Origin of the sequence: Vibrio mytili (assembly GCF_000830505.1) — a bacterium.
GTDB lineage: Bacteria > Pseudomonadota > Gammaproteobacteria > Enterobacterales > Vibrionaceae > Vibrio > Vibrio mytili.
The window spans coordinates 57,672-115,342 of record NZ_JXOK01000026.1; the positions used below are offsets into that span (position 1 = coordinate 57,672).

The 57,671-nt window shown below is 43.2% G+C and carries 45 protein-coding genes and 9 pseudogenes (2 of these 54 cut by a window edge); 27 read left to right on the plus strand and 27 right to left on the minus strand.

Translation table 11 applies throughout. From position 1 onward, the window contains the following. Positions 1-1,174, plus strand: the 3' portion of a protein-coding gene (locus SU60_RS08485) for a bifunctional diguanylate cyclase/phosphodiesterase (RefSeq protein WP_041155138.1). 740 nt of this gene lie to the left of the window's left edge; 1,174 of the gene's 1,914 nt are visible here — the last part of the coding sequence; the start codon falls outside the window, past its left edge; it ends in the stop codon at positions 1,172-1,174. 12 nt (positions 1,175-1,186) lie between these two features. Beyond that, entirely contained in the window at positions 1,187-3,298 is a 2,112-nt protein-coding gene (locus tag SU60_RS08490; RefSeq protein ID WP_041155139.1) for a type I secretion system permease/ATPase, read from the plus strand. A 298-nt stretch (positions 3,299-3,596) separates the two neighbouring features. On the opposite strand, the gene SU60_RS08495 is transcribed toward SU60_RS08490, so the two are convergent. Next, positions 3,597-4,391 carry an AraC family transcriptional regulator gene (locus tag SU60_RS08495; RefSeq protein ID WP_041155140.1) on the minus strand — a complete coding sequence of 265 codons (795 nt, stop codon included), beginning with the start codon at positions 4,389-4,391 and terminating at the stop codon, positions 3,597-3,599. Between the two features lie 123 nt (positions 4,392-4,514). Here SU60_RS08495 and SU60_RS08500 point away from each other — a divergent pair, with 123 nt between their 5' ends. Then, complete coding sequence (locus SU60_RS08500) at positions 4,515-5,321, plus strand: sulfite exporter TauE/SafE family protein (protein WP_041155141.1); 807 nt, start codon at positions 4,515-4,517, stop codon at positions 5,319-5,321. Between the two features lie 213 nt (positions 5,322-5,534). Here the strand turns inward: SU60_RS08500 and SU60_RS08505 are convergent, their stop codons facing one another. Both SU60_RS08505 and SU60_RS08510 read right to left on the minus strand, forming a co-directional pair. Further along, the gene (locus SU60_RS08505; protein ID WP_245228386.1) at positions 5,535-6,296 is read right to left on the minus strand and encodes an alpha/beta hydrolase family protein; all 762 of its coding nucleotides are present in this window, start codon (positions 6,294-6,296) and stop codon (positions 5,535-5,537) included. Between the two features lie 554 nt (positions 6,297-6,850). Then, positions 6,851-7,060 (minus strand): hypothetical protein, encoded by a 210-nt coding sequence (locus tag SU60_RS08510; RefSeq protein ID WP_041155142.1) that lies wholly within the window; start codon positions 7,058-7,060, stop codon positions 6,851-6,853. Positions 7,061-7,229: 169 nt separating this feature from the next. Here SU60_RS08510 and SU60_RS08515 point away from each other — a divergent pair, with 169 nt between their 5' ends. From SU60_RS08515 to SU60_RS08535, 5 genes are all read left to right on the plus strand, one after another. Beyond that, the gene (locus tag SU60_RS08515) at positions 7,230-8,060 is read left to right on the plus strand and encodes a LysR family transcriptional regulator (protein WP_041155143.1); all 831 of its coding nucleotides are present in this window, start codon (positions 7,230-7,232) and stop codon (positions 8,058-8,060) included. A gap of 622 nt (positions 8,061-8,682) precedes the next feature. After that, positions 8,683-9,267 (plus strand): NAD(P)H-dependent oxidoreductase, encoded by a 585-nt coding sequence (locus SU60_RS08520; RefSeq protein WP_041155144.1) that lies wholly within the window; start codon positions 8,683-8,685, stop codon positions 9,265-9,267. A gap of 10 nt (positions 9,268-9,277) precedes the next feature. Beyond that, the gene (locus SU60_RS08525; RefSeq protein ID WP_041155145.1) at positions 9,278-9,844 is read left to right on the plus strand and encodes a carboxymuconolactone decarboxylase family protein; all 567 of its coding nucleotides are present in this window, start codon (positions 9,278-9,280) and stop codon (positions 9,842-9,844) included. A gap of 76 nt (positions 9,845-9,920) precedes the next feature. Then, positions 9,921-10,577, plus strand: coding sequence for a DsbA family oxidoreductase (locus tag SU60_RS08530; RefSeq protein WP_041155146.1), 657 nt, complete (start codon positions 9,921-9,923; stop codon positions 10,575-10,577). 85 nt (positions 10,578-10,662) lie between these two features. Next, a complete protein-coding gene (locus tag SU60_RS08535) occupies positions 10,663-11,202 on the plus strand; it encodes a redoxin domain-containing protein (protein WP_041155147.1) in 540 nt (179 codons plus the stop codon). A gap of 102 nt (positions 11,203-11,304) precedes the next feature. Here SU60_RS08535 and SU60_RS08540 read toward each other — a convergent pair whose 3' ends face one another. Then, the gene (locus SU60_RS08540) at positions 11,305-11,670 is read right to left on the minus strand and encodes a winged helix-turn-helix transcriptional regulator (RefSeq protein WP_041155148.1); all 366 of its coding nucleotides are present in this window, start codon (positions 11,668-11,670) and stop codon (positions 11,305-11,307) included. A gap of 249 nt (positions 11,671-11,919) precedes the next feature. Beyond that, positions 11,920-12,042: pseudogene (locus SU60_RS22610) on the minus strand (integrase); the annotation flags it as partial. A 111-nt stretch (positions 12,043-12,153) separates the two neighbouring features. Between SU60_RS22610 and SU60_RS08545 the strand changes: the two are divergent. After that, positions 12,154-12,600: pseudogene (locus tag SU60_RS08545) on the plus strand (IS66 family transposase); the annotation flags it as partial. 153 nt (positions 12,601-12,753) lie between these two features. On the opposite strand, the gene SU60_RS08550 reads toward SU60_RS08545, so the two are convergent. Both SU60_RS08550 and accD read right to left on the minus strand, forming a co-directional pair. Further along, positions 12,754-12,993, minus strand: coding sequence for a hypothetical protein (locus tag SU60_RS08550; protein WP_245228387.1), 240 nt, complete (start codon positions 12,991-12,993; stop codon positions 12,754-12,756). A gap of 612 nt (positions 12,994-13,605) precedes the next feature. Next, positions 13,606-14,471, minus strand: a pseudogene (gene accD / locus SU60_RS08555) (acetyl-CoA carboxylase, carboxyltransferase subunit beta). 108 nt (positions 14,472-14,579) lie between these two features. On the opposite strand from accD, the gene SU60_RS08560 reads away from it, so the two are divergent. The 3 genes from SU60_RS08560 to SU60_RS08565 all read left to right on the plus strand — a co-directional run bounded on the left by SU60_RS08560 (position 14,580) and on the right by SU60_RS08565 (position 15,959). Then, positions 14,580-15,485, plus strand: a complete 906-nt coding sequence (locus SU60_RS08560; protein ID WP_209419693.1) for a LysR family transcriptional regulator — start codon at positions 14,580-14,582, stop codon at positions 15,483-15,485. 95 nt (positions 15,486-15,580) lie between these two features. After that, the gene (locus SU60_RS22615) at positions 15,581-15,715 is read left to right on the plus strand and encodes a hypothetical protein (protein ID WP_280806709.1); all 135 of its coding nucleotides are present in this window, start codon (positions 15,581-15,583) and stop codon (positions 15,713-15,715) included. Between the two features lie 43 nt (positions 15,716-15,758). Beyond that, positions 15,759-15,959 carry a hypothetical protein gene (locus SU60_RS08565; protein WP_128814643.1) on the plus strand — a complete coding sequence of 67 codons (201 nt, stop codon included), beginning with the start codon at positions 15,759-15,761 and terminating at the stop codon, positions 15,957-15,959. A gap of 375 nt (positions 15,960-16,334) precedes the next feature. On the opposite strand, the gene cyaB is transcribed toward SU60_RS08565, so the two are convergent. The 3 genes from cyaB to SU60_RS08580 all read right to left on the minus strand — a co-directional run bounded on the left by cyaB (position 16,335) and on the right by SU60_RS08580 (position 21,159). Beyond that, entirely contained in the window at positions 16,335-16,928 is a 594-nt protein-coding gene (gene cyaB / locus SU60_RS08570) for a class IV adenylate cyclase (protein ID WP_052481515.1), read from the minus strand. 376 nt (positions 16,929-17,304) lie between these two features. Beyond that, positions 17,305-18,678, minus strand: a complete 1,374-nt coding sequence (gene melB, locus SU60_RS08575; RefSeq protein ID WP_041155152.1) for a melibiose:sodium transporter MelB — start codon at positions 18,676-18,678, stop codon at positions 17,305-17,307. A 360-nt stretch (positions 18,679-19,038) separates the two neighbouring features. Further along, positions 19,039-21,159 (minus strand): alpha-galactosidase, encoded by a 2,121-nt coding sequence (locus SU60_RS08580; RefSeq protein ID WP_041155153.1) that lies wholly within the window; start codon positions 21,157-21,159, stop codon positions 19,039-19,041. A 718-nt stretch (positions 21,160-21,877) separates the two neighbouring features. On the opposite strand from SU60_RS08580, the gene SU60_RS08585 reads away from it, so the two are divergent. The 4 genes from SU60_RS08585 to SU60_RS08600 all read left to right on the plus strand — a co-directional run bounded on the left by SU60_RS08585 (position 21,878) and on the right by SU60_RS08600 (position 28,437). After that, entirely contained in the window at positions 21,878-23,119 is a 1,242-nt protein-coding gene (locus tag SU60_RS08585; RefSeq protein ID WP_041155154.1) for a carbohydrate porin, read from the plus strand. Between the two features lie 70 nt (positions 23,120-23,189). Beyond that, on the plus strand, positions 23,190-24,065 hold the full coding sequence (locus SU60_RS08590) for a MalM family protein (protein ID WP_041155155.1): 876 nt from the start codon (positions 23,190-23,192) through the stop codon (positions 24,063-24,065). Positions 24,066-24,148: 83 nt separating this feature from the next. Continuing rightward, positions 24,149-27,241: a beta-galactosidase gene (locus SU60_RS08595; protein WP_041155156.1), complete on the plus strand. Its 3,093-nt coding sequence runs from the start codon at positions 24,149-24,151 to the stop codon at positions 27,239-27,241. 188 nt (positions 27,242-27,429) lie between these two features. Further along, complete coding sequence (locus tag SU60_RS08600; protein ID WP_041155157.1) at positions 27,430-28,437, plus strand: substrate-binding domain-containing protein; 1,008 nt, start codon at positions 27,430-27,432, stop codon at positions 28,435-28,437. 172 nt (positions 28,438-28,609) lie between these two features. On the opposite strand, the gene galM is transcribed toward SU60_RS08600, so the two are convergent. The 3 genes and pseudogenes from galM to SU60_RS21635 form a co-directional block, all read right to left on the minus strand. Then, the gene (gene galM / locus SU60_RS08605) at positions 28,610-29,674 is read right to left on the minus strand and encodes a galactose-1-epimerase (RefSeq protein ID WP_041155158.1); all 1,065 of its coding nucleotides are present in this window, start codon (positions 29,672-29,674) and stop codon (positions 28,610-28,612) included. 9 nt (positions 29,675-29,683) lie between these two features. Then, positions 29,684-29,851 (minus strand): annotated as a pseudogene (locus SU60_RS21630) (galactokinase); the annotation flags it as partial. A gap of 39 nt (positions 29,852-29,890) precedes the next feature. Next, a pseudogene (locus tag SU60_RS21635) lies at positions 29,891-30,042 on the minus strand (galactose-1-phosphate uridylyltransferase); the annotation flags it as partial. Positions 30,043-30,587: 545 nt separating this feature from the next. Between SU60_RS21635 and SU60_RS08615 the strand changes: the two are divergent. Both SU60_RS08615 and SU60_RS08625 read left to right on the plus strand, forming a co-directional pair. Further along, positions 30,588-30,836 carry a hypothetical protein gene (locus tag SU60_RS08615; RefSeq protein WP_041155160.1) on the plus strand — a complete coding sequence of 83 codons (249 nt, stop codon included), beginning with the start codon at positions 30,588-30,590 and terminating at the stop codon, positions 30,834-30,836. Between the two features lie 471 nt (positions 30,837-31,307). Next, a pseudogene (locus SU60_RS08625) lies at positions 31,308-31,900 on the plus strand (mechanosensitive ion channel domain-containing protein). A 44-nt stretch (positions 31,901-31,944) separates the two neighbouring features. On the opposite strand, the gene SU60_RS08630 reads toward SU60_RS08625, so the two are convergent. After that, positions 31,945-33,570, minus strand: coding sequence for an ABC transporter substrate-binding protein (locus SU60_RS08630; RefSeq protein WP_041155163.1), 1,626 nt, complete (start codon positions 33,568-33,570; stop codon positions 31,945-31,947). 232 nt (positions 33,571-33,802) lie between these two features. Between SU60_RS08630 and mpaA the strand changes: the two genes are divergently transcribed. Then, positions 33,803-34,516 (plus strand): murein tripeptide amidase MpaA, encoded by a 714-nt coding sequence (gene mpaA, locus SU60_RS08635; RefSeq protein WP_041155164.1) that lies wholly within the window; start codon positions 33,803-33,805, stop codon positions 34,514-34,516. Between the two features lie 228 nt (positions 34,517-34,744). Here the strand turns inward: mpaA and SU60_RS08640 are convergent, their stop codons facing one another. The 3 genes from SU60_RS08640 to SU60_RS08650 all read right to left on the minus strand — a co-directional run bounded on the left by SU60_RS08640 (position 34,745) and on the right by SU60_RS08650 (position 37,738). Further along, positions 34,745-35,770 (minus strand): zinc-binding alcohol dehydrogenase family protein, encoded by a 1,026-nt coding sequence (locus SU60_RS08640; RefSeq protein WP_041155165.1) that lies wholly within the window; start codon positions 35,768-35,770, stop codon positions 34,745-34,747. A 520-nt stretch (positions 35,771-36,290) separates the two neighbouring features. Next, on the minus strand, positions 36,291-36,716 hold the full coding sequence (locus SU60_RS08645) for an NUDIX hydrolase (protein WP_041155166.1): 426 nt from the start codon (positions 36,714-36,716) through the stop codon (positions 36,291-36,293). 122 nt (positions 36,717-36,838) lie between these two features. Further along, on the minus strand, positions 36,839-37,738 hold the full coding sequence (locus SU60_RS08650; protein WP_245228388.1) for a LysR family transcriptional regulator: 900 nt from the start codon (positions 37,736-37,738) through the stop codon (positions 36,839-36,841). Between the two features lie 101 nt (positions 37,739-37,839). On the opposite strand from SU60_RS08650, the gene SU60_RS08655 reads away from it, so the two are divergent. Beyond that, positions 37,840-38,493: a glutathione S-transferase family protein gene (locus SU60_RS08655; protein ID WP_041155167.1), complete on the plus strand. Its 654-nt coding sequence runs from the start codon at positions 37,840-37,842 to the stop codon at positions 38,491-38,493. 70 nt (positions 38,494-38,563) lie between these two features. Here SU60_RS08655 and SU60_RS08660 read toward each other — a convergent pair. The 4 genes and pseudogenes from SU60_RS08660 to SU60_RS08675 all read right to left on the minus strand — a co-directional run bounded on the left by SU60_RS08660 (position 38,564) and on the right by SU60_RS08675 (position 45,031). Beyond that, positions 38,564-40,239, minus strand: a pseudogene (locus SU60_RS08660) (DUF342 domain-containing protein). A gap of 434 nt (positions 40,240-40,673) precedes the next feature. Beyond that, positions 40,674-42,710 carry a tRNA(Met) cytidine acetyltransferase TmcA gene (locus SU60_RS08665; protein ID WP_041155168.1) on the minus strand — a complete coding sequence of 679 codons (2,037 nt, stop codon included), beginning with the start codon at positions 42,708-42,710 and terminating at the stop codon, positions 40,674-40,676. 121 nt (positions 42,711-42,831) lie between these two features. After that, positions 42,832-43,806, minus strand: coding sequence for a ParB/RepB/Spo0J family partition protein (locus SU60_RS08670; RefSeq protein ID WP_041155169.1), 975 nt, complete (start codon positions 43,804-43,806; stop codon positions 42,832-42,834). A 7-nt stretch (positions 43,807-43,813) separates the two neighbouring features. After that, positions 43,814-45,031: an AAA family ATPase gene (locus SU60_RS08675; protein ID WP_041155229.1), complete on the minus strand. Its 1,218-nt coding sequence runs from the start codon at positions 45,029-45,031 to the stop codon at positions 43,814-43,816. A 1,238-nt stretch (positions 45,032-46,269) separates the two neighbouring features. On the opposite strand from SU60_RS08675, the gene SU60_RS08680 reads away from it, so the two are divergent. Next, positions 46,270-48,240, plus strand: coding sequence for a replication initiator protein RctB domain-containing protein (locus tag SU60_RS08680; RefSeq protein WP_041155170.1), 1,971 nt, complete (start codon positions 46,270-46,272; stop codon positions 48,238-48,240). Between the two features lie 352 nt (positions 48,241-48,592). Here the strand turns inward: SU60_RS08680 and SU60_RS08685 are convergent, their stop codons facing one another. After that, positions 48,593-49,060 carry a hypothetical protein gene (locus SU60_RS08685; RefSeq protein ID WP_041155171.1) on the minus strand — a complete coding sequence of 156 codons (468 nt, stop codon included), beginning with the start codon at positions 49,058-49,060 and terminating at the stop codon, positions 48,593-48,595. Positions 49,061-49,679: 619 nt separating this feature from the next. Between SU60_RS08685 and SU60_RS08690 the strand changes: the two genes are divergently transcribed. The 4 genes from SU60_RS08690 (at position 49,680) to gltS (ending at position 52,726) form a co-directional block, all read left to right on the plus strand. Then, positions 49,680-49,877, plus strand: coding sequence for a PA3496 family putative envelope integrity protein (locus tag SU60_RS08690; protein ID WP_041155172.1), 198 nt, complete (start codon positions 49,680-49,682; stop codon positions 49,875-49,877). A gap of 355 nt (positions 49,878-50,232) precedes the next feature. Continuing rightward, a complete protein-coding gene (locus SU60_RS08695; protein ID WP_041155173.1) occupies positions 50,233-50,442 on the plus strand; it encodes a DUF3283 family protein in 210 nt (69 codons plus the stop codon). 154 nt (positions 50,443-50,596) lie between these two features. Beyond that, positions 50,597-51,313, plus strand: coding sequence for a YebC/PmpR family DNA-binding transcriptional regulator (locus SU60_RS08700; RefSeq protein WP_041155174.1), 717 nt, complete (start codon positions 50,597-50,599; stop codon positions 51,311-51,313). 186 nt (positions 51,314-51,499) lie between these two features. Continuing rightward, positions 51,500-52,726 carry a sodium/glutamate symporter gene (gene gltS, locus SU60_RS08705; protein WP_041155175.1) on the plus strand — a complete coding sequence of 409 codons (1,227 nt, stop codon included), beginning with the start codon at positions 51,500-51,502 and terminating at the stop codon, positions 52,724-52,726. 74 nt (positions 52,727-52,800) lie between these two features. Here gltS and SU60_RS08710 read toward each other — a convergent pair. From SU60_RS08710 to nagB, 4 genes and pseudogenes are all read right to left on the minus strand, one after another. After that, a pseudogene (locus tag SU60_RS08710) lies at positions 52,801-53,630 on the minus strand (hypothetical protein). Beyond that, on the minus strand, positions 53,630-54,487 hold the full coding sequence (locus SU60_RS08715) for an ABC transporter ATP-binding protein (protein WP_041155176.1): 858 nt from the start codon (positions 54,485-54,487) through the stop codon (positions 53,630-53,632). Before SU60_RS08715 ends, SU60_RS08710 begins: the two are co-directional and overlap by 1 nt. Further along, complete coding sequence (locus tag SU60_RS08720; protein ID WP_041155177.1) at positions 54,484-54,855, minus strand: GntR family transcriptional regulator; 372 nt, start codon at positions 54,853-54,855, stop codon at positions 54,484-54,486. Before SU60_RS08720 ends, SU60_RS08715 begins: the two co-directional genes overlap by 4 nt. Positions 54,856-55,096: 241 nt before the next feature. Beyond that, the gene (nagB, locus tag SU60_RS08725; RefSeq protein WP_041155178.1) at positions 55,097-55,897 is read right to left on the minus strand and encodes a glucosamine-6-phosphate deaminase; all 801 of its coding nucleotides are present in this window, start codon (positions 55,895-55,897) and stop codon (positions 55,097-55,099) included. Between the two features lie 350 nt (positions 55,898-56,247). Here nagB and SU60_RS08730 point away from each other — a divergent pair, with 350 nt between their 5' ends. Next, positions 56,248-56,499, plus strand: a complete 252-nt coding sequence (locus SU60_RS08730) for a DUF3081 domain-containing protein (RefSeq protein WP_041155179.1) — start codon at positions 56,248-56,250, stop codon at positions 56,497-56,499. Between the two features lie 149 nt (positions 56,500-56,648). On the opposite strand, the gene SU60_RS08735 is transcribed toward SU60_RS08730, so the two are convergent. Further along, complete coding sequence (locus tag SU60_RS08735) at positions 56,649-57,002, minus strand: MaoP family protein (protein ID WP_041155180.1); 354 nt, start codon at positions 57,000-57,002, stop codon at positions 56,649-56,651. Between the two features lie 137 nt (positions 57,003-57,139). Here SU60_RS08735 and SU60_RS08740 point away from each other — a divergent pair. Beyond that, a pseudogene (locus tag SU60_RS08740) lies at positions 57,140-57,671 on the plus strand (LysR family transcriptional regulator); it runs 361 nt beyond the window's last position.

Genomic DNA, 57,671 nt, shown 5'->3' on the forward strand with positions numbered 1-57,671 from the left:
CCGTTCGTTTTATCTAAACCAAGTGGATCAATGGCTGGCTGAGGAAACCCAAGGCGGTATCGCGTTGCTTCATGCTGAATACATCGGCGATATATACGAAACCAAAGACTATCAACGCGCCGATGCGCACGTAAAAGAGCTTTCCCAACGTCTTAAAAATACCATTGATGTTCCAGGAGCAACCATCGCTCGCCTTTCCAGTGACGAATTCGGTCTGCTCTTCCCGCACATGGATGAAAGCGAACTGCGTATCGTTGCCGACAGTATTATGAACTGCGTCAATGGCTTAAATACTGATCCTACCGGACTTGCTAAACCTAAAGCCGCTCTGGGTGTCGCTCACAGTAAAGAGCACAGAAGTCGCTCTGATGTGCTATCGATGGTGGATAACGCGCTGTCGAAAGCAAAAGCGGAACCGGATAAATTGTACGGATTTATCGGTAGTGAATCGCCATCGAACCTCATGGGTAAACAGCAGTGGAAAGCATTGGTCGAAGAAGCGATCCACAGTGGCTGGGTGAACTTCCGTTTCCAATCTGCCAAAAATGTTTGGGGCAAAGTTTTTCATAACGAGGTCTTTTCAAGCATCCAAAAGGATGGTGAAACCTTCCGTGCCAACCAGTATTTGTTTGCTTTAGAGCAATTAAATGCGACCAACATTTTTGACCAGTATGTGATTGAATCCATGATCAAAATGATTGAAAGTGGTGAACAGACTGATCCCGTCGCAATCAATATTGCTCATAGTAGTATTGCTCAACCTTCTTTCATTCGTTGGGCAACCAATACCTTGGCAAAACATGCCGACGTTGTCTCGCAGCTGCACTTTGAGATCCCCGAAGAATGCTTTATTGAACACCCACACCACACTGCCCTATTGTGTAACGCCATTCGTCAAGCAGGCGCAGTATTCGGAGTGGATAATTATGGCCGCAATTTCCACTCGCTTGAGTACATTCACGAGTTTCGTCCCAACTACGTCAAACTCGACTATCTATTTACCCATAACTTAAACGACGAAAAACAGAAATTCACCTTAACGTCGATTTCGCGTACTGCTCATAATTTAGGTATTACGACCATTGCATCGCGTATCGAAACTCAAATCCAATTGGACTTCCTCAACGAACACTTTGTAGAAGTATTCCAAGGATTTATTGTCGACAAAGAATAAAAGGCTTCAACGATGCAAGACCCTTTACTGAATTCGCTTATCTACGTTAGTCGTTACTATGGACTGGCGAATTCACCAGAAGCTCTGGTTAATGGGCTCCCTCTATCAGAGGGCAAACTTACCCCGTTTTTGCTTCCTAGAGCGGCAGAAAGAGCGGGCTTGGTCGCCAAAGAAAACCGCTCAGAGCTGGAGAATATCTCCAGCTTAATTCTGCCCGCGATATTGGTTCTGAATGACGGAGACTCTTGCGTACTAAACAGCATCAATCATGAGACGCAAGAGGCTGAAATCACCACCATGGAAAGCGGCATTGTGCCAATCTCCATTCCGTTGAAAGAATTACAAGCGCAGTACTCAGGTCGCTACTTTTTAGTTAAGAAACAATTCCGTTTCGATGAGCGCTCACCTGAAGTTCTCGACACGAAACAGGGGCACTGGTTTTGGTCCACGCTGTGGCAATCAAAACGAATCTATCGCGATGTATTTATCGCCTCAATACTCATCAATATTTTTGCTATCGCAGCGCCAATGTTTACACGCTTGGTGTATGACAAAGTCGTTCCAAACCTTGCGTTTGAAACCTTGTGGGTCTTAGCCAGTGGTATTTTTGTTGTCTTCGCCTTTGACTTTATACTCAAATCATTACGAAATTACTTTATCGATGTCGCGGGGAAAAAATCCGACATACTGATCTCGTCCAAACTGTTTAGTAAAGTGATGGGGATTCGTATGGAGTCTAAACCGCCTTCTGTTGGTGCTTTTGCACGGCATTTACAAGAGTTTGAGTCGATTCGAGAATTCTTCACTTCAGCAACGATCAGTGCGCTGATTGACTTGCCATTCGCCCTACTATTTTTGTTTATTATCTGGCTAATGACTGGCAACCTTGTTCTCGTCCCTCTAGTTGGTGTCGTGCTGCTGGTGATTCATTCTTTAATCATTCAGGGACCGTTAAGACGCTCGATAGAAGAAGGTTCTCGTCTCGCTTCACAGAAGTACGCCAACCTGATCGAAAGCTTAGCAGGACTTGAAACCGTAAAAATGCTCAGTGCGCAGAGCCAATTCCAATATCGTTGGGAAGAGGCGGTCGCGCACATGGCAAACTGGAACATTAAGAGCCGCCGCATTACTGATAGCATCCAAAACTCTGCCGGATTTGTACAACAGAGCTGTAGCGTAGGGATGATCATTTTAGGTGTTTACCTCATCGCTGAGGGTGAGCTCACGATGGGGGGGTTGATTGCAGCGACCATGTTAAGCAGTCGCGCTATTGGTCCGCTGGTACAACTTTCATTACTTTCTACGCGCTATAATCAAGCAAAATCATCCATGACCATCATCCACCAAGTGATGCAAATGCCTGATGAACAGGAAGAAGGCAAGCGTTACATCCACCGTCCTATCATTCAAGGTAAGATTGAGCTAGAACACGTGACTTTCCACTATCCCAATGCGCCAGTCCCATCGATTCGTGATTTGAGCCTGACGATAGAGCCTGGCGAAAAAGTGGCCATTATTGGACGTATAGGTTCAGGTAAAACCACATTAGAGCGCCTCATAATGGGATTGTACCAACCAACGGAAGGTCATGTCCGCATAGATGAAACCGATATTGCTCAGCTACATCACGTTGATATTCGCCGCAATATTGGCTGTGTCCCTCAAGATCCGAACCTGTTCTTTGGTTCCATTCGCGATAACATTACTTTAGGTCGTCCACTGACAGATGATCGTGATGTGATGGATGCAGCAAACCGTGCCGGTGTCACCGCCTTTACACAATCTGATCCCGCAGGATTAGAACGTCAGGTGGGAGAAGGTGGTGCCCTGCTCTCGGGTGGCCAGCGCCAAGCCGTAACGATTGCACGTGCGTTCGTGGGCAGACCGCCAGTACTGTTGCTGGACGAGCCAACCAGTGCGATGGATAACCGCTCTGAAATGCATATAAAGCACCAGTTGGCTCAGCTCAAACCGAGTGAAACGCTGATACTCATCACGCATAAAACGGCCATGCTCGATATTGTCGATCGTGTCATTGTTATGGAAAAAGGCAGCATCATCGCCGATGGTCCAAAAAGCAAGATCTTGAACGATTTGAAACAAGGGAAAGTACGAGCAGATTAACATCGTCTCTCTATTTTGCATGATATCAATCAAGCCCTCACTTCAGTGCAAGTTTGAGGGCTTTTTTATAGCAAATGTTGGTGAACAACTAAGATCGAATTCTGACAATAAATTCGTAACTAGTACATGAGAGCTTGAAACTTTTCTCAGACTGAATGTCACTGCATGTTTTGGTTCTGGCACACTTTTGTACGGAAATAAGCTAGAAACAAAAAGCTAACTTGCCTGTGTTAGATTAGTTAATGTATGTAAACCTCAGTACATAAAAACAAAACTGATTAAGGTAAGCTCTTGGTAACTATATGCCACGATTCGAAAAGTAACGCGTAGGTGAATCGCCATAGACCCGACGAAACATAGCGATAAAGTTACTGGGCGTCGAATAACCCAAAGCATGTGCAACCTCTCCTACCGATTCTCCGCTTGCCATCATTTCTAACGAGTGTATTAGCAGTACTTGTTGCCGCCATTCACTAAAACTCATGTTTAACTCACTTCGAATCAATCGTCTTAACGTCCGAGATGAGAATGCCCCGATATTTGCCCAATGCTCGACAGAGTGTTTGCTGTTTGGGTCTATTAAAATTGCTTGAGTGACTTTTTGCAATCTAGGGTCTTTGGGTAATGGGATGTAGAGTGACTCATGAGGGCTACTGACAATTTCATCGGATATTACGGAAAGAATATGTAAACACTGTGTAGATAGATCGTCTGTTTTGCTCCATATCGATGCCCTAATCGATAAAACTTTCAAAACATCGCTCATTTGGATCACACAAGGTCTCATTGGAAACGGCTCACAACTCTCAGGAGTAAACAGTAATGAACGGCCTTTCAGAGAACCACAAAAATAGACACTGTGCATCGCACCTGGGGGGATCCAACCAGCTCGGTGAGGTGGTAGTATCCAAGTCCCTTCATCGGTTTTTACCTGTATTAGCCCTTCATCTATACACAGTAGCTGGCCTCGATGATGACTGTGCCAATTATGCGGCCGTTGATCCAAATGATTGAAGTCAGTCCGTTCATGCTGCCACTCCTTAGCGATCAGCGAGGCTCCATTTTTCCATTCACTATAATCACAATTTGTCATTTTATTTACTGAATTCCATTTTGGCCAATATTCATTATTTTCTGTCCCCTTAACGTTACCATAGCAAGTTAGCGTTCGAGTAACATCTGAACAACGACCACTTTTATCGAAGGCAGAGCCACCATGAACGAACCTATTTTTATTATCTATTACATTACAGCAGGTTTGGGCATTGGCTTTCTTGCTGGACTCGTTGGTGTAGGTGGTGGAGGAATGGCCGTCCCTATTTTTGCGCTTCTGTTTTCAATACAGGGAATAGCTGATACAGAAGTGGTCCATCTTGCGTTAGGGACATCGATGGCTTCGATGATTATTACAACATTGGGTAGCATGCGCGCTCACTACAAAAAAAAGAATGTTGACTCGATAATGGTGATAAAAATGTTGAGCGGAGTTCTAGTCGGAACATTTTGTGCGACATTCGTGGCATCGTATCTACAGGGAGTCTATCTGGCAGGATTTTTCAGCGTATTCATGTTGTATATAGCTTATAAAATGTTTCTTAACACTGAGCATGAGTACAATCCAAATCCACATGGGGCCATAGGTAATGTCACGGTAGGCTCTGTCATTGGCTCTGTATCAGCACTTGTCTCTATAAGCGGTGCGGGCTTGATCATCCCTTACCTTGTCCAGCAAAATTTTGAGGTAAAACGTGCTATTGGCACATCTGCTGCGATAGGCTTCCCTATCGCGCTATCTGGAAGCCTCGGATACATGTTAAACGGATGGGAAAATACAGATTGGAACAACTTAGTATTAGGATATATATACCTTCCTGCAATGATCAGCTTCTCCATTAGCAGCTACTTAACTACTAGCCTCGGAGTACGTTGCGCAGAGTATTTCCCAAATAATGTTCTTAAGAAGATCGTTGGTATTTTGTGTGTTCTTCTAAGTTTCAAAATGTTGGTACAGGTACTTAATTAGGGCAAATAATACTGTCATCAGCAGGTCTTACAATATGATGTAGGGACAACCTGCTGTTGCACATCCATTATTTATTTGATGATTATCGTGTTGTGCTTAAAGGCGTAACTAATTTTAGAGTCGAGGCAAGCCATTAAAAACGCAAAAACTTACACCACGCTTTGCTGGTTCAAGCAGACAATGCGTAAGAAAGCTCCGCATTGTCTGCTATTCTTATGACTTTGTTAACCTAGCCAGAATTACATCCAAAATGTTCTGGTGATTGTCCTGTCTGGAAACCTCGTCACGCTCCTGGCAAAGTGCTTCTTCCCCTTCTGATGTGAGAATTTTAATGCCACGTTCAGTACATTCTGCGAACGCACTAAACTGAGTCGCACTGGGAATCTCTTGAAGTGTTACATTGGGAAGAGTAACGAGTGATTCAGCAGGTATCAGTGCGGGATGTTGCTGAGCAGAAAGCGTCACCACGGTGATGGCATTGTTCATCAACGCCAGCGTTTCAGGGGCAAAGGTTTTCGTTAGCTCTGGGTCGATAACGACGACGGATTTCAGTCTGTTTTCAGACTGAAATCGGGGGAATTTTTGATCCGGGATGTTGGTAATATCAACGTTATTTTCACGTAACCAATGACAGTCGATATTGGTGTCATCGTGACACGATGTTCGGTATTTTTCCGGGCTTATTTGTGCTCCGGAGAGCATCAGCATAGATGTGCCGCCCAGAAAAAAGCCGACCCCCTGCACTTTATCAGTATCTACGCCTCCGGACAGTATCCCGACCGAACTTAATTCGTTCAGCCCAAGCACCAAATCACTGGTTCTGAATCTGATTTCATCAACAGCCATTTCCGCACTGATTTCGTTCGGTTCAGGAGGCTTGGGGATAATAATGACATAACCTTGTTGCGCCAGGCTTGAGGCTATCCAACCATTGTGGGAAAACGCTGACCGTGTTCCGCCCTGTGACAAAAGCACAACGGGAAATTTTCCACTAGCTAAAGGGGCATCTAACTGTGTTTCCACTGATTTAAAAATGTTACCCCTACCAAACGTGAAGTTGGTTTTTTCGCTCGTCGTAGGATACCAGTAGTAGACTTCTACAGGCTTGCTTCTCTCTTCACTGAATACCGTTTTGACTGTTAGCGCAGAATGATATTTCGGCTCCTTCGCACTTACACTGAAACATGATATAGCGACTAGAAACGACATCATTATCTTGGCTTTCATTTTGCCCTCAGCCGACCAACACATTGTTCTGCACGGCATCTGGAAACAATAACGCGCAGGAGATTCTCCATTTATTATGCGAAACATAGCAATAAAGTTACTAGGAGTCGAGTAATCTAAAGCAAGTGTTTGCTATGAACTGCGCCAGCATAACTCTTGAGAAAAACGTGCTAGCCGTTTTACTAAATTTGCAATTTTCGAATAACTATAGGGAGGATGAGTAACCTAGCTCAGAGTCCAAAGCTACTAGATAAGGAACAGTTTACAGGTCTCAGTTGCAACTCTGCAGTAGAAACAGCTAATCAATCTAAACCAAGATCTCGTTTCATGTGCTCACTAAGCTCATCTTTACTTGGTAAATTAATATTATTCTTTCTGTGGCGAATTATCATTTCATCACCAAATAGAGTAACAAACACTTTTGTGTAATACTGAATAACACTATTTATCATGGTTATAATAAATTCGCGATAACATCTATACTTCTTCTTATTTATAACTTCTTCTTTCATAGTTTACTCTCTGCTTTTATTAGGTTATATAAATATTTAAAAACACATAAAAATAATTAATAATATCAATAATTATAAAAATATAACTTTCATCATCCGACAAAAGCTAGTTATACTTAACGGGCATTTAAAAGACAACGTGACTCAGAGTTGCAAATAGGTAACAATCATGGAATTGATGAACAATGAGCTAATCTGCTTTGCAGCAATTTGTAAGCATCTTTCTTTGACGGAGGCTTCAAAGGAGCTTGGAAAGTCAAAGGCTCAAGTAAGCCGTCAACTGGCAAACCTAGAAAAACAGCTTGGGGTTACGCTCGTTCATCGAACAACAAGAAAACTTGTTCTGACTGATCATGGTGAAAGCATCAAAGAACTTGCCATCGAAGCTTTAGATAATTTACAAGAATTGAATTACAGAGCAAAATCACTGAGTGATTGCATTAGTGGAAAATTTAAAATAACAATGCCTAATTCGATAGCCTCTTCTATTTTTGGTGAGGTTCTAAAAGGCCTTAAAGAGCGATATCCTGCTGTTAACTTTGAAATATCCTCAAGTAATAGCATTGAAAACTTATTAGAAAGCAATGTAGACATGGCAATTAGACTTAATAACGTTGTTGATGATGCATTAATTGCACATAAAGTAGCAAATTATAACGATGTTTTAATATCAAAAATTGACGATACTAAAAATAAAACTTTACTCATATATAAAAACCACTCGTGCAAAGAGTTGATAAAAGAGAATTACAATGATGTCATTGAAGTTGATAATACATCCATTTTAATGAACTTTGTTGCTAGAGGAATCGGTGTTGGCGTCATTCCAAATTATCTTATGAAAGATAGCCACATAGATAGGCATATCCATATTGTGGACACTTTCGATACGGAAAGTTCGATGTATATCGCTTACCCTTATCAAAATCCACTGCCGAGAAAATTGGCCGAGATCTCAGCTTTCATTCGAGCAGAATTGGACAGTATTTTGAGTCGATAAGTGCCATTGATTATGTAAAGTACGGCACCCAGACCGCTCTGATATTTTAAAACCAAAGACCAGGAATTTTTCGCGATTTTATAACAACGCACGCTATACAAGTATATAGTCTGTTCTTATTATTTTTGAACGAGAACTTGTTTAGAGGTGGTTAGAGCTATCGCTGTTGTCACCCAATCTGATGATGCTAAGAACGTGTTGCGAATGTTCGTACAGACACATCTTTGGACAATTTCGAGTTCGGGATTGCGTTTCAGACTGCACAGTTCGGATAACTTCAGATAAGTGACCTGCTCCCCAAAAACTAGTCCAGTCGGTCCTTAGTAACATCCGTTTGGTTGTGTTTGTAGTAGCTCATATCAGATCTTACAGTTTCGGTGAATATGGCAGAACTTCATCGGGCATAAGGCAATGAACGAGGTACTGACGGCCACAATGTCTGAACTATTTCCATTTTAAATGCCTGATATTAAACAATGACTTAATGTTGTTTTAATCGACCTTCATGGTGGTTACTAAAAGTTAACTAATTGCACTAGGGATGCAGGTAACCATAATAAACCGCAAGACAGCGAAATCATTATTCGCTTTGTAAACATCCAAATATTGAAGGGTTAATATCATGAGTAACGTCCTAATCATTAACGCACACGAACCATCTCCATTTTCTGAAGGCAAACTCAATACGGCTTTAGTTGAAAAAGCTCGTACCCAGTTAGAATCAAAGGGTCACGAAGTTCGCGTTGTCACAATGCAAGATGACATCGTCGTTGACGAGCAACTGGCGAACTTTGAATGGGCAGATCGAGTGATCCTACAGTCACCTGTCAATTGGATGACCATCCCATGGTCTTTCAAGAAATACATGGATGAAGTATTCACTGCGGGGATGGGAGGTGCGCTCTGTGCCTTTGATGGCAGAACGCCAGAAGAACCAAAGAAAAATTATGGAACAGGCGGCACTCGTACCAATACCAAATACATGCTTTCTTTCACATTCAATGCGCCAGAAGGGTCATTTAATGATGATAGCGAATACTTATTCCAAGGTCGCAGTGTGGATGACTTGATGTTCCACATGCACGCAAACTTCCGCTTCTTTGGCATGACGGCACTGCCAACCTTTGCTTGCTACGACGTGATGAAAAACGCAGACATTGAGAACGACTTTGCTCGCTTTGAAGCCCATCTAGACGCACACTTCTAAGGAGGTAGTCATGAGCACTGAATTTACTTACTACAATGCAGAAACGGCCCCTGACGAGTCTAAAGAACTGGTCGCTCAGTCAATAAAAGGCTTCGGTATGCTGCCAAACCTGCACGCCGTTCTCGCCGAAGCGCCGGCAACCTACGAGGCATACAACACAGCCTTCGACCTGTTTATGAAAAACACAACGTTCAGTCCATTGGAGCAGCAGGTGGTCTTTATGACCGCAAACTTTGAAAATAACTGTCACTACTGTGTTCCTGGTCATACATGGATGATGAAGGCGGGCAAAATGCCAGATGACGTGATTGAAGCATTGCGTGAAGGCACCGTCATTCCTGATGCCAAGCTACAAGTACTGCATGATTTTACCAAGGCACTGCTCGATAACCGTGGTCATATCGGTGATGAAAAACTGCAAGCATTCTTCGACGCTGGATTTACTAAACGTCAAGCGCTGGAAGTGCTGACTGGTCTGGCTGCTAAGCTTATCTCAAACTTCACTAATGCATTGGCACATACTGAACCCGATGCACCATTCCAGAAGTTTGCGTGGACGCATCCTAGCGAACGTTAAACTTAGTCAAAGATAGCAAACGCAAAGCAAAGCACTGTTTGACGCGTGAGCACAGTGCTTTGAGTAGGAAACTTATATGAATAATACAATTAAGCTCGACATTATTAGTGATGTTGTCTGCCCGTGGTGCATCATTGGATATAACCATTTAAATGCAGCAATCAAACAGCTTGGCATTGAAGATCGGGTCGAGATTGAGTGGCAGCCTTTTGAACTGAACCCTGATATGCCTGCCGAAGGTGAAAACCTTCGAGATCACGTTGCTCGTAAATATGGCAGTAGCGCAGAGGAAAGTAAAAACGCGCGTATTCGTATCGCTAGTATTGGTGCGGAGCATGGCTTCAAGTTTAACTACTTTGATGACATGAAGATGGTGAACACATTTGACGCACACCTTTTACTTGATTACGCCAAGAGTATGGGCAAGCAAACTGAACTAAAATTGCGTTTATTTACCGCCTTTTTCAGTGAGCAGAAAGACGTCTCTGACCGCGAGATTCTTAAGCAAGAGCTAATTGCTGTAGATCTTGACCCCGAAGAAGGAATACGTTGGCTAGATGATGTGCAGCGACGAAGCTCAGTCCGTAGTACAGAGAAACAATGGCAAAAAATGGGCGTATCGAGTGTGCCAACGGTGATTTTCAATGGGGAACATGGTGTTTCTGGTGCGCATCCAGTGGAAGGTTACAAACAGATCTTAGCTGAGTTAATGGCTCAGGCGAATCAGTACTAGGTTACTAAAAGTACACTGGTTGCAACTTATTTCTTAGTGTCTTATCTTTTTCTAACTAGTTCTGACCTCAATCTCAGGAGCCCAGATGACATACTCACAAAAACTAAAAGCGGATGACGTTTTTCCTACAATAGAGGCAACAAAGCTTGATGGAACCAAAGTCAAGTTAGGTCAACCTCAAGGTGATGCAACATGGCAAGCAGTTTTTGTCTATCGTGGTAAACACTGTCCACTTTGCACCAAGTACCTCAATGAAATTGAGACCTATAAACAGGCCTTTATTGAGGCGGGCGTTGATATTCTGGCTGTCTCTGGTGACTCGAAGCAACAATTGGAGCAACACCTAGAAAAGCTCGATATCAGTTTTCCAATCGCCTATGGTCTTACTGAGCAACAAATGAAGATTTTAGGGCTCTACATATCGCTACCACGCTCCGAAGCTGAAACCGACCATAACTTTGCAGAGCCGGGGTTGTTTGTGGTCAATGAGCACGGCAACCTACACGTGGTTGACCTATCTAATAACCCGTTTGTAAGACCAGAGCTCGGTGCACTGACCCGAGGTTTGGCATGGATTCGTAACCCAGAAAACCACTACCCTATCCGTGGCACACTAGACTACTGAACCTCCAGTTTGAAATACGACAAGGCAACTGTTTAGGTTGCCTTGCTACGTTATAAAAGGGAAGTGATGAAGGTCACTCACGCTATTTAAGCGGAACATTCATTATTTGAGTTGCACATTGTTGCTTTCTGACCATTTTCTCAATGCATCGAGAATCGTTAACGCACTGCGCCCAAACTCGGTGAGTTCGTAACTGACTGCCAGCGGTTTTTCATTGAGCACACGACGTATTACCATGTTCTCACTTTCTAGTTCTTTTAGACGCTGGTCGACCATCTTCTTGCTTGCACCACCCAACATTCTTGAAAGATCATTGAATCTCACAGGGCCATCTTTCAGATGGTAGATGATGGAGCCCTTCCATTTGGAGCCCAAAATCCTCATGCCTTTTTCGATCGCACAAGGCTCGGTACAAGCATCAACAACGCTCTTACGCCCTTTTGGGTCAACTTTAACTTGTGCTTTCATACAGCCCCGCGTCATTTTGAGAAGTAACGTAACTTATCAGCACTGACAATAAAAACGTCACTCAGAGTTATTGAATACGCTCAGCGAATTAGGTGTAAGAGTGGGCACCTAATGGCGAGAGTCTTGCGGTATATTTTAGTTACCTAGAGATTGAATGCAACCAGTATGCTTCTAGTAACCTGCCATTCCCCCCGAAAAATAACAGCAGCCAAAAGAAGGTTGCATTAATCAGTTTAGTTGGCCTTAACAAGCGGCACTGATCAAGTTGCCTTCTATCTCAAGCTCAAGGCGTGTGCGGATACGCCAGATATCTTCAAGTTTAAATGGCTTCTTTTGTCCTAAGTGTCTTCTCTGTTTATTAGTAATTACCATGCTCCACCTCCATAGGTTGTTTGAGTAACTAGATAATTTTGGAAATGACAATTTTGGATAACATTTCCTAATGCGATATGGGGCCGTCACTTTGTTTGGGGCAAATACTCTAAGAAGGAATGGGGCATTTCTGTTTTGAAACGCCCATCTGCTGAAAAAAGAAAAGCAGAACGTCAACTGCATGCCAAACCAATACTGGATGAGTTATACGAGTGGATGACGACTCAGCAAGTGATAGAGTCTAGCTCGCTGGGTAAGGCGATAAAATACACGCTTGGCCAATGGCCGAAACTCATCCGCTATATCGATAACGGTCACTTATCTATAGACAATAATCGAGCCGAACGCGCCATTAAACCGCTGGTCATTGGCAGAAAGAACTGGCTCTTCTCGACCAACCCGAATGGAGCTGAAGCGAGTGCGATGCTTTACAGCATCGTTGAAACCGCGAAAGCCAATGGTCTCAGCCTCTACGACTATATGGTCAAGTGCATGAAGGAGTTGGCGAAAGCTGAGCCTGATATCGATGCGCTTCTACCATGTAACTTCAAACACTAGCAAATCGCCCCGTGGGTTCATGAGGCGGATACTGACAATCGAGATACTGATTACTTCTTAAAGATAAAAGCGGCTTTCCCAGGAAAGCGCGATGAACCAAAAGCAGTTACACAATATTATTTGCAGGTTCTTAAACCACCAAGAGCACCAATCTCACGTCGGCCACTTTAAAGAGAACATTAAACAAACTATAAAAACAGAAAAACCAATCGAAAAATAACCACAAGCCTTAGCTAACTTCAGATAGCTCGGATTATCTCTTATATCACGTCTATCCAACACACCAGTGCGCCCCCAATGCAAAAACTTCAACCCGCCATAAAAAAAAACAGCCGCAACCAAAAGCACACCAAGGCTGTCTTTCAACCACACCATCAAATTATCAATGCTCAATTGATCTCCCTCTCTCACCATCTACACGACTAGTGCGACCTTCGCGCTCGTTATATTCATCTCTACGATTTCCATCTCCGCGCTCCGACTCATCACTTGAAGTCCGCGTTGTATATACAACAGTACTCTATGTAACAGAAAGATCTACATCAATAGCGCTTCCAAAGCCAACACTAATCTCCCCTCCAATCAACTCATTATTTGAGTTATAACTGAGCGTCCCACCAATATTCACTACACTGCCAAGCTCCCCACTCACCGTAGTAGAGGTTCTAGAAGTAACACTTTCCAATGAATCTGAATGGCTACCAATATAGTAGCCACTTCTAGTATGATCAAAAGTATGTCAAATCACCGCTAGGTGAAATAATATATCAACTAGGCGTAACTCCGAATGGGGCAGAAGCTTGCCAGTGAGTATCCTAATTTAGCTATCCTTGAATAACTTTTCGTATATCAAAATGAAGAGCGGCACCATCGAGGGAGGTGCTAAAAATGAACGCTTTTGGACAATCACAAGCATCGTAACCAAGCAATACTCTAAATATTTTATGCAAGCTAGAGTGAATTATATTCCGTTCGTTCATCCAACTTTGTTGCAGGGCCTATAAATTATGCTTCCAACGGAATAGTAGTATTAGTCATCTTGGCTATTAGTCTCCCGACTCGCTCGCGCATCTCCCGTCGATCGACAATCATGTCGATAGCGCCATACTCTAAAAGGAACTCACTCCGCTGAAAACCTTCGGGCAATTTCTCACGAACGGTTTGCTCTATAACACGACGCCCAGCAAAACCGATAATTGCCTTCGGTTCGCCGATGTTAATATCTCCCAGCATGGCTAGACTCGCTGATACACCCCCCAATGTCTGATCAGTTAATACAGATATATAAGGGATGCCTTCATTGGATAAACGATTTAACGCAGCGCTGGTTTTTGACATTTGCATTAACGACATTAGAGATTCTTGCATACGAGCACCACCACTGGCAGAAAAGCAAACTAATCCACAATTAGCTTCAATAGCGCCTCAACGGCACGAACAAAACGAGCACCGACAACAGAACCCATTGAGCCAGCCATAAAAGAAAACTCGAAAGCACAGGCAACAACTGGTAAGCCCAGTAGCTTTCCTTTCATCACAACCAAGGCATCCTTTTCTCCTGTACTTTTCTGGGCTATAGCAAGGCGTTCCTTGTAGCGTCTCAGATCCTTAAAGTTCAGTAAATCTTGTGGCTCATGTTCACTGGCAATCTCAACTCGTTCTCCTTTATCCAGAAAACTGTCTAAGCGGCGGCGTGCCGACATTCTCAAATGATGATCGCATTTTGGACATACCTCCAGGTTTTCCTCAAGAGCCATGCGGTAAAGGATCTGGTCGCACGAGGGACATTTAGTCCATACCCCATCTGGAATCGACGCTTTACGTGTACTGATTATATTCTTTTTATCTAACAGCTTTTCTAACCAACTCATGGGATACCTTTACCAGATAACTTTAGTAAGGAGTATTGTATAAGCCAATCTCTGGTAATAAAGTGTCTAATATGGGTTTTATAATCCAATATTATGGGATTAAATGAAATGTTTGATAAGATTGACCAGCAGTGGCTAAAAAGTTTTCATTGTGTCTATGAAAACAACAGCTTTAAACGCGCGGCGGAATTTCTAAGCTTACCGACGTCAAATGTGAGTCGCCATATCGCTTTACTGGAAGAACGACTGGATACACGACTATTTGATAGGACTACACGCCGAATAGCTCCGACAGATGCAGGGGAACATCTTTATTTACGAACACAGCCACTGCTGGACAAGCTTAATGACGCACTTGAGGAAGTGACTCAGCATTCTTATGAAGTCATGGGACAACTTAAAGTTTTAATGCCAGACTCGCCTGTTTTGGCTCAAGCAGTGGTTTCTTTTTGTACCCAGCATCCCTCAATTTCATTATGTTGTGATACGAGCATCAGCCCTAAAGAGGATTTACTTGATGGGTTTGACGTTATTTTGAGCTTTCACAGAGGAAAGCTTGAAGACAATAATTGGGTAGCTAAGGAGATTAAACGCTGGCAAAGTGCTGTTGTAGCATCCCCCCAACTTCTACAGGTCTCTCCCAGACCTTTTCAGATTACCGATTTAAAACACGTTCCGTGCATCAATAGCTTTACAGCACTAAATGGAACTCCTTGGGTTTTCAAAAATGCTAAAGGTGAGCCAATTACCCAAAAGGTACAGTCTTCATTTAAGGTCAATAGCGGACATCTTGCCAAATCTGGCGCATTAGCTGGTTTGGGATTCGCGATACTACCAATCGAATCCTGTCGCTATGAGATAGATGCAGGCACTTTGAAAGTCGTAGAACTGGAGTACGAACCTGAAGATCTAGTTTTGTATGTCTTTTATGCTTCCAGAAAACACTTGGCAAAAAAGATCCCCATGTTTATTGCACACTTACAGCACCAAGCAAATTTAGATAAAAGCACATAAGCTGAAGAACAATTTCTATGAAAGGCTTTGTCTGAACCACTTCTTTTAGAGTAGGCGATTAGCCAAGCGAATTGTTATGCAAAAGTGAGGTTACTTTGTGTACGCAGTATGGTGCAAGTAACTGGGAGATTCGCGCATCGATGTTGCGCGGTCTGCCATTAGTAAAAGTCGGGCTATTTTCTGGCGAGATTTACCACCATTTTGTTGCGCAAACTTGGAAAGGGGCATAAATGAGTCAGCTCAGTGATGGTTGACTCAATAATTGGCAAACTAATGTCAAATGAATGTGACCAAGCTTTACTTCATATTGCGGCCTTTTGTGACATCGAGCCATTGAACATTCGTAACACCGCACAGGCCAAAGACTACAGTCGCATTAATGGTATTAATCGAACACGCCAAGCGCATCAAACATCGTCTTTGGCCGCGCTACTACTTCTAGGGGAAGTACGGATGCAGGGTGTACCGGGGTGAAACCCGGAAAGATATCCGTTGGTATCACTGTGAAACGGAGCGCCATTGACTCTGTGGCTCGCACGGATCTCAGCCAGCTCGGACTCAAATATTTCACGCTCCACTTTGAGACGTTTGATACGTAGGTGGATCTTTCTGACGACATAAAACAAGCTATAAAAGACAATGATGCCAAAGATCAAGTGTACGGGATGTATAACATCAAAGAGCATTAGGTCTGGTTGGTCGCCGAAAAACATAACTGCGCCTCTTAAGTTGAAAAACACAATTTTCCAAGATGTGGCTGGTCACGTTGGATTATGTTGTGGTGAGCAACGCTCGATACGGTTTCAGGTCACACGGACAAAGCTTCTTAACTTAAATGACTTAGAGACATCAGTTCGGATAAGAAAAAGTATCTGGAACCTTAGTCGTTAGTGATGCACTTTTTTCAGCAAACATTTGCTTGTACGATTTCGTTTGCAATGCTGCCCGTGTTAAGCCAAATTTATTAGCCAAAGCTTCCAACTCAACTTTGTAAGACGATAACATAGATTCATCATCTGTCATGATTGCGAACTCGGCAAAATCACCGATACCCGCCAAGGAGTCAACGGTAATATGAAAATCGCCAACAAAGTAGATACTCCGAGTTTTCTCCGCTTTTAGCACCACTTCAAACCCCATAGTTTCCAACATGCTACGAGCGATTGAGGCATCAGCAATATTTGTCGCCTCACAGCGATCAGCTTCCGGTCCCTTTACTATCCACAACTTGATCCCCGAAGGCTCCATCGTTCGAATACAAACGCTTTTACTCTCAGTCTGTAAGGCTTTAGCTGGTAAATCAAAATACCAGTCGCGTTCAATGTTATCTTCGAGCATAACTTCGTGAGGTAATAATCTTAATACTTCGAGGAAAACCGACTTCGAGTCGAGTCGATACTTGAGCTCAACCTCGTATTTACCTTGGAAATGATTGTGATTCATAATCGACTTCAACATAAAAATAGAATTTTAACATAAGTGAAAGTGGTAATCTCAGCTCAAAATGGGGCATTTTCAATTTAGAAATGGAAGCATACCGATGTGATCACCACCATTTTGGTATGAACCTTTAATACTTAAGATGACATTTTATTACTCTCCTGCAGCAGGACATCTTTTGCTAAAAATAACATTGTGAATCATTGGAATTAAGAAAAAAATAACCAGTAGAGTAGAAGTAGTATGTTTTATCATCTCACACCGACTTAGGCGGTTTATTTTTGAAGTCACCTCTGTATCACGCAGTAAAAAACGGAAGGCTAAACAGCCTTCCGTTATAAATTAAATTTGTAGTCAAATGTACTTAATTTGGAGAATACTAAGCTTCTACTGAAACAGGTTCAACTTGTTCATTTGACTTGAGTTCTTCTTTATTGAAACCGTCATGTAAGCGGTAGTAACGTTGGTAAATAATACCGCTGATGGTCATCATGATTGCAGGCAAACCAATCATCATAAACTCAAGTCCCATGATAGTACTTTCTGATTGTTCAACGTTTGGTACGTAACCAATAACCGACAGGCCTATACCGACAATGAATCCACCAGCCGCACCAGCGAATTTCACAAGCATGGTTTGTACTGAGAAAATCACACTTTCACTACGACGACCGGTTTTGTGCTCACCATAGTCCACAACGTCAGCCAACATTACCGTTTGCAGTGCGTTTGCAATGCCCACACCAAATTTAATCGCAGCACCAGCCATACCTATCATGATTGCATTCGCTGGAGACACAATACCCATAACAAGCAGTAGTACACAAGAAAGAACAGGGAAGCCGCTTGCGATTAGCCATAAGTTTTTACGTGGAAGAGCCGCAGCGATACGAGGAAATAAGAATACACCAGCAACTTCAGCCACACCTGCAACCATCATGTATACAGGGAACAAGTCAGCATCACCCAACGCATAAGAGAAATAGTAAATGGCAAAGCCACCAACCAGCAAGTTTGCGATTTGGAATGAAAGAACCGTACCGATAAGTGCTTTTAACTGGTCGTTGTTGCCAATAATTGCCAGCACATCTTTCAAGTTAAATTTTTCTGCCGTTTTTGCATTTGTAGGTACTGTTTTCTCTTTTACGTTACGCGCAATCAGGAAGGCACTCATAATAAACAGTACCGCAATCAGCATTGCCACGTTAAAGAAGCCATCACCTTGGTTACCGTTACCTAACTCACCCACAATGTGCAAGCCATAAGTACCTGTGATGAACCATGCAAAGCTAGCGAACAGACGAGGCCAAACAACTAACTTTTCACGTTCCTCTCGAGAGCTGGATAGCGCAGGAATCATTGACCAATAAGGAATATCCATGATGGTGTAGGTTAGCCCCCATAAGATGTAAGCCGCCGCTGCATAGATATACAGTGCCGTACCTTCAAACATGTGAGTGCTGAAAAGACCAACCAATACCACTGCGTTTAATAGCGTGCCAATCACAATCCATGGTCGAAATTTTCCGAATCGAGAGCGAGTGTTATCGACGATCATCCCCATCATCGGGTCGGTGACGGCATCAATGATACGAGCCGCCAGGAAGATGGTACCAACAAATGCAGCAGACAAACCCGCGACATCAGTAAAGTAAAACATTAAAAAGATATAGATAGGAGCACAAGCAAAGTCTTTACCAAGTGCACCAAGACCGTATGAAGCCTTGGTTTTTAGAGTGATTTTTTCAGACATAATCGTTCCTTAGTGTCGTACTGCTATGCTTTCCCCTAACTAGAATTCATAACGTCGACGTATTTTATTTATATTTCGATGGTAATGTTACTCACACGTCTGACGCCTTACTGTGATCCATGACCACCTTATGGAAACGTTTACAGTCGGTTTTTAAAAATGAGACATTGAACAATATTATTGTCTATTTGCACGTTCAGGAAACAAAAATAATCCTTTATATTCATTCATTTAAAAAGTTCTTCAATATGAACAATTTCATGAATACGTTTTAAAAGCACGCAAAAAGCCGTACAGAATTTACCTCTGTACGGCTTGGATAAACAACACTGGATTCAATTAAGATCGAGTTTTAAGGTGCTATCCGCAGACCCTTTTAAACTTCACTAACATCGCCGTCTCGGCATCTAAAATAGGCATGGTCAATCCCACTTCCGCACACCAAGCACCAGAGAGTTCACAACCCGACTCTGTCCATGGGGGTTGATAATTAACAATATCATCGTAATTCGAAGGCTTATCTAACACAGAAACTCGATAAATCCCCTCAGGATCCAAACCCGGAACGCGTAAATGACCGCTGAGTGCATTCGTCGGCATCGCGAGCTGAGCGATCATGACCACAGCCTCGGACTGATCCTCAGAAACAACCGCATGAATTTGATGGGCTTTATCATCAGTTGGCACTCGCCATGTTCTGCCACTGTGTAGCAACGGACGCAATACTTTGTGTAGTTTGATGTAGCGCTCAAAGCCTTGTTTTTCTTCTTGCTCTTCTTTTACCGGGTCCAGCTCTATGCCCATGTGACCAAACAGAGCGGTTAGACCACGAAACTCAATACTGTGACGACGACGCGTACTGTGACAGTGGCTTGCTCCGATATGGCTCCCCATCACTTCGGGTGGGAAAAAATAGCTCATGCCGCGTTGAATGGTTTGACGTTCAAGCGCATCGTTGTTGTCTGAAGCCCAGAAACGATGTGTACGTTTTAATACTTCGTAATCAATACGGCCACCACCAGCCGCACACGATTCGATCTCAACTTGTGGATGTTTTTCGCGTACTTTATCAACTAACTCATAGTAGCGTTGAGTTTGATTGTGCGCTGCCGCTCGACCAAGATGACCAGGCTGAACAACTTCGCGGTTCATATCCCATTTGATGTAAGCAATGTTGTAAGTCGACAGGAAGTGATCCAATCTTTCGAACAAGAAGTTAAAGGCGTCATCATTTTGCAGGTTAATTACATACTGGTTGCGACCTGTGGGCTGATCGTATCCATCTACCGCAAGTAACCAGTCGGGATGCGTGCGGTACAAGTCAGAATCTTTGTTGATCATTTCTGGCTCAAACCACAAACCAAACTCCATACCCAGTACATTTACGTGTTCAACAAGCGGTTGCAAGCCATTTGGATACTTGGATTCACATAAGAACCAATCCCCTAGACCTGCTTTGTCGCCATTGCGTCCTTTGAACCACCCGTCATCAATAATGAATCGCTCGACACCCATTTCTGCCGATTGAGTGGCCATCGACATGATGTATTGTGGGTCATGATCGAAGTAAATACCTTCCCATGTATTCAAATGAATTGGGCGCGGTTTGCAGCTAAAGTCACTTGGCAAAATCGCATCGCGAACGTGAGCATGAAAGTGATGGCTCATGCGATTCAAGCCTGCACTACTGTGGCTTGCGTATAACCAAGGCGTAGTCACACTTTCACCTTCTTCTAGCGCTACTTCACCCGGTAGATAAATCACTTCTGCCTGCATGCAGCGGCGTCCATCCGCTTTCACATCCGCGCGCAATCTGTGGTTTCCACTCCAGGCAAAGTGGAATCCCCATACGTCACCATTCATTTCATCAAAGTGAGTCGTACCAGCAACAAGTGCAGGATAATGCTCATGAGAGGTACGACCTCGGCGATTCTCTTGTTGGTAACCACCCTGGGTTAAAGATTGACGGACAGTCTGGAACTCATGTACCCAACGTCCATAATACGTCATCAACTCATTTGCTCTTGTTGGCAACGGAAGTGTATTAGCAAGACGGTTTACATGATACGTCCCCGCTTTGGTGTTCGTTAGCGTGTGACGAGTCTTGACCACATCATGCTTATCCATCTCCAAAATAGTATTTAAGCGTAGACCGGCAACGGTGTCTTCACTCTCGATAACAATGCAGTTTGTACTCTGTTCGATTTGAGTAATAACAAATACGGGAGCCCAATCCTGCCCATTGCGATGGCCTTCCAATCCAGGGCTACTGAACACTCCGCGACCAAGCTCAGGATGTAGTGTCATGGATACGTCTTTGTCTAAACGTCCATAAGGCACCGGACGTTGTAGACTGACACGATAACCTTCTAGGTCACCATTTACTTTCTGTCCCCAATGCAGAATCTCCGCATACTCACCCAGCTCTACGATCAGTTGAGTCTCTTTACCTGCTAGCTCAATCAGCGTTTTGTCCGTCATCTTGTCTTACCTTGAAACTGAAATTTACGTCGCATCATAATGAAAAGAACAAAATAATCTGTGAGCCAAGCCTAAATCATGGAAACGTTTACAGATAAATTCTTCATATTAAGTAGACAGCCATTTGGCCTACCTTCCTCCTATATTTAGCTCCTGTCAGAAAGAGAATATACGTTCGTATTGCTGAATATCCGGCTAACAAAAATGCAAATACGGCTAAAGACCACGCAGTTAAACCTTAGAACTCTTGCAGTGATTACGCGACACTCGTATTCTTAATGCTTCGAGATTCATAATGAAGTGTCTCTCTTGGGTCCTAACTTTATATCCCAGCTTGACGATTCAGCATGTTGCCGTGAGCATTACGCCCACGAACGACTTGTTGTTTATACTTCCTTGTCTCACATGCCCAATTGAGTTCAATTGGGCTCTCTTTCATCCTATTACTCCCACCAAAACCCGCCATTATCATTTACCCGCCTAACCACGTAAGCCCTCCTCAATACGTAAACGATTCCATAAAAAAAAATACCCTAAACCCACCAAACCAAGCCAATAAAGCGATCTTAATCACACAAAACCACAAGCAAACCCAGTTCAGAGCAAAAATGCCAACCTCATCATGTAAACGTTTCCAGTATTTATTTACACTGCTCGCCGAGTTAGGACTCAAATAAAAAAAATAGATCCATAAATAAAAATAGAATGGAGACACTTCATGAAACAAAAAACGCTTGTAAGAGCGCTTGGGCTAACCCTTGCCCTAGCACCGCTTGCTAGTATGGCTGCAGTGGAAAACGTGACTTACTTTGGCTACGCCAAATGGGGCAATATCTACACAGATAACGACGAACATAACGATGGCAAAGGCGAACGTAACGACGTGATTCGAGCAGGACAAGGTTATGGTAATTACCGTTTGGGTAACGAACTAAATTGGTGGGAAGCTGGTGTAAAAGCTGACGTATGGCAGCAAGGCGATGCGTACTTTGATACCACCCTGTACCTAGGAAGCGGCGAAAGCTGGGGTGACGTAAGCTTGATCCAAATGTGGTCAGCTGGTTACGGACTGTTCGAAGGCCAAGAGGACGCTTCCGTCTGGGCGGGTGAACGTTTTTACCGCCGTCATGAAGTGCACATGATCGACATTAAATACTGGGATACTTCAAGTACCGGTATCGGTATTGAAAACTGGGATCTCGGTTTTGCTAAAGGCCATTTTGCGTGGATGGCTCCAAATTCGAGTGCAGATGGACGTAGCTTACACAACCTGGATGCACGCTTGAGCAATATCGAATTAAGCGACAGTGCAGATCTTACCGTCGGTCTGAATTACGTTTTCACCCAAAACTCAAGCTATGACGAGAGTGACATAACCACGTCTGGTGCGATGTTTTCTGCCCTTTATCGTCAAGCCTGGAACTATGGTTCAAACACGTTTGCATTCCAATACGGTACCGATGCGCTTGCGGGGGGCTTAATGAGTGCAGAAGGTGGTTCTAATCGTAAATACAGCACTGGAGTAGAACACGATGGTTACAGTTGGCGAATTTTTAATTCAGGTGATCTGAACATCAATGAAGATTTCCAAGTGATGTACTCCATCGCCTACCAAGACAATAACCTGGATAACAACGAAGGCGAAAAGTGGTTTAGCGTGGGAGCTCGACCTCAATACAGCTGGACTCAATACATGGCGACCGCACTAGAAATGGGGTACGAGTCAGTAGAAGCACAAAACGGTGCTGGCACAAACGATATGTACAAAATCACGCTGGCGCAGATGTTCCAAGCAGGCAAAGGAGTTTGGGCACGTCCGTCACTGCGTTTATTCGCAACTTACTCAGAAAAAACCGATGAATGGAATCGCGGTGGTGACGTTTATGGCGACTCACAAAGCATAGGCAAAAACGACGTAGATGAAGTGACATTCGGCTTTAACGTCGAAACCTGGTGGTAATACACCAAGGCTACTATTTTTGAACGCAATGGGGTGAGAGATTCGCTCACCCCGTAAAAGGACAAAACCGATGAAACTAAAACCATTGGCAACTCTACTCATGGCACTGTCTCTTGGCGCATGCAGTAGCTTACCAGAACAAGCCTTTAATACTGACTTGAACACGCAGGCTTGTTGTTCAGCATTAGACGCGTTACCTCTGACCGCACTGTCGACGCCTTTCCACCAACAAGTGGTTATGGACGCCAATTTGCCAACATTAAGTACCGCAGTTTTATCTGGTTCAGAAACCGCCTCATCACAAGCACTTCCTGTAACGAGCTACCGAATTACAGCGGATACGCCTTTCTCGCTGTTAGTTCGTTCTTATATCGATAACGATGCTCTATTTGCTGCGAGTATTCGTATTTATGATGGTAACTGGCAGTTAATTTCCAACTACTCAGCTGAAACTTTCGACTACCACACGATAGGAGTGCGGGGACTAGAACGTATTGAGAGAGTCGTCACTATCAATCCACAACTTAATGGCGCGAAATACATTGTTATCGCGTCAGATAATGCTCTGCTTGGTACGGAGTTAACTCGCATTCATCCTGAACAAGTCTACGCAGATTCACAAAATATTATTGGTAATAAGCAATTACCTCTCACTGCAGAATACCAACCATTTGGCGTGATTGACGTGACCACAAGTGTGTCGGACAACAATGCGGTACTGACACTCTTGGCAGAACTCGGCAAGAACCCTGACGCTCAAAGACACGGAGAGGTGTCACTCGCATCAGTAACAGAATCACCACAAGCGTGGGCGCACTACCGGGAACAAATTGATGCGGCTTTGGAAGAGAACGACATAAAACAAGCAGCAGAAATCGCAAACAAAGCCGAGGAACAAGGCATTACCCAAGCAAAAGACTATCTCGTGAAGCAGTTAGCTAAATAGCGAGATAGATACAGAGATTTATTTATTACGTGCGTGATTAACGTAATGAAGCAAGACTAAAAATAAAAAATTAAGTAGGTAACATGATGGCATTTTCAGATATTATTCAACGACGCGATTGGGAAAACCCGCAATCAGTGAACATTCACTGCCTGAAAGCACATAGCCCGCTTTCTAGTTATCGCAATATTGACCATGCCCGTGGCGAAATTCATGCTCAGCGACAATCTCTCAATGGTCAGTGGAAGTTTAAGCTATTCGAATCACCAGAACAGGTCGACGGCAAGTTCATTGAAACGCACTTCAATGATACCCATTGGGATGAAATTACTGTTCCTTCAAACTGGCAGATGCAAGGTTACGACAAGCCAATTTACGCTAACGTCAAATATCCATTTGACGTGAACCCTCCGTTTGTACCGGCAGACAACCCAACTGGATGTTACCGCACAACGATTTCTCTTACCGAAGAAACCCTTGTAGATACGCAACGCATTATTTTCGATGGCGTTAATTCAGCTTTCCATTTGTGGTGTAACGGCAACTGGGTTGGCTATAGCCAAGACAGCCGTCTCCCAGCAGAGTTCGACCTCACGCCTCATTTGGTCGCAGGAGAGAATAGTCTCGCAGTAATGGTGATTCGCTGGAGTGATGGCAGTTACTTAGAAGATCAGGACATGTGGTGGTTAAGCGGTATTTTCCGCGATGTCACGTTATTATCTAAACCACAACACTGTATTGAAGATGTATTCATCACTCCAGATTTTGACGCCTGCTATCGCGATGGTTCTTTATCTATCGTGACCCATATTTCTGCACCAGATACATACCAAGTCCATGTACAATTATTTGATGGTGAGAAGGCGGTAACGAACCCTCGTATCGATAAGCCGAACAACCGCCGTATTGACGAACGCGGCTCATGGAATGACGTTGTATTTCAAACCCTGCACGTGAATGACCCGAAAAAGTGGACGGCAGAAACACCAAATCTATATCGCCTTGTTGTTTCACTACTAGACGAAAACGGCACGCACTTGGAAAGCGAAGCCTACCAAGTTGGTTTCCGTAAAGTTGAGATCGCTGATGGACAATTAAAGTTAAATGGTCAGCGATTGTTGATTCGCGGCGTAAATCGTCATGAGCATCACCCTGAGCTCGGACATGTGATGACCGAAGAAGATATGGTTCGTGACATCTGTCTAATGAAACAACACAACTTTAATGCGGTACGTACCTCCCATTACCCGAACCACCCACGTTGGTACGAGTTGTGTGACCAATACGGCTTATATGTGTGTGATGAAGCAAACATTGAAACTCATGGTATGCAGCCGATGAACCGCCTGTCGAGCGATCCTCAGTGGGCAAACGCCTACATGAGTCGCTACACGCAAATGGTCATGCGCGATAAGAACCACGCTTCTATCATTATTTGGTCTTTGGGTAATGAGTCTGGTCATGGCAGCAACCATAACGCAATGTACGCTTGGTCTAAGAACTACGATCCATCACGTCCTATTCAGTACGAAGGCGGTGGCTCAAATACAACAGCTACTGACATCATTGCACCAATGTATGCACGTGTGAATACGGTAATCGAAGACGAAGCGGTTCCTAAGTGGCCAATCAAAAAATGGATTTCACTCCCCAATGAAACACGTCCTCTGATCTTGTGTGAATACGCGCATGCGATGGGCAACAGCTTAGGGAGCTTTAACGAGTACTGGGATGCTTTCCGCGAGTTTCCACGTTTACAAGGCGGCTTCATCTGGGATTGGGTAGACCAGGGCTTGAGTCAGTGGGATGAAAATGGCAAGCACTTCTGGGCATACGGCGGTGACTTTGGCGATGAAATTAATGACCGTCAGTTTTGTATCAACGGGCTGATATTCCCTAATCGCACCGTGCATCCAACACTAGAAGAAGCAAAGTATTGCCAGCGTATGATCACCGTATCACTGCAAGAGCAAACTAAAACGCATTGTAATCTTCTAGTGCACAATGAAAACCTTTTCCGCTCCACGGATAATGAACAGCTGAACTGGTCACTCTTGGAGAATGGTAAAGTGGTCCAGTCTGGTTCAGTACTGCTGGATATCGAAGCCAACAGCCAAGCCCTGCTTAAAATCGAACTGAGCTTCGAACCACAAGCAGAAGCGGTGTATCACTTCAACACAGACATTGCCTTAATAAAAGAGACACCATGGGCTCCTGCGGGCCATATTTGTGCGACAGAGCAATTTTCTCTGCGCAACAATGCTGGCCTGGAGATACCAACACTTGAGTCAAAAACAATTCCTTTTTTGATTCAAAAAGATAACGAAATTTTGGTATCGAGCTTAGACGATAAATATCAATGGCGCTGGGATCGCCGTACTGGCTTACTGGTTAATTGGCAAATCGAAGGTAAAACGCAGATTCTGGCAGCGCCGCAAGACAATTTCTTCCGTGCTCCGCTGGATAACGACATTGGCGTCAGTGAAGTTGATAATGTTGATCCTAACGCTTGGATATGCCGATGGGATATGGCTGGTATTGGTCGGTGGGAACGTGAATGTGTATCTTGCCAATGCGAGCCGCTTGAACAGGCCGTACAAGTGACCTCTATCTATGCCTACCACTTCAATGGAGATGTACAGGCTATCACGACGTGGATTTATACTCTAAACAATGACGGGAAAATTCAACTAGACGTTGAGGTGAAACTGGCAGATAACTTACCTCCGATGCCACGTATTGGTTTGGAATTGCAATTGCCACTACAAGAGCAAAATACGACGGTCACGTGGCAAGGTTTAGGTCCGTTTGAGAACTATCCGGATCGTTTAGCTGCTGCACGCTTTGGTCTGCACACCCAAACACTGGAACAAATGCACACGCCTTACATCTTTCCTACCGACAGTGGCCTACGCTGTGGTACTCGAAGTTTAGAAATTAACGATCTGACCATTTCTGGTGATTTCCAGTTCAGTGTTAGCCAATATGCTTCTCACGCTTTGGCAGCAGCGAAACACACTAACGAGATAGTCAAAGAAGAAAAGGTTTATCTGCGTCTGGATCATAAACATATGGGTGTCGGTGGTGATGACTCTTGGAGCCCGAGCGTGCATAAGGAGTTCCAGCTCGATGACAATCACTATGCATATCGAGTCTCGTTTCAGCCCGCTCAATAATGCTTTAAGTAAGGCACTCTAGACACCAAGGTCGACTCAATCCCCAAATACAGGTTTGGGGATTTTTTATTCAATTCAGCCCGTAATTAATACAAAACCTTGAAACACCGCCACTATTCTTATCTCACTAATTGAGTTCCTACTGCCTTCATAGTTAAATAGCTGAAATTAAAGATTCTGAGTTTCCTATGGCTACCATCAAAGACGTCGCAAAAGAAGCGGGAGTATCAATTGCTACCGCATCACGCGTGATCAATAACGCCCCTCACACCAGTGAAACTGCCATTGTCGCAGTGAAAGAAGCAATGGAAAAACTGGGATATCGCCCGAATGCCAATGCCCGAGCTTTAGTTAGCAAATCTTCGAATGCGATCGGAGTGTTAGTCAACGACGTCTCTGCCCCTTTTTTTGGCACCATGGTTAAAGCCATCGATACCATAGCTAGCGAGCTAGAAAAACAACTTCTTATTGGTAGTGGCTATCACGATGCGATCAAAGAGCGTAACGCAATAAACCTGCTGATTAACAGCCAATGCGAGTCTTTAGTCGTTCACAGTAAAGGGATGAGTGACTCTGAGCTTTGCAAGCTAGCAAAGGAAATCCCGGGGATGGTGTTAATCAACCGTATTGTTCCGGAGATTGCATCTCGCTGTATTGCATTAGATAACCGAAGAGGCTCTTACATTGCTACCGAGCATTTAATACGCAACGGCCACAGACACATCGGCTACATTTGCTCCAGTCATGATATCGACGATGCACGTGACCGATGCGAAGGTTACCTAGACGCTTTGCGTGACAACGGCATCGAAATCCGTGAAGAATATATTGAATATGGTGAACCCGATGAAACCGGTGGTGAGCAAGCCATCGTAAACCTGCTAGCGAAAAACGTTCCAATCACAGCCGTCGCTACCTACAACGATTACATGGCCGCGGGCTGTATGACACTGTTGCAAGAAAACGGCGTCAGAATTCCAGAAGATATGTCAGTGATTGGTTTCGATGATGGTCACATCGCGCGTTACATATACCCTCGTCTTACAACAATACGTTACCCCATTCAAGTGATGGCAAATGAAGCGGTAAAGCTTTCGCTAAAACTAATAGACAAGGAATACATAGAAGAGACAGAATTTAAACTGTTCGTACCAATATTAGTGAGACGTTCTTCAGTAAGCTGCATTATGTCTTGAACAGATTCAAATAACAAAACTCCTCTCAATTAGCGAGTGAAGAACAGAATTATTTTACTAAGCTTACTGTCCACATAAGTTGTTTTAGAGGATGCTTACGTATGCCGAGAAAGTTGCACCTACAGTGCTTAGTTGGAAAAAAGGTGGGCATAGAACCCACCAAAAAGGCTATCTAAAATTCAAACTGATACACGGTCAGATGCTGATAGCAATCCCCGGAGCTCAACACCCCCTTGTTGAGTCCCCACTCTGGTTTATTTGGTCCATCAGGAAAGTATTGAGTTTCCAAAGCAAGACCGTCACAAAGTGTGTAGATTTTGCTTGCACCCGGCACCCCTGCTAAAAAGTTTCCTGAATAGAACTGAATAGCTGGTTTCGTGGTTTTGACCTTCATCACGACATCTTCTTTCGGTGCCGTCAGGACCGCGGCAACAGACACACCATCGGTCACTTCAGGCTTGAGCACAAAGGCGTGATCGTAGCCACCAGCGGTTTTCTGATCCGGCTCGGTAAGAAATGAGTGGCCAATAGGTTTTGGCTCGGTGAAATCAAAACTGCTACCTAAAACCGACTTCTGTTCACCGGTAGGAATTAACCGCGCATCCGTTGGCAAGTAATGTCCTGCACTAAGCTGCAGCGTATGCTCCAAACCTTTTGCGCTACTCGCCTCTCCCGCCAAGTTAAAGTAAGCGTGGTTAGTTAAGTTCACCGGAGATGTTTTATCGGTATTCGCTTCATAGACAATAACGAGCTCATTCTCGTCGGTTAGCGTATATACAACTTTAACATCGAGATTGCCTGGATAGCCTTGATCGCCATCAGGTGAGTGAAGCGCAAGAATTACTTCTTGATCGCTTTGCTCGACAATCTTCCAACGGCGTTTGTCGAACCCATACAAACCTCCGTGGAGTGAGTTTTCACCGTTATTGACGTCAAGTTGATAAAGCTCTCCATCAATCTCAAATTGACCTTTCGCAATACGGTTGGCAAAACGACCGACAACGGCACCAAAGTAAGCATCTTGCCTCATATGCTCTACCATATTTGGCGAGCGCAATAGTACTTCACGCTGTTCACCATCTAACGGCAGCGTACAGCTCAACCAAGTCGCGCCGATATCCATAAACGATGCGGTCATACCATTAGCATTAGTAAGATGAAACAGATTCGCCGCTTGACCGTCAAACGACGGAGTTTGCATCATCGACTGTTCTAGTTGTTCAAAATATGCTGTCATTATTTGCCTTTACAATACTTCAACCAGACCTGCGCCATTGCGCCATATAGAGCTTTACCAACATAAATCGACGCTTTTAAACCTGTTGCTACTTTATGTAGCTTCTAACGTCAATTTCACCTTATCCACCAATGCAGGTGGAACGAGAGCGACGATACAACCACCGAAGCCACCACCACCATTCATGCGTTTGACATCATGCGAATGCTGCTCTTTGTAGTGACAATCCATGGAGTAAGGGAAAGAACAATGGAACAGGTTACCGTAGCAGCTGGTCAGCTTTTAGATAGCGACAGCCAAGCCGTCCAATAAGGGACAACCGCAACCCAATGTTCAGTTTCTACCGCTACGCGAGATCCGTCTTTCAGTCCAGAAAAATGAATCAACGATTGGATATCAAGCTTAGCGAGTACCAAGTCCACAAACACTTCGTCACGAATATCGCCACTGATGTTCACTGAGCCAGGTTTAATCACACCAAGTCGATACGCCGAATTCTTTACTGGTTAAAAGTCTATCAACCAACACAGATTAAGATCCGTGATCAACCTCAAATTAGTGTAAACGTTTCCACAGTAAATATAAAAACTTTATTTGGATTTGAATAAGAGTATCACCGTTAGATTCTATAGTTTAGGATTAAACAAGTTTTCACTCTCACATCATGGAATAAAACTCAAATAAAAACTAAAATTACGCCATGATTTGTAATCGTTACCAATAAAAATACAGACTTGATGATGAATAGAAAGTCAAAAACTCAAAATAGAAATATTGTTCACAATTTATACTTTATTTGGCGTTAGAAATGCCAGCCGTGAGAGTTTTGGGAAAACTTTATCAGCACTTTTTCTAATTTAGAAAACCATCAATATCTTCAGGTATGGCAAAGTTGTTGTGAAGAGCTAGTGCGATGATTAATATCAATACAGAGACTTGGCCCGAATTTATCTTACTGAAAGATGAAGAAACTCAAGTTAATCAATCTTATGATAAGGCTGTAGAAGATTTTGGAGCGATTCATAGGGCAAAAGTCATCGTATTCATTTGGAGAAATGAATCACACAATGATACCCATTTTTCATACTTTGTGAGTTTGGCATGTCAGATTAGCTATAAGTTCGGTTATATCCAAACTCGTACTTATGCGCGAAAACGATAAAGGATCAAAAGGCAGGCTACGACAAAAAGCGTCGAGACGTTTCAATCTTTGTTGTTCACCGACAGCAAAACCAAACCATTCGTCCAAGCCAATTTATTTCAGACCAAGATAATTATTTAAAACCAAGGTAATTCAGCTCTTCGAGAACCACCCAAATCAATACCAAACCAACGATCACCACGAGCATCATAATGGCCTTTTCATCTTCTTTCATTCGATTCATACCAAGACTCTCCCCAAAACAAAGGAAACCCATTAAGATTAGCTAACACACTTGAATACAGCGAAATTTAGTGCCAATAGTGATACGTCATGCAAAATAATTCCGGCGAATTGCACTGATACACTGATGATGGTTATGGCAATACCAAATTTATAATGACTAGTCGTAAGGTTTAGGTGTTAACAAGACTTGGTTATAGTATGACTTAGGCTCTAAAAGCGACTTTCTTGATATCTGCGAGTAATAAAATGAATGATTGGATTCAACTGGATCAACTAAGCCCGTACCTCACAGAAGGTCGTTGGGGTACAAAATACTAATGGGGATCGTCGTTCTCATTGCTTACCGCATACTTAAGACAATCGCCAACCGCGCGATCTTAAACATTGCATCCGCGAAACGCGTTAAAAAGGCGCGCGTGAGTTTTATCCAACGCTGCTTTAATGTCGCCCTTTTGTTCGTAACCGCATCTATCTTCGCGGTTATTACCGGCATTGGCTATGGTGACGTCTCGCTCTTTATTTCATCTATCTTTGCGGTCTTAGGTGTGGCGTTTATCGCCCAGTGGTCGATACTTAGTAATATCACTGCCAGTTTTTTGATCTTCTTTGTGTTCCCCTATCGGGTCGGCGATCGGATTAAAGTGGTCGATAAAGATGAAGACATCAGTGGTGAGATCCAAGAGATCAGCATGTTTCACGTGTTGATCAAGCATGACAACGGTCACCTGATCACCTATCCGAACAACCAAATTCTGCAAAAAGCCGTTCTAAAACTGGCCAAAAGCAAACCCGTACCCGTCAAAACAGCGACTAGAATTTACACGCGGAGAAAAAAGTAGCCCCAAACTTTACATTGTAAAGACTTGGAGCCATTTGTATTGGATTACTGCTTGATGTACAGATCTTTTGAGTAAATACGCCCTTCTACGTTGTTCTTAGCAAAACCGCCAACGTTTGGCCGAACCAGTCTCGCCTGCATGTAGTAATAGATAGGAGCGATAGGCATATCTTCCGCAAGCAACTGCTCAGCTCGATCGTAGAGCCCTTGACGCTGTTTTTCATTTGTTGCAGCAAGCGCTTGTTTCATGGCTTGATCATACGCTTGGCTGCTGTATCGAGCAAAGTTCCCCGACGAGCCAGAACGCAACAAACTTAAAAACGTGGACGCTTCGTTGTAATCGCCACACCAAGACGCACGCATCACATCAAAATTACCTTGTTTCCTTGCAACCAAATAGGATTTCCACTCTTGATTTTCTAACTCGACATCTGCCCCGAGATTTTTACTGACCATCGAAGCAATTGCCACTGCGATCGACTTATTGGCTTCACTGGTGTTATAGAGCAATTTGAATTTAAGTGGCTTGCTATCCCCGTACCCGGCTTGTTGGATGAGCTCTCTGGCTTTTTCATCGCGCTGTTGCTGTGTCCATTGGCTATACTTGGGCTGGGTCGCATCAAAACCCGCCGTGTATTTGTGGGCAAACGTGTATGCAGGCAGGTTCCCCACTTGAGTCACACCATTGGTCACCACATCTCGCATGATCGAGTAGGAAAACGCCTGGCGCACTCTTACATCGTCAAACGGTGGTCGAGTCGTATTAAACGCGTAGTAATAAGTACACAGTAAAGGCACGGCTGTATAAGCCTCAGGGTAATCTTCTTTGAGCTTATGCGCCAAATTGGTAGGAACATCCGAAGTGATATCTACCTCACCAACTGCATAACGGTTAATAGACGCCTTTTGGTTCTCGAACGGTATGTACGTCACTTTAGTAAGATGTGTATTCTCGCTATCCCAATAATTCGGATTTTTCACCAATTCAATGCGTTCATTGATCACCCATTTATTTAGTACAAATGCACCGTTACCCACAAATTGACTAGGTTCACTCCAAGGCTTGTCATTGTGTTCCACCGTTGCTCGATGAACGGGCATCATCGATGTGTGTCCTGTCATCGCAACAAAATATGGAACTTGACTCTCCAGTTCAAAACGTAATGTGTGTTTGTCTACCGCAGTAATACCCAACGCAGTCAAAGGTTTCTTCCCATCAGCAACATCTGCAAGATTTTTTATATTGGTCATCTTCAGATACCAAACATTGGGAGATGCCAACTTAGGATCCACCGCTCGTCTGAGGCCATAGACAAAGTCATCCGCAGTAACAGGATCGCCGTTCGACCACTTGGCATCTTTGCGCAGATGAAACACGAAAGTTTTGTTGTCATTGGTTTCCCAAGAGGTTGCAACCCCAGGCACGATATTGCCTTCTCTATCCTGTATCACCAACCCTTCAAATAAATCACGTAATACGTGCATTTCAGGCAAACCTTCTGCTTTAGCAGGATCGAGTGTCGCGGCTTCAGCATCATTGGCACGGATCAATTGTTGAACGGGATCAAGTTGCACACCATTCGGTAATGCATCAGCGAATGCTGAAGCCGATAAACCGGTCGCTAACAATGAAGAAATAATCAACCCTGACGAGGGTAATTTGATATCCATATTGTTTTTATTCTCCTAATACATCATGTTAAGCAAACGCTGTAATGTCTTATTCTATACCCAATTCCATTCGTATGCAGAAATATGAGCATTGACGAGTATGAGGGCATCTAGCTAACCTAAACGAAAAATGAAATACTGAAAACGACTTCAAACTGGAAGATGCAAAGCGACTTTAACCCGCTCAGTTTGCCGTTAATTTAATTAATCGCTCGCACATTAGGAGAGCAAGGTGAGTTTGATTCCAAGATCAGAAAGAGCTGCGTTTTTAATTCAACCTAAACTATTTGGTCGTTCTGTCATGAACGCACCTTTGCTTTATTTTCCGGCGCAAATCCAAAGTGATTCTCGCGGCTTAATACTCGCTGGCACGCATGGTGATGAGACCGCTTCGATAGCAGGTTTATCCTGCGCGTTAAGAAGCTTACCCGCGCACTGCTTACGTCATGACGTGATATTGTCGATGAACCCTGATGGTAATCAGCTGGGAACCCGTGCCAACGCAAATCAGGTTGATCTTAACCGAGCCTTTCCGACTGAAAACTGGACAGAACACGGCAGCGTTTATCGTTGGAGCTCTCACACCCCGGTGCGAGACGTGAAAGTAAAAACGGGCAAAGTCGAACAGCTTGAGCCAGAAGTCTCTGCGCTGATAAGCCTTATTGAAAAGCGACAGCCCAAATTCGTTGTTTCGTTTCATGAACCACTGGCGTTTATCGATGATCCGGCTCAGTCAGAATTATCAATATGGCTGGCAAAGCAATTTGACCTAAAGGTCGTTGAAGATGTGGATTATGAAACACCGGGGTCCTTTGGAACATGGTGTAAGGAAAGACAGTTGCCCTGTATTACGGCGGAGTTGCCAGCCGTATCCGCGGATCACACCATAGAAAACTATCTCACGGCGTTCATAGCGCTTCTACAGTATGACGAAAAAAGTGAGTAAAACATCAGGACTGAATGACACAGACGCGCTGTTTACAACCAAGTGAGGCAGTTTACACTGTAAACAGATAGCACCATACCAATCAGAATAAGTAAGTGATGGATGTATTGCGCCGGAAAAATCGCTTAGAGCAAAGCATAAATTGCAGTAACACGTGATTCCAATTTATGACGCAGCTATCCACGATTTTAACCAGCAACAATGATTCATGACGTATTTTGATTGGTATTAATATTTAATGGCCGCTTTACCGATCGATGTACTGCTTTCAATCCGTTTGTGCGCTTCTTTCAACGTTTCCGCACTAAAGCCATACAAGGTATTTGTGAGTGTAGATTTAATACGGCCAGCATCAATCAAATTCGCCACTTGGAATAGGATGTCTTGTTGTTTCTGGATATCGTCTGTATTGAAGAGTGAACGGGTAAACATGAGCTCCCAAACGAAACCTGCAGACTTACCTTGTAGTGCCGATAAATCAATCCCGCTATCGAACTCCACTATAGAACTTATCATGCCTTGTGGTGCAATCAGCTCCACCATAGAATCCCAGTGCCCCTTTGTGTCTGCAACATTGAAAATATAATCAACATGCTGAATGCCTTGCTCTCGCACAGACGCAACAAGGTCACGATGATTGACCACATGATCAGCGCCCATCTCTCTGACCCATTGTTCAGTTTCGGGCCTTGACGCTGTTGCGATAACATTGAGACGGGTAAGTTGCTTTGCCAGTTGAATTGCGATAGAACCGACACCACCCGCACCACCAATAATCAGTAGCAATTTTTTCTCTTCTGGACGGACACGCAGGCGATCAAACAACGCTTCCCAAGCCGTAAGCGTCACTAACGGCATAGCTGCAGCAGATTCATCAGACAGGCTCTTTGGAGCATGAGATACAATACGGTAATCGACCGCTTGATATTCTGCATTTGCCCCCATGCGCGTCACATCACCTGCATAGTAGACACGATCTCCGACTTCAAAGCCTGTAACGTCTTGGCCTTTTTTAACCACTTCCCCTACTGCGTCATACCCCAGCACTTTTGGTTGCTCAAGCGTTTTATCTTGAGCATTACGAATGCGAATTTTGGCGTCTGCTGGGTTAATGGATGTTGCGCTAACTTTAACCAGTAGATCGCTCCCTTTTAACTCAGGAAGGTCTGTTTCAAATTCAAACAGACTGTCTTGCTCAGTGATTGCAAATGATTGGGTAAAGCCAATTGCTTTCATTTTTGATGGTACTGCCATTGTTCTGTCTCCTTGATATGGTTCCGCTAATTTCAGCCAACTCAGTATCTAAATAAATCGCCAAAGCCCACAACAATTATCAAATTAAATTTGACAATTAAATACCAACTATCGAATTGCAGGAAAGGGGCCTATCTATATATCGATTTCGACTTTATCTAGCTAACTTAAATACTTTATGGCGTCATCATAGAGGAACAATTAGTAATGAGAAACGGCATCTCATTTGATTGACTATCAAAAATAAATTGAAAATACAGTTAAACTGTTGGAGAGCTTGCGTTTACATTCGCTTTAATCTGAGTTTTTGGGACAGTTGCAAGAGGAAGAACTCATGATGTGAACCCTTAGCAAGGTCTGGGTAGTGGTTGCCATTGTGCAAAGAGCCTTTTGTTGAAATAGAACCGTCATTTGCTGTTTGTGATTAATAAACCTAAAAATGAGTGAATCGTTGACATAAGACAGGATGACTTGGTGAGCAAAAGACCACAGCCAACATGGTAAGACGGTTCTTGATCGCTTAAACGCTTGTATGGGAGCTTTTTCTAGCAATCAATGATTTTTCTTCTAACCACTTTAACGCAACCAACGCTGCGACTGAACAAACGCTTTCATCATTACCGTCAATGAACTTTTGTTCTTCGATTTCAGCAGCAGGAATGAGTTCGCCAGTATAATCAGCAAAGTAACAAGTTAGTTTTACTGAGACACCCTGTGCTTTGCCATCAGCCTGAGCCGTGAATGTCTCCATGTATTTAATACTGCTTGGAATAAGATCAACTGACAGTTCTTCTTTGATTTCACGAGTTAGGGCTTCAGTGTCGCTTTCACCAATTTCACGTTTACCGCCTGGGAGATAAAACAGCTCTTTACCTTTAGATCTTACAGCCAAAAACTTACCATCTTGAATCAAAACCCAAGCGAGCTTATCAATTACGTTATTCATTATATTACTCAAAATTTGAAACTTTACCGGATTGCCGAATGCTTTCTACACAGATTATAGCAAGGTAGATTCCTATTGATCGCATGTTAAAGGATAAAGGTCTAACGCGAAAAGGGACTTGCTTACTTTCGGTTAATTGTACCAAGTTTATCGACAACAAAATCTAAAAACACTTTCACTCGCTCTGGGTGATATTCGCCACCGCGATAGAGAGCATATAGCGGATACTTCAGGGTTTTAAAACCAATATCAAGCTTTTGCAGTAAGCCCTTTTCTACATACGGCGCTGCGATAATATCAGGTTGATAGCTTGCTCCAACAGCAGAAAGAGTCAATTGGCGAATTAGCCTTGGGCTATTACTTTTGTATACCGGACGTATGGCCAGGCTCGTACAAGCTTTGCTCTGGCGAGAAGAGCTGTCTAGGGGCCAGCGAGCGATAGGGTGAAGGTTCGTATCGATAAGGCAAGGCAACTGATCCAATTCCACATCATGTCCGTACTCTTTGGCGAACTTGGGCGCAGCGTACACAGAACTTTGCAGTGACATTATCTTGCGATATCTTAAGCCAGAATCCTCTAGTTCACTGGCACGAAATGCAACGTCTATCGCTTGTTCTACCAAGTCCAGTTTTTGATTAGTAACGATGATATCAATTTGAATCTCAGGATAGCGTGCGTAGAAATCAGGAATAATCGGGCTTAATAATTCCTCAGCAAATCCCTGCGAAGCAGTCACTCGTATAGCCCCAGACACAGATTTATTCGCTACATCGAGTTGATGGTATAGCTTATCGAATTTCGCTAACACAGCTCGCGCTTGCAGATAATATTCTTGTCCTGACTGATTAACCGAAAGTTTTCGAGTCGTGCGATGAAACAATTTGACACCCAACTGATCTTCGACTCGATTAACGTATTTGGAAGTTAGGGATTTGGAAATGCCTAAACGTTCTGAAGCCGCGGTAAATGATCCTGTCTCTATCACCGCCACGACTGTTCTCATTCCATCGATAGTGTCCATTTATTGTCAACATTTTGGAAATTGTTATTCCATAGTAGCGGGGTTTTTCTTCTGTGCAACTTGTTCTTAAATAGAATAAACAACTCGCTGAGGAAAAAACGATGATAAAGCTATATTGGCACCCTCTCTCAGGGCATGCACACCGTGCACACATGCTGTTAAGTATGCTCGAATTAGACTTTGAACTCATAACCGTCGACTTGCCTGGCGGAGAACATCAACAGCCAGAGTTTTTGACACTTAATCCTTTCGGTCAGATTCCCGTATTGGTCGACGGTGAAACCGTCATTTCTGACTCAAACGCGATCTTGGTTTATCTTGCGACCGTCTATGATAAAGAACTGACGTGGCTTCCAGAATCACCTCAAATGCGTGCCTATATCGAACAGTTTTTATCTCTCGCCGCTCATCGACTGGCGGGCTCAATAGCCAAACTGCGTGCGGCGAATTTGTTTAATCGCAGCATAGACAGTGCTCCGCTCAGTCATGAAGCATATAAGCTCCTCACACAAGTTGAGCATTACCAAAGCAACCGCCAATGGTTGGTTGGTACAGGTCCAACTATTGCTGATTTAGCCCTATACAGTTATATCAAAGTGGCGCCAGAAGGTGGGATAAGTTTAGCTGACTACCCTAGCTTGCAAGCTTGGCTTAAACGAGTAGAAGCATTGCCAGGATTTGTTCCAATGAAATGTTCGAAGGTCGGACTAAGACAAACTGCACTTAAGCGTGATGTCAGCCAAAAAACTAGTTAGTTTAAATGTGATTGCAAAAAGAGTGCAGTTGATGCACCCAAAAAACGTCAAAATGCGCCTGAAGGGCGAGTTAATTGGGCACGTCCTCTTCTTCAAGGTTAGCGGAGACTTTGATTTCATATTGATTGAACTGGAATGAACATCCGCCGTGACTGCGCTTAGTCGTGACTTGTTCATCTCCAAATTTTACCGTAACGCGCGTAAAAACTTTCTCTTTTGCTTCAACAGTGCACTCCGTAAGTGCCACTTCTAACTCAGCTTCCATAAGATCTAACTTTTGTTTAATGTCTTCGAGTTGAGTACTGTTTTGTTGTTTAAGTTGCTCAATAAGAACGAGCTCTTCGTCGCTACGCTCTGACTTTGGACGTTTCTTGTATTCTAGTTCCTTACGGACGACATCCATCGTTTCTTGTTGTGCTTGTTTATATCGCTGTTTTAAATCGGCGATTCCGTCTTTGAATACTTGATAGCGTGAGAATGCCTCAACATCTGTAGCTGCATCACCTTCAACACCTAACTGCAAACACCGTACTCGGCCGCCAACTTTTGCCATACCGCCGCTTAATGTGCCATTCTTTTCAGAAGCGTCCATCACCGTCAGATTATTTCCACAAACGATGTCGTTGTTCATGCTATGTACCGATAACTCAATATCCTCGTCGGCGACAAGATCGGAATATTGTGCGTAGCTCGCTCGTATTGTGCCCTTGGTTTTTACCAGACAGCTTTTTGGCTGGCCGTCACTGACTGTATGTCCGATGATACCTTTGCTTACTTGAATATCACCATGAGCCTCAACGTCAGCAGATTCAATGAACCCACCAACTGTAATAGACCCTGTTGCTTTCACGATCATCCCTGATTCAATGTTACCACCGATAATGACATTGCCTTTGAACTTCACGTGCCCTGTGTTCACACCCACATTATTCAGAAACATCGCATTGTCGACTTCGATTGTCCTATCTTTAATGAGCGGCGTACCAGAGACACTCGCGATGAGAAGGTTCGGATCATTAGGCTGATTTGCGTTCCCTTACCTGGCTTTAAGGGCCGCTCTTGCCCTTCTTGCGCAGGGACAGGAATGCCTTGTACAGTATAACCAGCTGTCCCTTTTGTTGCTGGGATGCGGCGCATCACCTGATCCCCTACCCCCACATCAATGATTTCTCCGAGGTTTCTTAAGTCGATTTTATCACTGGTTGATTGTCCCTCTTTCGGCTTGAGGATTCTCTTAGTGATATCTTTAACAAGTGGTTTGAAGACAGAGTCTTTGCCTTTGATTGGTTGTTTACCGACGGCGACTGGTTGGACAAAGGTGCTACCTGGTTTAAGCTTTGTGCTGACAACTAGCACTTTTTTGAGCGCTAATTTATTGATGCCTTTGGTTACTCGAGCATTAGCAAGTGCATAGATCACTTCAGGGCCACGCAAACCACGTCCACCGTACGCCCCAGTCACTTTAATACTCGCCAACATATTATCATCAGACAATACAACATCGAGTTGGGCATTGGTTTTCCGAGCGATGACCGTTCCTTCGTAAGCTTCTGGTTTGTGTTCTCTCGCATTAACAATGAAAGCGTCCACTTCCTTTTGGTCGACGAGCAACTTGTCTGCTTTTAGCACTTTTAACTCGTCTTCGAGTTGTTGTGGGTTTAGCTCAAAACTAACGTCCGCATCCCTCGGAAGACTGGCAACAATTTCTGTATTATTTTCAGACCAACCAAGACATAAGTTCCACATTTCGACACCGCTCTTTTTATAACTGATTTAGTTTTCTATCAACGTATCCAGTCTACTTCAAATAATTTTTTGGAAAAGAATTCCTTAGTGAATATAAGCAGTACGTCACTAAAGCAGAGTTATAGTTATGGCTTACGAAACAAAGTGTTGGATACCTATTACTCAGTTCTGATTTGGGATGTCCGTCTCTCTCTTTTCGGTTATGTATTTTGACTATTTTGGGGGGCTTTCTATCAATAGAATCTTACGATGTCGATATACGTGAGCAGCACCAACGGCAAACTATGAATAAACGTTATCACTCCGACATGATTAAAAACTCGGATGGCCGTCGTTGTTTGCGTTTAAGTTAAGCTTCCCTATATTGAAAAGCAAAAGACAAATTTACAGTGTAAACCTCTCTCTTTTCGTCGGGCTAAGTTTACAGTGTAAATTCAAGATACGCCTTTTACAGTGTAAATTTGCTTTAAACGTTGTTTGATCTCACTTCGTAGCCGCTGCTCTACTTGCTTTCTGCCAGCCAGTTGAAACTGCTTCGCGCACATAGCCCAGTCATGATTGAGAAAAACCTTGCTAATGAGTAAATCGGAAGTCGAATCTAAGCCAGACTGAAACAACCACTGCTGCAACCATAAAAGTACCGATTCGTAGCTCCCACCACCTTGGCAATAATTGTGAATCAGCGTGAGTTTATTCGGATGTAATTTGTCTGTCCGGGATGGTGATTGTAATAAGCGACGATACAAACTAGCTTCAATTTTCGGATACGTTTGAATGACACTTCGCGATAATAGTTCGTGCATTAATGCGCTCGCTTCATCGATCCATACCTGCTGTTGATGTTCGGTTTGCCTAACCATCAATAATGAATAGCATCCGCTAGCAGCATCGCGAGTAGTACCGAGCCGAATCGGTTGGTATCCCGCTTTAAGCCAAAACTGAATAAGCTCGTCTGTCGCGCCGAAGCTGGTGGACAAATACGATATATGGGAGTCGAGCGTGGCCTCTAGAAGTTTCAACATCGACTGACCTACGCCATGTCGGTGAAGTGACGGATGAACAGCAATTCGCATTATACGTAATGTTGAAAGGCGCCCAACTTGAGGGTAGCCAAGTTGATTCACGATGGTAATGGGCGTCAGATGCCCTCGAGGACGACGTTTACCGATGGCGATATCGCAAATAATATCATCGTCTAAATCGCCCTCTTCGACAGTGAGCATGACCCCTACAATATGATGTTGATCTTTGGCAACCCACATATGGCTACGTTCGTCTTGCAACAGGTGAAGTAAATCATTGGGTGAAGTTTGATAATGTGCATTAACGAGCAACGCAAAACACTCGCGCAACAGCATAGGGGAAGCGATAAGTTGTTGCTTATCCATTTTTGTTAATTGTATCTGCCCAGAGAGTTCTAATGATGACTGCCTGATTTCAGCATCCAGCAAAAACGCGTCATAAGACCACGCTTCTAAATGGTCCGTCTCGCTCCAACGTATCGGTTGTTTTAAATGACAAACATGCATCCCAGGTCTGTTGGCTTTTAGCCAGTCAACAAACTTTAAGGTAAAACCGCGGCCACACCCTTCGTAACCATGTACCGTAGAGGAAAACACAAGACGATGGTAGTGCTCGGTTATTCTTTTTAATAACGGAACGGGAATCGCTGCTGCTTCGTCAACAAGAAGTAGATCACACTCAGGTAAGCGATTAAGCAGCTCGTCTGGGGCAACAAATTGAAGACTGCCCTGCCCGACATCTAATCGATCTTTTCTGATTCTATGTCCGTCCTTCGTTCCACGTGAAGCGTGAACGAAAACGGGCTCTACCGCCTTGAGCGATGGTGCGGTAACTAATATACGCAATGGCTTTTTTACCAGCAAATTAGCGCTTGCGATACCAAGAGCACTACTTTTTCCTCGCCCGCGATCGGCAGTTAAAACAAGTGGACGCTTGCGATGACCAGTGATCACTTTTTCAATCGCTGCAATTGCATCCAATTGTTGTAGATACTTCGTGGGTCGTGCCGCCGATGAGAATGCCGGCACGGAGGGTATTGGGCGATGTTGTTCAAGTACTATCAGTTTATCCCATTGTGCTTTCAGCCACTGTTGCGCAGGGTCGTTTGACGTTTGTGTCGGTACAACAATAATCAAAATACCACCGCCGACGAGCGAGCCAATCGCGGCGCTGAAGCTATTGGCATCGAAGCCTTGCCTCGCGTCAAATAACAAGACTTCACACTCTCTACCGAGCAACATATGACCTTGCTTCACGGAGACACAATAGTCATCAGCCCATTGCCAATCTCCCATACAAAACCAGGTTTGATGTTGTTGGTATTGGTGAAACTCATTAATGACTTGATCTTGCCAATCAGAATCTCCGCTAATCACGACACCGACACGCTGAAAAGCTGCCGATACTTGGTGTTGAAGCTGTGAAAGAAATTGAGAATGTGCGTACATGTAAGCTATCCGACGTTGAACTGAATCTATGGTATCACATCACTAACTCTATGCTCTCTTGCTATAAATGACAGCGATAAAAAAACCGCCCGGAGGCGGCTTGAAACGTCAAACAAAGAGGCTATTGCATCTTACTCTGCACAAAGGCGAGTATTTCCTCCATCAAGGTATCGTCCACCTTTTTAAGGTTTAAGGCTAAATTACTGCCTTTACGACTATAACTAGCGCGGCCCTTAATCAGCTCAACTTTTTCAGCTTTTTCACTCGGCTTCGCTGGTAACAACTCTTTAATCCAATACTCAAGATTCTCTGTGACTTCTTTAGTTAAGCGAGCAACGCCTTGCGCCTGGCTTCTTTGCCATAAAAAGCCTTCGCTTGTGCGGCATTTATCTAAAAGTTCTTGCTGCTTGTCAGGTGTTAGAGTCGAAAACTGTTTGTGCAACTTGACGATCGTTGGTCGGCCAAGATCCGCTACATTAGGATACGCTTGCAGCAATTCCAACGGCAGCGCCGCTGCTTTTAAGGCACCGCTAACTAACGCCTCGCTACATTGAAACATTTTTGCTAACGCTTTTTGATCTTCCGCTTCACCATTTTCTAGCTTTGCCTGCATCTCTTTACCTTTCTCGTAAAGTGATAGCGGCTTGTGCGCATTTGCGACATCAGATAGAAATTTAGCGTGATTAGAGTTAATCTCTTCGCCAACATAAACAAGGAAATCTTGCTCAGCCAAAATACAAGATTTGCGTCGACGACTACCATCAAGAACTTCTATCTTGCCATCTTTAGTACGACGACCAACCGCGGGATATTGCTGTCCTCGTTCTTTTAGCGTAACCAGAACATCAGACAAAGCATGTTCATTTAAAAACGATTGTTCACGAGCATTGTTTTCAAAGACCGTGGTATCAGTCTCTACTTTATGGGCAGGTACACGAACCAGTTCAAATTGAACCGTATTCTCACCCGCAACTGCCAACTCGATCACCTGCGCTTTATCTTTTGCTGCAGTTTGTGCTTCTTGCGGAGTCGCTACACGACGCTTGTTGGTTTTACCAAACAATTTTGCGTTTAATTCAGACGTTTTTAAAGCCATTTACTTATTACCCCTGATTTAATGATGGCCAGTTAGAGTGTAATACACGCTCTAGTTCCAAAGCGCTCTTCTGCACTGCATCTTGAGCGGTTGCCAGCGTTTTCTTACCACCTTCAAAATCACTGACGGTTAAGTCAAACACTGTACTGTAGGTATCTGCACACGTCTCGAATGCACGGCTACGTGGTATTGTTGCCATCATCACTTGGTCACCAAGTAAGTAATTCATCTCAGTTAATACAGAAACTTGCTTCTTGTTATCGTCCTCAAACATGGTCGGCATCATGCGCACAAATTCAAGGCCATTCCAGTCTTCTGGGAACATCTCATATACCGTCGGTAAATGTTGGAAAAAGTTCACAGTAGAAGCCCAGTCAAGACGCTTAGCCGCACATGGAATAAGCAGCGCGTTAGACGCATACATGGCATTCCAAACAAGTGGATCAACGTGAGGACCCGTATCAATCATAATGATATCGAAATCGTCAGCAATTTTGTCAATCAGTTGCTCTTTGAGTAAACGAACAATATCCAGCGATGGGTCTTCGGAAAGTGTTTGCCATGCTTCAGCGTTAAACATCGCATCTTCAGGAAAAGCTGAAATGGATTTTAGGTTTGGATATTGTGTGGGCAACAACACATTCTTACGTAAGAACTCACTATCAATTTCAACTTCATCCGGCACGTTACCTAACATAATATCGACAGCAGAATAGATGTTGTCATGCTCGGCCATACTGATTTGTGGATTCAAAAATAGACGTAAAGAACCTTGAGGGTCCAAGTCAATCAGACAGATACGGTAACGTTTATCCAAATTCAATGCGAGACATGCTGCCAGATGTACGGCCGTCATTGATTTACCCGTACCACCCTTTTGGTTTTGTACGTTGATAATCCAAGGCTTGTTGTTTGAATTTTTTTTACGCTCATGGAATTTTGGTACTTCCGCCGCATCCATAAGCATGTGCGCTTCTTCTAACGTAATGGAGTAGTGGTTGGCATTGTTTTTTGTAAATTGATGGCCTTTTGCTTCCATTTTGCCGATAGCGTCGTCCAGTTTACGACGAGTCAAACCAGAACGCGTTTCCATCATTGCCTTAGACATTGGAGGGAAGTAGTTATCACTTCGCTCTTCTAAAACAATCTCTATACGGTCAGCCTGAACCTGTTGTGTCAATTCAGCTAACTCATGAAGATTCTCAATCGTTTTTTCTCTTTTCATGCCAAATTCCGTTGAAAGGATGTAGAAGATTAATTGTACAGCACATGCAACCAAAAACAACAAAAAGGTGAACAAACATTTTGAATAACAATCACATAAAAAAACACTAAAATCGTCTGTTTGATGATTATCAGAGAAAAACATCACAATATTTACTAAAATATTCTTTCATAGAGCGCTTAATTGATTCAAACTTTTAAAGTGTTACAGCGTCACACATTTACATTGTAAATCCAGTGTTTTCACGGAACGATTACATCTTCAAGCTAGATTACGGATTATGTAAAATGAACAACGAAACATCGAGAACTGTTAAGGTAGCATTAAACATTGCGGAATTGAGCTGTCTTGATCATGGTTCCAGAGTAAATAAAGCCAAGCGACAATAACGACCTTGGAAGAATGATCAAGGTAGGCACTTGATCATTCTTCCATGCATAGCCAGAGAAACGGAAGCATGATCATGGGTCACCGGACAAAAATTGAGAAATCATTGCAAAATAGAGTGCGATCCCGGGATCGGAACAATGATCAAGTATATTAGCGCTCCGGAAGCATGAAGTTTTCCGGCTAATTTACGGTAAAATGTAGGCAGACTGGGGCATGAGACAAAACGGCCAAGCAAAAACACCGGAACGATGAACGTTGCTAAGAATCTTTGATATGTCCCTATATCATGATCATGCTTCCTAACTTTTAAAGTAGCCGCTCAATGAGTAAACTAACGCAGTGTAAATATTAAATATTTACCCACTTGACTCATTTTTATCCAAAATGGGAACAAAACGGATGAATTGACACATACTTGATCATTGTTCCGAGGTAAATATATGCCGCAAACACCTGTAATTAGGAAAGAGGATTAAAAATAATCTCCCGCTTCTGTGGATAACCTGTAGAAAGTTCATGATCATTGTTTCGAGACTATTTTGATCATGTTTTCATTAACTTGATGATCATGCTTACCGAAGGATATGATCATGCTTTCAAGTTATTGATGATCATGTTTTCTAAAATAGATGATCATAGTTCCGAAGTGCCAATCTATAAAAGCCATTCATAACAACAGGTTACAAAGAAGTAAAACGCCAGATCAATAGATCATATAATCAATTAAGATCATAATAATCAAAAAGATCAGTTATTTAAAAAACAACAATTTTTCTTTATTTATGATCTATTTTTCTTTATTCTTCGGAACCATAGCATAACTACGGCTAGTGTGATCTGGATCTAAAATGACAGCTGAAGAAAAAATTCTAATTAAAGCACCAAGGAGCCACAAAGATGGCCATCTTTTTGAAGTGCACGAATCCTCTGCGGATTGGGTAGAGCAATACCAGCACTTTAAAGGGGTCACTAAAAGCATCTTAGAGTTGCTTAATTTGATCTCATTGCGAGGCTTCAGCAGCAAAGATGGACTTGTTTCAACGACTGAAATTGTCGAAGCAACCGACGGTCAACTTACTCGCGCGGCTCTGCAACAGCGTCTACGGGCTGCGGTTAATATTGGATTATTTACCCAAACACCAGTTCGTTTTGAAGAAGGTTTGGCCGGAAAAACCATGCTTCATAAATTTGTTAATCCTAATCAGCTGATTTCAGTATTAGGGGCAACCAGTTTAGTGACGGAGAAAGTTCGACAGAGTGAAAAGCAAAAACGCTCTAAAGCACTGGCTCAAACGCAAGTAAACAAACGCTTATTGAATGAGTATGGCTTGAATACTCCGCCAACGATGAAGGATGAAGCCGATCAATTTGTGGTATCACCAACAAATTGGGCAGGGATCATAGATCAAGCTCTTGCTCCTCCTCGAACACGGAAAAGTTACCAAAAGTCCATGGTATCCATCTCTGGTACGAAAGCCGTCATTGAAACTCGATCGTCGAAAAATATCATGACAGTCGATGATCTTATGACATTGTTTGCTCTGTTTACGCTCACTGTTCAATATCACGATCATCACAAGGATCAATACCATCTCGATGCGGCACATGTGCCGAATAAAACACCATTGTACATCACGGATATTTTGTCACTACGCGGTAAAAAAGACAGTGGACCAGCTCGTGATTCTATTCGTGACAGTATTGATCGTATTGAGTTTACCGATTTTCAATTACATGAGTTAACGGGTCGTTGGCTTAGCGAGAACATGCCTGAAGGGTTCAAGAGTGATCGTTTTCGCTTTCTTGCTCGAACCATCACCGCTTCAGAGGAAGCCCCATCAGAAGGTGCGGATGGTGAAATTAGAATAAAACCTAATTTGTATATTCTCGTTTGGGAACCTTCGTTTTATGAAGAGTTACTCACACGCGATTACTTTTTCCTTTTTCCTCCAGAAATACTCAAACAACACACTCTGGTCTTCCAACTTTACTCATTTTTTCGTAGTCGCATGGTGCGACGTCACACTGACAGCATGCTTCTCAGTGAATTGAACCAAAAGTTAGCCCGTAATATCGAATGGCGACGTTTTTCTATGGATCTTATTCGTGAATTAAAACGCTTATCCGATGGGAAAGGGACCGACGATCTGTTTGTCGTGAATTTATGGGGATATCACTTGACGATCGAAACAATGATCGAGAATGGTAAGATCATGGATTATCAAGTGGACATAAAATGCGATGTTGAAGAAGTATTACGTTACTCTCGAGCTCGTACCACTAACGCTGGTAAGCGCAATATGGCACCTACACTGCCAAACCCACTACGCAATGAGCTAGTTAGCCGACAACAGTTAGAAGAGCTCTCAGGCATCATAGATGGCGAATTTGAGCCTATCCAACGCAAAGCTCGTTCTCCGCGAGGGAATTTAGGACGACGAGTAAAGCAAAGAAAGCACCTGGTTGAAATCAATGCCGACGAGATCACCATTACCTTATCTAAATATACATCCTCAGAGGCTCTAGAACGCAGTGTAACGGCGTTATCCGCAATGACCGGGCACTCCTATGCTTCAATCAAAGAAGAGTGCTTAGAGTTTATTGAGAAGCTAGATTGGTTGAGAGTAGGGGAGGAGCCCATCCCCTACGAAACATTGAGTAAAACCGTTGAGTTATTTAATACCCAAAATGACATCAAGCACTTAACGATCGAGCGTTTGATCGCAGGACTGGCTGTACGACGTAAGGTTTGTCGACAAATTTATGATGGCCACATTGACGAAATGGTATTTCGCGCGCTCGATGAAATGGCTATTTAGGCTTAATCAAGTAGCATAACCTCTTGATCATTCTTACGAGCGTCCAGTTTTGAGATCTTCGTTCCAAGCGATTGTTTATGTTCAGTAAAGTTGGTGCTTCATAGCGCGATGCCAGAATTCGGCGTGTGATTTTTATGATTGAAAATAGACTTAACTCTAACAAAGTGATGACAATTTGACCCGAGGGCACGACTAATATTAAACACGAATAGACAACCTTTTGTCCTTTCTGATGATTAATAGATTGGCTCATATATTGTTACATTCATTCTGAATAGATTCGCGAGTTTCGTCCAACGAGACTCGCTTTTTTTTGTCTAAGATATCTAAGACACTTGATCATGTTTTCGGTTTAATGCATTACTCCATGATCATGCTTCCCAATTCCATTCCAGTTCAATGTCTGCATGAATGCCATGTGTGACTCGATCAGGTCGTGTGCGTGTTGTTGCCATTTCTTTTGATCGTGCTGTTGATTACAGAATTCTAAAGCAAGCACTGTTAGATGACGTAAGCGTTTTATACACCAACGCCTGATCTCGATATCGCAATTGTGTTCATAAACGGCGCGTTCTAATTTGGCGCTAGCGTAGATCAGAATACGATACGCCTTTTCTTGTTGGTGGTATTTGGTGTGCTCATAAACTCTTAAACACCCATCTAACCAACATGCGATCGCTTTACTTTGTTGACCAGTCAGCTTTGGACCAAACACAGTATCAGGAGCTTGATATAAGAGCGCTTCTAGTGGTTCTATTTGATCAAGCCTTTGTGATTCATACCAGCTAGAAATGTGCTTTTGCCACACATTCAGTTCCATCCTGGCCCCCTGTTAGTGATACCAATCGGAGTAAATAACTGGTCATCTAGCTTGTTAAAATATTCGATAACTTCGTTGCCTTTTTCGTTTATAAAGTAGGTTGATTGTGGAATAACTACTTGTCGAAAAATTGCGCCTTGTTATCAAGCATTTTTCCTACGCTATTTCTGATCACTTATACTGTGATTGGTCTAATAAAATGTTGGCGGTGTTGACACTGCGTATTTGCACTGTCTTATCCCGTTTCAGTCACAGTTTGAATCACCTAAGCTGAAATTGCCAAATAAGGCTGAGTTTGTTTTTCTGCCGCTAAGTGGATGCATGAAGAAAGCTAGGGGTAGATAATTTACTTCGGATTTTTGTTTAACTACATGGAGATGTTTGGCAGGGGAGTCTTGCGATGACGGACAAAAATGAGAGCTAGATCAGCACACTTTTCATAAGGTTAATCCTTCAAATTTAATCCTAAATCTGGTGTTTGGCAAAGCTTTAATGATTAATCTATTACCAAGTTAATGAAAGGGCGGTTGGGCTCACAATTCCCTACAGTTTTTCTTATCAGTGTTGATGGGTTTTGCTATAGATTATCCATCGAAAACATGGTGTGTTCGGAGGAAATATGTCCATTAATTCTATCGACCATGAAGAGATGAGTAACATCGCTCACAAGTGGGAATTACCCGAAGAAGAAACCGGTGTGCAACCTGAAAAGTCAACCAAGTCGGCTGAAGCCAGAAGACGTATAGAAGCGCTCCGTGAAATCCGTGAAAGTGGCCTAAGTATTGAAGAAGCACGAGAGTTGGGCCTCATACATTGATTGTATTTTTCAACAGGTATCTAAAATATTCTAGGGTGGCCATGGGTCGCCCTTTTTATTTTGGTGAGTGGTCTAACGCGCTAACTTAACCATTTACTTATCTCGAATTTACTTATCCAGAATGGTATAGGACAGTTGCGCGTAATCAAGATTTGTCACCTATTGTTGCTATTTTACAGTGTAAATAGCGAATACTATTTATCAGATTTCGATTTGACAGGGGCCCGCATTGAAAACGCTTGCCAAAACGTATGAAGTAACTTGAAACTGATCAAGTTAACTGCGTTTCTATTCTGCAATTGCGACTCGGTATGCTATAGTTCGCGGCTAGTATTTAAAGTACCTGAGGCTGTGAATGTCGTTTAATCTATCCTTATTGCCGCCTGATGAAAAAAACAAAATCGAACTGGATAAACAAGCATCGTTTTTGGTTTGGAAACTCAGAGAGGCCAAATCTGGCCCTGAAGCAATAGAAGAGCAGCTTTCGAAGATTCGTGATGCTGACGAAAAAGCGTTTTTTCAGCAATCGGTCGAAAAGTACAAACGAGTAATGGGTGTCGCATAAAGCGGCTCATCGCCTTGATAGAGATCGTGTTTCTCATACCGAGCTGAACGATGAATGAGATTATCTCCCTATTACTTTGCTGAGCGAAAATTGAAAAGGTTTCGCTTTTTGCTAAAATCCTTCGCATTAAATTTGAATTTAGAGAGACATCCCGATGGGAAGAAGTTTTGAAGTGCGCAAAGCCTCAATGGCGAAAACAGCAGGCGCAAAAATTAAAGTTTATTCCAAATACGGTAAAGAAATTTACATGTGCGCGAAAAATGGTGGTAGCGACCCAGACATGAACTTGTCTCTTCGTCACCTAATCGCAAAAGCAAAAAAAGATCAGGTTCCTGCGCACGTTATCGATAAAGCATTAGATAAAGCGAGTGGCGGGGGTGGTGAAGATTACCAACCTGCACGCTACGAAGGTTTTGGCCCTGGCGGTACTAGTGTTATCGTTGACTGTCTAACAGATAACGGTAACCGTACGTTCCAAGATGTGCGCCAATGCTTTGTTAAAGTTGGAGCGAAAATTGGTGTTGAGGGTTCGGTTTCTCACATGTTTGATCATCAAGCGGTATTCCAGTTTAAAGGCGATGATGACGAAGTCATTCTAGAGACGCTAATGATGGAAGACGTCGATGTAACCGATGTTGAACTTGAGGATGGTGTAATCACTGTATTTGCACCTCATACTGAGTTCTTCAAGACTAAGACTGCTCTAAACGGTGCATTTCCTGATTTGACTCTTGATGTGGAAGAGATCACTTTCGTCCCTCAAACTCATACGCCTGTTGCGGGAGAAGATGCAGAGAAGTTCCAGAAGTTCTTAGACCTTCTCGATGATTGTGATGACGTTCAGCAGGTTTACCACAACGCTGAGCTGTAATTTATTCATTTTCGTGGTTGTAAAAAAAGCTTCCATCAGGAAGCTTTTTTTTGCCACTATGGTCCACATTAGATATCACTCAAAGGAGAGTCTTGGTTATCGAAGGAAGGTGATACCAATCGTAGTAAATAACAGCTCTATCATTAGGGAGGATGAAGAGAACAATAATAAACAATATGAGGCGATATGAATCAGACAATTTCTATTGGGGCGTTAGAGTCCTTCATGGTTGCAATCAGTGTCCTTTTTCTTGGCAATTTCATTAATGCTAAGCTCCCAGTGCTAAAGAAGTTCAACATACCAGAACCTATCGTGGGTGGCTTAATCATAGCCTGTATCATTACTGCTCTTCATTTTAATGGTCTCGATTTAGAATTTGACTTACCGCTGCAAAACACATTCATGCTGATGTTTTTTTCAACGGTAGGATTAGCTGCAAACTACACTCAACTAATAAAAGGTGGCGCGAAAGTGTTTGTCTTTCTCGCGGTGGCTTCCTTTTACATCATCATTCAAAATGGGGTAGGTGTCTCTCTGGCTACTGCGTTGGGTTTAGATCCGTTAATGGGACTTATCGCAGGTTCGATTACACTCTCTGGCGGACATGGTACCGGTGCAGCGTGGTCGCAGACTTTTCAAGATGTGTATGGACTAAACAACGTATTAGAAATTGCGATGGCGTCGGCAACATTTGGCTTGATCATTGGCGGAATCATCGGTAGCCCGATAGCCGAGCGTTTGGTCGACAAGCATGGTGTTGAATCTGAATATGGGCGCAGCGCCAAAACGCACGAAAAGTTTCCGGAGTTGGTAACATATAACCAGTATGAAGAAGACAAAGTCACCGCAAGGAAAGTGGTCGAAAAACTGTTCTTTCTACTGATTTGTGTCACTGGGGCAAAATATTTGGAACAATGGGTGAATACACTCAATATTACGTGGCTGATGATTCCCGATTTTGTTTATGCGTTGTTTATCGGGGTGATTGTCACTAACGTTCTAGAAGTCACCAAAATTCGTAAATTGCATGCGGAAACCGTGGATATGCTTGGCACCGTCTCGCTGTCTCTGTTTTTAGCCATGGCACTAATGAGCCTAAAACTGTGGAACATTTTTGACTTGGCGATTCCATTTCTTATCATTTTAGCGGTTCAGTCCGTTGTATTGGCATTCTTTACTTACTATGTGACGTTTAAAGTCATGGGACGAAACTACGATGCTGCGGTGATTGCAGGTGGCCACTGTGGTTTTGGCTTAGGTGCTACGCCAACCGCGGTGATGAATATGGGCTCAATCGTTAATCGATATGGACCGTCGCCTCAGGCATTTATGGTCGTACCTATTGTAGGGGCGTTTTTTATCGACATCGTCAACTTGATCATTCTACAAGGTTATATTTCGTTCCTCGGATAAAGACATTTTTCACCATAGCCCTATAAAAAACGGTCACTGCGTAGTGACCGTTTTTTTGGAGTAGTGCAGTCTTGTTAAGAGACGGTGCGGCTGAATTTTAGGCTTGCTGTCCACGCAAAAATACCAAGAAAGGTATAAATACCAATATACGTCCAGCCTATCTTAGGGATCTCATCAAACGGGTTGGCAGCGATGAGCGCACGTAGTGGCAGAGCGAATATTTCAGCGAAAAAATCATCAATGCCGTAGTATCCAAACAGGCCAATTGGCATCCAGCGAAGGGTATAAATGATAACTAATAGGAGTACCAAAGGTGAGTTTACCTTCTGTGAGATCGCCATTGCACTTAATGCTAGTGGCAGTAATAACACACCGACTAATCCCATTCTGGCGACAAACTCTACCCAGTGCAGCAATACATAACCGAGCGAGTTTGACGGTACAAAAATTCGAACTGATAATCAGAATAGATATTGATAAACCACAACATCAAGTCCGACGCGAGGACAAGGAGCGAGCAAACTAATGGAATAACCAGCAGGCCGAACCCCAGCTTCGCGACATGAATTTGAACATTGCTAATAGGCATACTACGCCAAAACATGATACTGCCTTCTGCGCGTTCTTTATGGAGCGTTCTTGGGAAGTATTGAGTCCCCAGTAGGATAGAGAGTAAACCCGCACCACCAGCGATTAAGAGGTGAACATTGTTACTCAGTGATTTTTGCATATCACTTAAATCTCCCCCGAAACTGATATGAAAGAATACGCCGTGTTCTAGGGTTGAGCTGCTAATTAGACTGATAAATAACACAGCGCCACAGCCAAACATAAAAAGTGGTAAGCGATACACCAACGGATTTTCCCACCATTCTTTGCGTAACATCGCTAGAAGAGAATGCATTATATGGCCTCCTTTTGTAGCGCCAAAAATATATCTGCTAATTTAACTTGATAACACTCTCCCCAACCATCAACCTGCGCGGTGTATTTTGAGCGAAGCAGCCATTTGGTCGTTCCCAGTCCTTTTTGTGATGACAACGGATTCAATGCTTCGATTTTTTGTTGGTAGTCATCACTGGCATCGAGAATGAAGTAGTCTTTGCTGATGCTATCCATGGTATTTTGGAAAACAGGACGACCATGTTTGAGGATCAGAACATCTGTCAGTAAATGCTCAATTTCGGAGACCTCATGACTGGTAATTATTAATACACGTTCACCATCATGAAACCATTCTAATAAATGACGATAAAAGGTTTCACGATATACGAGGTCGAGACCGAGTGTCGGTTCATCAAGTATCAAGATCTGTGTATTGGTGGCAATAACGATCGATAGATGCAATTGTACTTTCATTCCCTTTGAGAGCGATTTAATACGCGCTCTTGGCTTGATGTCGGTCTGTGTTAGGAGCTCATCCGCTTTGCTCCGGTTAAAGCCTGGGTGTACCCCTTGTGTATAACTTAATAGTTGTGCCACGGTCATCCAATCAGGTAGCACATTTACATCCGATATATAGGAGAGGTTACGCATGATCTTGTCACGTTGCATGATCGGCTCATAGCCATTAATACGAATGGTTCCTTGGTATTCGTGTACACCCAGTAGGGCATTGATTAGCGTTGATTTTCCTGCGCCATTGTGGCCGAGAAGGCCAAGCACTTGACCTGCGTGCAAATCAAAGCTGACTTCATGCAATGCCTCGCCTTTTTGATGATAGTGCTTAGAGAGGTTTTTTACACTGACTAATGCGCTCATTGGTCACCCTTAATGTGTGGTTTGAGTTGCTGGATCAGTTCGTTGAGCGACATGTCCAGACGCTGTAATGTGTCGGCAATCTGTGGAATTTGTTCGTCGAGAAATCGGATTTTTTCTGCGGCTAAGAGTTTTTGTTTGGCTCCGATTGTGACAAACATGCCTTGGCCGCGTTTCTTTTCTATCAAGCCTTCATCGACAAGAAGTTGATAGCCTTTCATCACGGTCAGGTGGTTGATCTTCATGTCTGCTGCGACACGACGAACCGAAGGCAATGGTGAACCTTCTTGCCAAATACCTTGTTGAATTTGATGGATGATCTTATCCGCTAACTGACGAAAAATCGGTTGGCGATCATGCCAATGTTCCATGGTTGAACCCTTTAACTGAATTGGTGCTATATATAGGTATAACACTCAGATACTAAGGTAGACATTGGCATAAAAAAATAGTTCAAAGTTAGAAAGGGAGGAGCTGTCATCTGGGGTAACAGCGTGCAAAAAAGACCCCCTATGAGAGTAAACTCACAGGGGGAGGTTGATTATGACGTTTATCTTTCGAGTTTTTTGCCTTTAGACATGAAAAAGGCTTTACGCTTAAAAAGCCTTTCGCTTAGAAACCTTTGATGTTCTCTGCTTCTAGTTCAGCGAAGTATTTCACTGTCTTCACCTTTAACTCTTGTTGTGCAGCATCGTCACATACGATAACCGCTTTCGGATGGAGCTGTAGTGCTGAGACTGTCCATAGATGGTTAACACAGCCCTCGACAGCGGCTTGAAGTGCTAAAGCCTTGTTGTGACCTGTAACTAGGATCATCACTTCTTCCGCATCAAGTAGTGTTCCCACACCGATAGTCAATGCATATTTAGGTACTTGGTTAATGTCACCGTCAAAGAATCGAGAGTTTGCGATGCGCGTATCTTCAGTTAACGTTTTGATACGTGTACGAGAAGAAAGAGAAGACGCTGGTTCATTGAAAGCAATGTGACCATCATTACCGACACCACCCATGAACAGGTTGATCTTACCGTACGACTTAATCTTGTCTTCGTAGCGCTTGCACTCGGCGTCGTGATCGTTTGTGTTACCGTTTAATAGGTTAATATTTTGTTCTTGAATATCAATGTGGTTAAAGAAGTTGTTATACATGAATGAACGGTATGACTCTGGGTGATCGGCTGCAATGCCGATGTATTCATCCATGTTGAAGGTTACAACGTTTTTGAAGCTCACTTGACCTGCTTGGTAAAGTTCAATTAGTGCTTTATAAGTTGCTAGAGGAGTGCCACCAGTCGGTAGACCCAGAACGAATGGACGCTCAGCAGTAGGTTTAAAATCGTTGATTCGTTTTGCAATGTGCGCGGCTGCCCACTTGCCTACTTGTGCTGCTTGAGTTAACGGGATAAGTCTCATTTTGTGCCCCTAGTTATTGGATTTAAGATGCAGTGATACATTAATTCGCATTATAAAATAAGTATTCCGTGTCTGCCAACGTTTTAGGTCAAAAAATTGTTTTTTATTTAATCGATGTGCTTTTTTTCACCAATCATGATTTGAGTATTGAGATGTTTGGGGGCTTTTTTCTCTCGTAACTAAAGTCTGTCAGTAATAAGTTTACGACTTAAATTAAGTTTGATTTTCTATCGCTTAGTGTCGTTACAGACGTCGTGTTTGGTAGGCGAGACGTTCGAGCAAGCTCAGATATGGCATACCGCTGTTTTTTTGACCATAATTGAAATGTCTGCACAGGTAAGGAAATCGTTATGAAAAATGAACTCGATCCGAGCAAAGTATTGCAAGCTTACGAAAACGTGATGAATAACGGTATGCCAACCGATTTGGGGAAAATTTACGAAGGGATTGAAGCGTTTTCTGACTATGATGGTTACAACGTATTTTTACGAGGAAATGGCGTAGAATTAAAAATAGGTTTCCACAATACGTATCATCTTGAGTACGACCAAGAGCACTTGAAAGAAAGCTTTTTAAAGAAAATCGCTATGCTAGCGAAGTAGATGGGATTAGAAAAGGAGGTGTGATGTAGTACGCAACACGCTCTTTTTTAAAAATCCCTCAGGGTGTTCACATCTGTAGCGCTGGGGAATGAGAACTCAGTACGGCAAATGAGGTTGTACTGAGTTCTTAAAATACCGTGGTTGGTGTATTAATCTTCTTCGACCAAGACGTCTTCTGTATAGTCTTCCAATGCTTCTGGTTTGTTACGACCATTCAACGTGTGGAAACGTTTGCGTCCTCGTGCGAGTTGGGTGTACTTTAACCAAGTGCGCTCGATTTTGGTCTTTGCCTTACCAGGATTCTCTAACACTTTAACGAAGTGCTTTTCTTCGCTGTTCTCTGGAGTCAACTCGCCTGATTCAAGACCAAGCATCGTATCTCCATAAATTGTTAGGATTTCCTCTTCTGTAAGAGTAAAATCGCCAGACTTTGCAAAGCCACGTGGAAATTTTACGTTATCGTAAAATCGTTTTTTGCCATGACGGAATTCAGTGTCAGACATATCAACAGCCTCTATCACCGTTATTGATTAATGTAATTAACTAGGGTGAAAATTAGGCTTAAAGTCAGCAAAAGAAAAACAAATTTTTTTTATCGTCATGATTGTGTATCGTTGTTAAATTAACCGAGAGATGGTTTATGGATGTAAAGGTCTTTAGAACATTTTTAGAGCTGGCAAGAGTTCGTCATTTTGGACGAGCTGCGAGAACCTGTATATCACCCAAGCAGCGGTCAGTGCGCGGATTAAACAGCTCGAAGGTTATTTCGACACTCAACTGTTTATTCGTGATCGCAACAACATAAAACTCACCTCTGCAGGTGAGCGGTTGATTAGTTATGCCGAAGTAATGGTCACGACGCTGCAACAAGCCAAGCTGGAATTGTCACTTGACGATGGGAAAGCTCTGCAGCTGACTTTAGGTGGTACCCCTAACATTTGGGACGCTTACCTTCAGAACTGCCTGAGTGTGGTCACTGATTCCTTTGGTGGGTATGGCTTTATGGCCGAGGTGATGGGGCGTGAAATGTTGAGCCGCAGTTTGCTTGACCGCACGCTCGATATGGCATTTGCCTTCGATCAAATCAAAGCAGATGAACTAAACTGTAAAAAAGTGGCAGACGTTGTTCTGGTGTTGGTTTCGACACAACAAGATTCATTAGATGCGGTATT

Bases quoted from the DNA above. Each gene is read 5' to 3' on its own strand.
- SU60_RS08490 (WP_041155139.1), top strand. From the start codon at position 1,187: ATGCAAGACCCTTTACTGAATTCGCTTATCTACGTTAGTCGTTACTAT.
- SU60_RS08495 (WP_041155140.1), bottom strand. From the start codon at position 4,391: ATGACAAATTGTGATTATAGTGAATGGAAAAATGGAGCCTCGCTGATC.
- SU60_RS08500 (WP_041155141.1), top strand. From the start codon at position 4,515: ATGAACGAACCTATTTTTATTATCTATTACATTACAGCAGGTTTGGGC.
- SU60_RS08510 (WP_041155142.1), bottom strand. From the start codon at position 7,060: ATGAAAGAAGAAGTTATAAATAAGAAGAAGTATAGATGTTATCGCGAA.
- SU60_RS08515 (WP_041155143.1), top strand. From the start codon at position 7,230: ATGGAATTGATGAACAATGAGCTAATCTGCTTTGCAGCAATTTGTAAG.
- SU60_RS08520 (WP_041155144.1), top strand. From the start codon at position 8,683: ATGAGTAACGTCCTAATCATTAACGCACACGAACCATCTCCATTTTCT.
- SU60_RS08525 (WP_041155145.1), top strand. From the start codon at position 9,278: ATGAGCACTGAATTTACTTACTACAATGCAGAAACGGCCCCTGACGAG.
- SU60_RS08530 (WP_041155146.1), top strand. From the start codon at position 9,921: ATGAATAATACAATTAAGCTCGACATTATTAGTGATGTTGTCTGCCCG.
- SU60_RS08535 (WP_041155147.1), top strand. From the start codon at position 10,663: ATGACATACTCACAAAAACTAAAAGCGGATGACGTTTTTCCTACAATA.
- SU60_RS08540 (WP_041155148.1), bottom strand. From the start codon at position 11,670: ATGAAAGCACAAGTTAAAGTTGACCCAAAAGGGCGTAAGAGCGTTGTT.
- SU60_RS08560 (WP_209419693.1), top strand. From the start codon at position 14,580: ATGTTTGATAAGATTGACCAGCAGTGGCTAAAAAGTTTTCATTGTGTC.
- SU60_RS08565 (WP_128814643.1), top strand. From the start codon at position 15,759: ATGTCAAATGAATGTGACCAAGCTTTACTTCATATTGCGGCCTTTTGT.
- cyaB (WP_052481515.1), bottom strand. From the start codon at position 16,928: ATGAATCACAATCATTTCCAAGGTAAATACGAGGTTGAGCTCAAGTAT.
- melB (WP_041155152.1), bottom strand. From the start codon at position 18,678: ATGTCTGAAAAAATCACTCTAAAAACCAAGGCTTCATACGGTCTTGGT.
- SU60_RS08580 (WP_041155153.1), bottom strand. From the start codon at position 21,159: ATGACGGACAAAACGCTGATTGAGCTAGCAGGTAAAGAGACTCAACTG.
- SU60_RS08585 (WP_041155154.1), top strand. From the start codon at position 21,878: ATGAAACAAAAAACGCTTGTAAGAGCGCTTGGGCTAACCCTTGCCCTA.
- SU60_RS08590 (WP_041155155.1), top strand. From the start codon at position 23,190: ATGAAACTAAAACCATTGGCAACTCTACTCATGGCACTGTCTCTTGGC.
- SU60_RS08595 (WP_041155156.1), top strand. From the start codon at position 24,149: ATGATGGCATTTTCAGATATTATTCAACGACGCGATTGGGAAAACCCG.
- SU60_RS08600 (WP_041155157.1), top strand. From the start codon at position 27,430: ATGGCTACCATCAAAGACGTCGCAAAAGAAGCGGGAGTATCAATTGCT.
- galM (WP_041155158.1), bottom strand. From the start codon at position 29,674: ATGACAGCATATTTTGAACAACTAGAACAGTCGATGATGCAAACTCCG.
- SU60_RS08615 (WP_041155160.1), top strand. From the start codon at position 30,588: ATGATTAATATCAATACAGAGACTTGGCCCGAATTTATCTTACTGAAA.
- SU60_RS08630 (WP_041155163.1), bottom strand. From the start codon at position 33,570: ATGGATATCAAATTACCCTCGTCAGGGTTGATTATTTCTTCATTGTTA.
- SU60_RS08640 (WP_041155165.1), bottom strand. From the start codon at position 35,770: ATGGCAGTACCATCAAAAATGAAAGCAATTGGCTTTACCCAATCATTT.
- SU60_RS08645 (WP_041155166.1), bottom strand. From the start codon at position 36,716: ATGAATAACGTAATTGATAAGCTCGCTTGGGTTTTGATTCAAGATGGT.
- SU60_RS08650 (WP_245228388.1), bottom strand. From the start codon at position 37,738: ATGGACACTATCGATGGAATGAGAACAGTCGTGGCGGTGATAGAGACA.
- SU60_RS08655 (WP_041155167.1), top strand. From the start codon at position 37,840: ATGATAAAGCTATATTGGCACCCTCTCTCAGGGCATGCACACCGTGCA.
- SU60_RS08665 (WP_041155168.1), bottom strand. From the start codon at position 42,710: ATGTACGCACATTCTCAATTTCTTTCACAGCTTCAACACCAAGTATCG.
- SU60_RS08670 (WP_041155169.1), bottom strand. From the start codon at position 43,806: ATGGCTTTAAAAACGTCTGAATTAAACGCAAAATTGTTTGGTAAAACC.
- SU60_RS08675 (WP_041155229.1), bottom strand. From the start codon at position 45,031: ATGAAAAGAGAAAAAACGATTGAGAATCTTCATGAGTTAGCTGAATTG.
- SU60_RS08680 (WP_041155170.1), top strand. From the start codon at position 46,270: ATGACAGCTGAAGAAAAAATTCTAATTAAAGCACCAAGGAGCCACAAA.
- SU60_RS08685 (WP_041155171.1), bottom strand. From the start codon at position 49,060: ATGGAACTGAATGTGTGGCAAAAGCACATTTCTAGCTGGTATGAATCA.
- SU60_RS08690 (WP_041155172.1), top strand. From the start codon at position 49,680: ATGTCCATTAATTCTATCGACCATGAAGAGATGAGTAACATCGCTCAC.
- SU60_RS08695 (WP_041155173.1), top strand. From the start codon at position 50,233: ATGTCGTTTAATCTATCCTTATTGCCGCCTGATGAAAAAAACAAAATC.
- SU60_RS08700 (WP_041155174.1), top strand. From the start codon at position 50,597: ATGGGAAGAAGTTTTGAAGTGCGCAAAGCCTCAATGGCGAAAACAGCA.
- gltS (WP_041155175.1), top strand. From the start codon at position 51,500: ATGAATCAGACAATTTCTATTGGGGCGTTAGAGTCCTTCATGGTTGCA.
- SU60_RS08715 (WP_041155176.1), bottom strand. From the start codon at position 54,487: ATGAGCGCATTAGTCAGTGTAAAAAACCTCTCTAAGCACTATCATCAA.
- SU60_RS08720 (WP_041155177.1), bottom strand. From the start codon at position 54,855: ATGGAACATTGGCATGATCGCCAACCGATTTTTCGTCAGTTAGCGGAT.
- nagB (WP_041155178.1), bottom strand. From the start codon at position 55,897: ATGAGACTTATCCCGTTAACTCAAGCAGCACAAGTAGGCAAGTGGGCA.
- SU60_RS08730 (WP_041155179.1), top strand. From the start codon at position 56,248: ATGAAAAATGAACTCGATCCGAGCAAAGTATTGCAAGCTTACGAAAAC.
- SU60_RS08735 (WP_041155180.1), bottom strand. From the start codon at position 57,002: ATGTCTGACACTGAATTCCGTCATGGCAAAAAACGATTTTACGATAAC.